Source organism: Jeotgalibacillus alimentarius, assembly GCF_000829445.1.
Classification (GTDB): domain Bacteria; phylum Bacillota; class Bacilli; order Bacillales; family Jeotgalibacillaceae; genus Jeotgalibacillus; species Jeotgalibacillus alimentarius.
Window position 1 is genome coordinate 57,672 of sequence record NZ_JXRQ01000016.1, and the last position, 57,671, is coordinate 115,342.

General features: G+C 43.8%; 54 protein-coding genes and 2 riboswitches (2 of these 56 cut by a window edge). Of the genes, 36 read left to right on the top strand and 18 right to left on the bottom strand.

Features of this window, described 5'->3' with window-relative positions; all coding sequences use genetic code 11:
• Together KP77_RS06615 and KP77_RS06620 are read left to right on the top strand one after the other, a co-directional pair.
• Nucleotides 1-284, top strand: partial view of an SDR family oxidoreductase gene (locus KP77_RS06615; protein ID WP_041121950.1) — the final stretch only. 499 nt of this gene lie to the left of the window's left edge; only the last 284 of its 783 coding nucleotides appear in the window; its start codon lies beyond the left edge, outside the window; its stop codon occupies nt 282-284.
• A gap of 283 nt (nt 285-567) precedes the next feature.
• Nucleotides 568-1,347: a Cof-type HAD-IIB family hydrolase gene (locus tag KP77_RS06620; protein ID WP_041121951.1), complete on the top strand. Its 780-nt coding sequence runs from the start codon at nt 568-570 to the stop codon at nt 1,345-1,347.
• 198 nt (nt 1,348-1,545) lie between these two features.
• Here the strand turns inward: KP77_RS06620 and KP77_RS06625 are convergent, their stop codons facing one another.
• A complete protein-coding gene (locus KP77_RS06625) occupies nt 1,546-1,989 on the bottom strand; it encodes a MarR family winged helix-turn-helix transcriptional regulator (RefSeq protein ID WP_041121952.1) in 444 nt (147 codons plus the stop codon).
• A gap of 252 nt (nt 1,990-2,241) precedes the next feature.
• Between KP77_RS06625 and KP77_RS06630 the strand changes: the two genes are divergently transcribed.
• The 4 genes from KP77_RS06630 (at nt 2,242) to KP77_RS06645 (ending at nt 6,040) form a co-directional block, all read left to right on the top strand.
• Nucleotides 2,242-3,675: an MDR family MFS transporter gene (locus tag KP77_RS06630; protein ID WP_052474009.1), complete on the top strand. Its 1,434-nt coding sequence runs from the start codon at nt 2,242-2,244 to the stop codon at nt 3,673-3,675.
• 110 nt (nt 3,676-3,785) lie between these two features.
• On the top strand, nt 3,786-4,529 hold the full coding sequence (locus KP77_RS06635; protein ID WP_041121954.1) for a YqcI/YcgG family protein: 744 nt from the start codon (nt 3,786-3,788) through the stop codon (nt 4,527-4,529).
• Between the two features lie 4 nt (nt 4,530-4,533).
• Nucleotides 4,534-5,370, top strand: coding sequence for an NAD(P)H-hydrate dehydratase (locus KP77_RS06640; protein ID WP_041121955.1), 837 nt, complete (start codon nt 4,534-4,536; stop codon nt 5,368-5,370).
• Nucleotides 5,371-5,542: 172 nt separating this feature from the next.
• Nucleotides 5,543-6,040, top strand: a complete 498-nt coding sequence (locus KP77_RS06645; RefSeq protein ID WP_041121956.1) for a DoxX family protein — start codon at nt 5,543-5,545, stop codon at nt 6,038-6,040.
• A gap of 771 nt (nt 6,041-6,811) precedes the next feature.
• On the opposite strand, the gene KP77_RS06655 is transcribed toward KP77_RS06645, so the two are convergent.
• On the bottom strand, nt 6,812-7,549 hold the full coding sequence (locus tag KP77_RS06655) for an SDR family NAD(P)-dependent oxidoreductase (RefSeq protein WP_200889054.1): 738 nt from the start codon (nt 7,547-7,549) through the stop codon (nt 6,812-6,814).
• 162 nt (nt 7,550-7,711) lie between these two features.
• On the opposite strand from KP77_RS06655, the gene KP77_RS06660 reads away from it, so the two are divergent.
• Together KP77_RS06660 and KP77_RS06665 are read left to right on the top strand one after the other, a co-directional pair.
• Nucleotides 7,712-9,364: a sensor domain-containing protein gene (locus tag KP77_RS06660; RefSeq protein ID WP_041121958.1), complete on the top strand. Its 1,653-nt coding sequence runs from the start codon at nt 7,712-7,714 to the stop codon at nt 9,362-9,364.
• A gap of 76 nt (nt 9,365-9,440) precedes the next feature.
• On the top strand, nt 9,441-10,160 hold the full coding sequence (locus tag KP77_RS06665; protein WP_041121959.1) for a YebC/PmpR family DNA-binding transcriptional regulator: 720 nt from the start codon (nt 9,441-9,443) through the stop codon (nt 10,158-10,160).
• Nucleotides 10,161-10,208: 48 nt separating this feature from the next.
• Here KP77_RS06665 and KP77_RS06670 read toward each other — a convergent pair whose 3' ends face one another.
• The gene (locus tag KP77_RS06670) at nt 10,209-10,607 is read right to left on the bottom strand and encodes an S-Ena type endospore appendage (protein WP_041121960.1); all 399 of its coding nucleotides are present in this window, start codon (nt 10,605-10,607) and stop codon (nt 10,209-10,211) included.
• 330 nt (nt 10,608-10,937) lie between these two features.
• On the opposite strand from KP77_RS06670, the gene KP77_RS06675 reads away from it, so the two are divergent.
• Nucleotides 10,938-13,364: a S8 family serine peptidase gene (locus KP77_RS06675; RefSeq protein WP_041121961.1), complete on the top strand. Its 2,427-nt coding sequence runs from the start codon at nt 10,938-10,940 to the stop codon at nt 13,362-13,364.
• Between the two features lie 140 nt (nt 13,365-13,504).
• Here the strand turns inward: KP77_RS06675 and KP77_RS06680 are convergent, their stop codons facing one another.
• The 5 genes from KP77_RS06680 to KP77_RS06700 form a co-directional block, all read right to left on the bottom strand.
• Nucleotides 13,505-15,067 (bottom strand): polyamine aminopropyltransferase, encoded by a 1,563-nt coding sequence (locus tag KP77_RS06680; RefSeq protein WP_041121962.1) that lies wholly within the window; start codon nt 15,065-15,067, stop codon nt 13,505-13,507.
• Between the two features lie 23 nt (nt 15,068-15,090).
• On the bottom strand, nt 15,091-15,486 hold the full coding sequence (locus KP77_RS06685) for a DUF350 domain-containing protein (protein ID WP_041121963.1): 396 nt from the start codon (nt 15,484-15,486) through the stop codon (nt 15,091-15,093).
• Between the two features lie 27 nt (nt 15,487-15,513).
• Nucleotides 15,514-16,101 (bottom strand): DUF4247 domain-containing protein, encoded by a 588-nt coding sequence (locus tag KP77_RS06690; protein ID WP_235420687.1) that lies wholly within the window; start codon nt 16,099-16,101, stop codon nt 15,514-15,516.
• Nucleotides 16,102-16,249: 148 nt separating this feature from the next.
• The gene (locus KP77_RS06695; RefSeq protein ID WP_041121964.1) at nt 16,250-16,915 is read right to left on the bottom strand and encodes a PspA/IM30 family protein; all 666 of its coding nucleotides are present in this window, start codon (nt 16,913-16,915) and stop codon (nt 16,250-16,252) included.
• Between the two features lie 19 nt (nt 16,916-16,934).
• A complete protein-coding gene (locus KP77_RS06700; RefSeq protein ID WP_041121965.1) occupies nt 16,935-17,447 on the bottom strand; it encodes a DUF4178 domain-containing protein in 513 nt (170 codons plus the stop codon).
• A gap of 146 nt (nt 17,448-17,593) precedes the next feature.
• Between KP77_RS06700 and KP77_RS06705 the strand changes: the two genes are divergently transcribed.
• Nucleotides 17,594-18,118, top strand: a complete 525-nt coding sequence (locus tag KP77_RS06705) for a sigma-70 family RNA polymerase sigma factor (RefSeq protein WP_041121966.1) — start codon at nt 17,594-17,596, stop codon at nt 18,116-18,118.
• On the top strand, nt 18,105-19,415 hold the full coding sequence (locus KP77_RS06710; RefSeq protein ID WP_041121967.1) for a DUF4179 domain-containing protein: 1,311 nt from the start codon (nt 18,105-18,107) through the stop codon (nt 19,413-19,415). The genes KP77_RS06705 and KP77_RS06710 overlap by 14 nt, the downstream gene beginning before the upstream one ends.
• Before the next feature lie 198 nt (nt 19,416-19,613).
• Here the strand turns inward: KP77_RS06710 and KP77_RS06715 are convergent, their stop codons facing one another.
• The gene (locus KP77_RS06715; protein ID WP_052474010.1) at nt 19,614-21,464 is read right to left on the bottom strand and encodes a methyl-accepting chemotaxis protein; all 1,851 of its coding nucleotides are present in this window, start codon (nt 21,462-21,464) and stop codon (nt 19,614-19,616) included.
• 206 nt (nt 21,465-21,670) lie between these two features.
• Nucleotides 21,671-21,970 carry a DUF6509 family protein gene (locus KP77_RS06720; RefSeq protein WP_235420688.1) on the bottom strand — a complete coding sequence of 100 codons (300 nt, stop codon included), beginning with the start codon at nt 21,968-21,970 and terminating at the stop codon, nt 21,671-21,673.
• A 90-nt stretch (nt 21,971-22,060) separates the two neighbouring features.
• Here KP77_RS06720 and KP77_RS06725 point away from each other — a divergent pair, with 90 nt between their 5' ends.
• From KP77_RS06725 to KP77_RS06740, 4 genes are all read left to right on the top strand, one after another.
• Entirely contained in the window at nt 22,061-22,582 is a 522-nt protein-coding gene (locus KP77_RS06725) for a type 1 glutamine amidotransferase domain-containing protein (RefSeq protein WP_041121969.1), read from the top strand.
• A gap of 115 nt (nt 22,583-22,697) precedes the next feature.
• Nucleotides 22,698-24,209 carry a potassium/proton antiporter gene (locus tag KP77_RS06730; RefSeq protein ID WP_041121970.1) on the top strand — a complete coding sequence of 504 codons (1,512 nt, stop codon included), beginning with the start codon at nt 22,698-22,700 and terminating at the stop codon, nt 24,207-24,209.
• 141 nt (nt 24,210-24,350) lie between these two features.
• Nucleotides 24,351-26,081: an ABC transporter ATP-binding protein gene (locus KP77_RS06735; RefSeq protein ID WP_041121971.1), complete on the top strand. Its 1,731-nt coding sequence runs from the start codon at nt 24,351-24,353 to the stop codon at nt 26,079-26,081.
• On the top strand, nt 26,071-27,906 hold the full coding sequence (locus KP77_RS06740; RefSeq protein ID WP_041121972.1) for an ABC transporter ATP-binding protein: 1,836 nt from the start codon (nt 26,071-26,073) through the stop codon (nt 27,904-27,906). The genes KP77_RS06735 and KP77_RS06740 overlap by 11 nt, the downstream gene beginning before the upstream one ends.
• Before the next feature lie 135 nt (nt 27,907-28,041).
• Here KP77_RS06740 and KP77_RS06745 read toward each other — a convergent pair whose 3' ends face one another.
• Nucleotides 28,042-28,998 (bottom strand): cation diffusion facilitator family transporter, encoded by a 957-nt coding sequence (locus KP77_RS06745; protein ID WP_041121973.1) that lies wholly within the window; start codon nt 28,996-28,998, stop codon nt 28,042-28,044.
• A 125-nt stretch (nt 28,999-29,123) separates the two neighbouring features.
• Here KP77_RS06745 and KP77_RS06750 point away from each other — a divergent pair, with 125 nt between their 5' ends.
• From KP77_RS06750 to KP77_RS06765, 4 genes are all read left to right on the top strand, one after another.
• Nucleotides 29,124-30,251 carry a DEAD/DEAH box helicase gene (locus tag KP77_RS06750; protein ID WP_041121974.1) on the top strand — a complete coding sequence of 376 codons (1,128 nt, stop codon included), beginning with the start codon at nt 29,124-29,126 and terminating at the stop codon, nt 30,249-30,251.
• A gap of 85 nt (nt 30,252-30,336) precedes the next feature.
• Nucleotides 30,337-30,996 (top strand): cobalamin B12-binding domain-containing protein, encoded by a 660-nt coding sequence (locus tag KP77_RS06755; protein WP_041121975.1) that lies wholly within the window; start codon nt 30,337-30,339, stop codon nt 30,994-30,996.
• Nucleotides 30,997-30,999: 3 nt separating this feature from the next.
• Entirely contained in the window at nt 31,000-31,746 is a 747-nt protein-coding gene (locus tag KP77_RS06760; protein WP_041121976.1) for an STAS domain-containing protein, read from the top strand.
• Between the two features lie 28 nt (nt 31,747-31,774).
• A complete protein-coding gene (locus tag KP77_RS06765; RefSeq protein WP_041121977.1) occupies nt 31,775-32,431 on the top strand; it encodes a potassium channel family protein in 657 nt (218 codons plus the stop codon).
• A 19-nt stretch (nt 32,432-32,450) separates the two neighbouring features.
• On the opposite strand, the gene KP77_RS06770 is transcribed toward KP77_RS06765, so the two are convergent.
• Nucleotides 32,451-33,092 (bottom strand): SOS response-associated peptidase, encoded by a 642-nt coding sequence (locus KP77_RS06770; protein ID WP_041121978.1) that lies wholly within the window; start codon nt 33,090-33,092, stop codon nt 32,451-32,453.
• 146 nt (nt 33,093-33,238) lie between these two features.
• Between KP77_RS06770 and KP77_RS06775 the strand changes: the two genes are divergently transcribed.
• The 3 genes from KP77_RS06775 to metH all read left to right on the top strand — a co-directional run bounded on the left by KP77_RS06775 (nt 33,239) and on the right by metH (nt 39,549).
• A complete protein-coding gene (locus KP77_RS06775) occupies nt 33,239-33,769 on the top strand; it encodes a DUF4352 domain-containing protein (protein ID WP_041121979.1) in 531 nt (176 codons plus the stop codon).
• A 209-nt stretch (nt 33,770-33,978) separates the two neighbouring features.
• Nucleotides 33,979-34,086: riboswitch (SAM riboswitch) on the top strand.
• 203 nt (nt 34,087-34,289) lie between these two features.
• Complete coding sequence (locus KP77_RS06780; RefSeq protein ID WP_041121980.1) at nt 34,290-36,134, top strand: bifunctional homocysteine S-methyltransferase/methylenetetrahydrofolate reductase; 1,845 nt, start codon at nt 34,290-34,292, stop codon at nt 36,132-36,134.
• A complete protein-coding gene (gene metH, locus KP77_RS06785; RefSeq protein ID WP_052474011.1) occupies nt 36,088-39,549 on the top strand; it encodes a methionine synthase in 3,462 nt (1,153 codons plus the stop codon). The genes KP77_RS06780 and metH overlap by 47 nt, the downstream gene beginning before the upstream one ends.
• A gap of 250 nt (nt 39,550-39,799) precedes the next feature.
• Here the strand turns inward: metH and KP77_RS06790 are convergent, their stop codons facing one another.
• A complete protein-coding gene (locus tag KP77_RS06790; protein ID WP_041121982.1) occupies nt 39,800-40,822 on the bottom strand; it encodes an FUSC family protein in 1,023 nt (340 codons plus the stop codon).
• Between the two features lie 109 nt (nt 40,823-40,931).
• Nucleotides 40,932-41,033: riboswitch (TPP riboswitch) on the top strand.
• Between the two features lie 109 nt (nt 41,034-41,142).
• On the opposite strand from KP77_RS06790, the gene thiT reads away from it, so the two are divergent.
• Both thiT and map read left to right on the top strand, forming a co-directional pair.
• Complete coding sequence (thiT, locus tag KP77_RS06795) at nt 41,143-41,715, top strand: energy-coupled thiamine transporter ThiT (RefSeq protein ID WP_041121983.1); 573 nt, start codon at nt 41,143-41,145, stop codon at nt 41,713-41,715.
• Nucleotides 41,716-42,064: 349 nt separating this feature from the next.
• Complete coding sequence (map, locus tag KP77_RS06800) at nt 42,065-42,817, top strand: type I methionyl aminopeptidase (protein ID WP_041121984.1); 753 nt, start codon at nt 42,065-42,067, stop codon at nt 42,815-42,817.
• A gap of 33 nt (nt 42,818-42,850) precedes the next feature.
• On the opposite strand, the gene KP77_RS06805 is transcribed toward map, so the two are convergent.
• The 3 genes from KP77_RS06805 to recQ form a co-directional block, all read right to left on the bottom strand.
• Nucleotides 42,851-43,189, bottom strand: coding sequence for a hypothetical protein (locus KP77_RS06805; protein WP_152614688.1), 339 nt, complete (start codon nt 43,187-43,189; stop codon nt 42,851-42,853).
• A gap of 62 nt (nt 43,190-43,251) precedes the next feature.
• A complete protein-coding gene (locus tag KP77_RS06810) occupies nt 43,252-44,007 on the bottom strand; it encodes a tryptophan-rich sensory protein (protein WP_041121986.1) in 756 nt (251 codons plus the stop codon).
• A 51-nt stretch (nt 44,008-44,058) separates the two neighbouring features.
• A complete protein-coding gene (gene recQ / locus KP77_RS06815; RefSeq protein WP_041121987.1) occupies nt 44,059-46,206 on the bottom strand; it encodes a DNA helicase RecQ in 2,148 nt (715 codons plus the stop codon).
• 403 nt (nt 46,207-46,609) lie between these two features.
• Between recQ and KP77_RS06820 the strand changes: the two genes are divergently transcribed.
• The 8 genes from KP77_RS06820 (at nt 46,610) to KP77_RS06855 (ending at nt 53,505) form a co-directional block, all read left to right on the top strand.
• Entirely contained in the window at nt 46,610-48,406 is a 1,797-nt protein-coding gene (locus KP77_RS06820) for a M3 family oligoendopeptidase (protein WP_041121988.1), read from the top strand.
• Between the two features lie 156 nt (nt 48,407-48,562).
• Complete coding sequence (locus tag KP77_RS06825; protein ID WP_041121989.1) at nt 48,563-49,108, top strand: GNAT family N-acetyltransferase; 546 nt, start codon at nt 48,563-48,565, stop codon at nt 49,106-49,108.
• Nucleotides 49,109-49,392: 284 nt separating this feature from the next.
• On the top strand, nt 49,393-49,725 hold the full coding sequence (locus KP77_RS06830) for a lmo0954 family membrane protein (protein WP_041121990.1): 333 nt from the start codon (nt 49,393-49,395) through the stop codon (nt 49,723-49,725).
• Between the two features lie 33 nt (nt 49,726-49,758).
• Nucleotides 49,759-50,355 (top strand): PspA/IM30 family protein, encoded by a 597-nt coding sequence (locus KP77_RS06835; RefSeq protein WP_052474012.1) that lies wholly within the window; start codon nt 49,759-49,761, stop codon nt 50,353-50,355.
• Nucleotides 50,356-50,451: 96 nt separating this feature from the next.
• Complete coding sequence (gene liaF, locus KP77_RS06840) at nt 50,452-51,183, top strand: cell wall-active antibiotics response protein LiaF (protein WP_041121991.1); 732 nt, start codon at nt 50,452-50,454, stop codon at nt 51,181-51,183.
• A complete protein-coding gene (locus tag KP77_RS06845) occupies nt 51,180-52,199 on the top strand; it encodes a sensor histidine kinase (RefSeq protein WP_041121992.1) in 1,020 nt (339 codons plus the stop codon). The genes liaF and KP77_RS06845 overlap by 4 nt, the downstream gene beginning before the upstream one ends.
• Nucleotides 52,196-52,828 (top strand): response regulator transcription factor, encoded by a 633-nt coding sequence (locus KP77_RS06850; protein ID WP_041121993.1) that lies wholly within the window; start codon nt 52,196-52,198, stop codon nt 52,826-52,828. Before KP77_RS06845 ends, KP77_RS06850 begins: the two co-directional genes overlap by 4 nt.
• Before the next feature lie 74 nt (nt 52,829-52,902).
• On the top strand, nt 52,903-53,505 hold the full coding sequence (locus KP77_RS06855) for a DUF1349 domain-containing protein (protein ID WP_052474013.1): 603 nt from the start codon (nt 52,903-52,905) through the stop codon (nt 53,503-53,505).
• Between the two features lie 31 nt (nt 53,506-53,536).
• On the opposite strand, the gene KP77_RS06860 is transcribed toward KP77_RS06855, so the two are convergent.
• Both KP77_RS06860 and msrB read right to left on the bottom strand, forming a co-directional pair.
• The gene (locus KP77_RS06860; protein WP_200889055.1) at nt 53,537-54,094 is read right to left on the bottom strand and encodes a beta-class carbonic anhydrase; all 558 of its coding nucleotides are present in this window, start codon (nt 54,092-54,094) and stop codon (nt 53,537-53,539) included.
• A 149-nt stretch (nt 54,095-54,243) separates the two neighbouring features.
• A complete protein-coding gene (gene msrB, locus KP77_RS06865; RefSeq protein ID WP_041121994.1) occupies nt 54,244-55,392 on the bottom strand; it encodes a peptide-methionine (R)-S-oxide reductase MsrB in 1,149 nt (382 codons plus the stop codon).
• 160 nt (nt 55,393-55,552) lie between these two features.
• Here msrB and KP77_RS06870 point away from each other — a divergent pair, with 160 nt between their 5' ends.
• The 4 genes from KP77_RS06870 to KP77_RS06880 all read left to right on the top strand — a co-directional run.
• Nucleotides 55,553-56,020, top strand: a complete 468-nt coding sequence (locus KP77_RS06870; protein ID WP_041121995.1) for a GyrI-like domain-containing protein — start codon at nt 55,553-55,555, stop codon at nt 56,018-56,020.
• A gap of 349 nt (nt 56,021-56,369) precedes the next feature.
• Nucleotides 56,370-56,867 (top strand): preQ(1) synthase, encoded by a 498-nt coding sequence (queF, locus tag KP77_RS06875; protein WP_041121996.1) that lies wholly within the window; start codon nt 56,370-56,372, stop codon nt 56,865-56,867.
• Nucleotides 56,868-56,953: 86 nt separating this feature from the next.
• Entirely contained in the window at nt 56,954-57,106 is a 153-nt protein-coding gene (locus KP77_RS18120) for a hypothetical protein (RefSeq protein ID WP_160289510.1), read from the top strand.
• Nucleotides 57,103-57,671: the 5' portion of a DUF421 domain-containing protein gene (locus KP77_RS06880; protein ID WP_041121997.1), read on the top strand. It continues 256 nt past the right edge of the window; 569 of the gene's 825 nt are visible here — the first part of the coding sequence; the start codon lies at nt 57,103-57,105; the stop codon falls past the right edge of the window. Before KP77_RS18120 ends, KP77_RS06880 begins: the two co-directional genes overlap by 4 nt.

Below are 57,671 nucleotides of genomic sequence, written 5' to 3' on the forward strand. Positions count from 1 at the left end.
GTGTAAAGGTCGCAACGATTAACCCCGGGCCATTTGCAACCGGATTCAACAAGCGGAGCGCTGAAGAAAAATGGAAATGGTATAATGAGAACCAGCACTTTACACGTAAAGAAGATATGATCGAACAGGAAGAAGGCTTACAGGAATTTGATCCTGAGGACATGATCAAAAAGATGATCGAAATCATTCCAGCGGATCATCACAAATTCCGTACAGTGTATCCGCAGGAAACAGAAGATCAGCTGAAAGAGACGCAGAAAGAACGATGGGATATGGAGATTTAACGATAAAATTTTTTAGCTTAAATTGAGTTTAATAGAATTGCATGTTTAGAAATATCTGAGGTGAGCGAAGCTGAAGACGGTGACTCCAACGGGATAAAACGGACAGGTGAGACCCCGCAGAGCGAAGCTCGAGGAGGCTCACCGCCGTTCCCGTGGAAAGCACCGTCTTCAGCGTAGTGAACCGGTTAAAAAGCTGGGATTCAGGATTCCAGCTTTTTCTGTGCGAAAAATCACAAAGTCAGGTACACTTATCGTATAAAACATTAAAAAGGTTGGATGAAACATGGAAAAGAGCATCATATTTTTTGATATAGACGGTACGCTGCTGAATCACGATAAAAAGCTGCCTGCCTCAACAAAAGAAGCAATCTCTAGGCTGCAACAGCTTGGCCATGAAGTCGCAATTGCAACAGGCCGCGCACCGTTCATGTATGAAAATCTCAGAAAAGAGCTTGGCATCCGCTCATTTATCAGCTATAACGGCCAATATGTCGTGCTGAATGACGAAGTGATCTACAAAAACCCTCTCACCGCAGAAGCACTGGAGAAACTGACTGCTGTCGCTGTTGAAAATGAGCATCCGGTCGTGTATATGGACCATGAAGACATGAAAGCAAATGTACGTCAGCACGCTTATATTGAAGAGAGTATCGGTACATTGAAGATCGGTATGGAGCCAACGCATGACCCGGACTATCATGTAGACCGCCCGTTGTATCAATCTCTATTATTCTGTGAAAAAGGAGAAGAGGAGCAGTACAGAGAAACATTTCCTGACTTTGATTTCATCAGGTGGCACACTTATTCTGTGGATATTCTGCCAAAAGGCGGTTCTAAAGCGCAGGGTATTGCTAAAATGATTGAAAAACTCGGCTACCCGGCTGAGCGCCAGTTTGCATTTGGTGACGGACTGAACGATATAGAAATGCTGACAGCTGTAGAAAACAGTTTTGCAATGGGAAATGCATTTGATAAAGTAAAAGCCTCAGCAAAGTTTGTAACCAAATCCGTTGAAGAAAACGGGATTTTGCACGGATTGCAGATGGCAGGATTGTTAGATTGAAAAAATCCCCCGACGCATTTACGCGTCAGAGGGATTTTTTAAGGATGAAAAATCCGGAAGCGTGTAGCAGGTCTTTTTACACAATTTTTGGAACGGACTGTGAAATTTCCTGAACATGCTGACATATTTCCTGAACACTGCATATCATCTTCTGAACCGCAGCTGAAATTTCCTGAACCACACCCCGCTGATGCTCAGTCAATCACCCTTCGACCAGTAAACCTTCACAGAGTCATTGAATTTCTTCAACAGCACACCAAACTGGGCACGTTCCTCTTCTGTCCAGCCATTCAGCAGCTCGTTGACTTTTTCTCTTCTGATCTGCTGGTATTCAGTCATTTCACGCTTTCCTTCTTCAGTAATCTCATATAAATATGAACGCTTATCCTGAGGAAGCGGCACTTTTTTGATATAGCCTTTTTGATCAAGTGAAGCTGCCTGCCTGCTGACGGTTGAAATATCGAGCTGTAATTCTTCGGCCAGACCCTTTACCCCGGCCGGTCCATGTGTAGATATTTGAAATAGAAGCAGGTAAGCTGCCCTGACCAGATTTTCTTCCCGTTTATTTCTTGATACAGAAGCAATCCTTCTGGATAAGACTGCCATCTCAAGTTCTATTTGTGATAAAGATTCTTCACTCATATTGATACCCCTTTTTATCTTTTTGGTTATGGTTTTGTTAAATTTGGGTGTTGATTTCCGCTGCAAGCACAGCTGTACTTAGACAACGATTAACATAAGCGTTAGCTATATTAAATTTCATCTATGTTTAATTCAGCCATCTTTTTAAAACAAGTTACTTGCCACTCAATAGTTGTATGATACAATCATATAGTTGTATAATGCAAATACTTAATTCGATTTACGAAATTTTGAATAGAAAGAAGGATGAATATGACTACACACGCAGAAAGCCAGCCGGCAGCTGGAGCTGGTATTAATAAGGTACCACTTCTGATTGTGCTGATTTCAGGTGCTTTTGCAGCAATCCTTAATCAGACATTGCTTGCGACAGCTATTCCTGTCATCATGCAGGATCTGCAGCTTAATGCTTCAACTGCACAGTGGCTCCAATCGATTTTTATGCTGGTAAACGGAATCATGATTCCAATCACAGCGTTTTTAATAGAAAGGTTTACAACAAGACGACTGTTTTTAACAGCGATGGGGTTATTCGCGTTTGGTACATTGGTTTGTGCCATTGCACCGAATTTCGGTCTGTTACTGACAGGGCGAGTTTTACAGGCATCAGGGGCAGGAATTATTATGCCGCTCATGCAGACAATTTTGTTTTTAATCTTTCCGATTGAAAAAAGAGGTCAGGCAATGGGAATGTTCGGATTAGTCATTGCCTTTGCACCGGCAATCGGGCCGACGCTATCAGGGTGGATGGTAGATCAGTTCCCATGGAGAAGCTTATTTTACATTATCCTTCCGGTTGTCCTGATTGATATTGTTGTTGCTTATTTCATATTAAAGAATGTAACGAAACAGACTTTCCCTAAAGTCGATCCTGCTTCAATTGCACTTTCAACCCTTGGATTTGGTGGACTGCTGTATGCATTCAGTACGGCTGGAAACAGCGGCTGGGGAAGTGCACAGGTACTAATTTCACTGATTGTCGGACTGATTGCTTTACCTGTCTTTATCACAAGGCAATCAAAGCTGAAGCAGCCGATGCTTGAATTTAAAGTGTTCCGTAATAAAGTATTTACCATTACAACGATTATCGGAATGGTTGTATTTATCGCCATGATCGGTGGAGCTGTCGTGCTGCCGCTTCTGATGCAGAATATGCTTGGGTTTACTGCATTTGAGTCAGGGCTTATGCTCCTTCCGGGTGCTGTACTGATGGGCTTGATGAATCCTGTGTCAGGAAAACTGTTTGATATGTTCGGCGCACGCTGGCTTGCGATTACAGGTATGACACTTTTAACGATCACAACGTTTATGTTTACGAACCTGACGACGGAAACGACATTTACTTATCTCGCAACTGTTAATGCTGTACGGATGTTCGGGCTCGCGCTTGTGATGATGCCTGTCACTACAGCCGGACTTAACCAGTTGCCGACAAGTCTGATTCCGCACGGGACTGCCATGAATAACACCATGAGACAGATTGCCGGCGCTGTTGGGACAGCACTTCTTGTTACGGTAATGTCAACTGCTGCTATTCCGTCTGAAGGAATGCAGGGAATGGTTCACGGCGTTAACGTATCGTTTATTGTAGCAGGGATCACAGCGTTAATTGGTCTGGTGCTGGCGTTCTTTGTCAAATCAAAAAAAGAAATAGACCGGGATATAGCTGAACAAAACCGCAGCTGATTATATTGACAGTACTCAATCATGGGTACTGTCTTTTTTAATCAGTTTTGGTGTTTTATCTGGGAATTAAGGGTAAATAAAAGCATCACGGACAAGATGGAGGCAATCAAATGGTATTAAAAAGTTCTGGATTATTAACAAAAGAAGATATGGAAAGACATGAAGACTTGCCGGAATGGCTTGTGAATGAATATAAAACATTTGAACAAACCGTACTTGACCCTACGTTTCCATGCTATTTCGGTATGAAGGGTCAGCGCAAGGGTGAATTACGTTATGCATACATATCGCAGGATGACTGGACAAACCTGCCACAGGCTGTGGGAGAGTTTCTAACACTATTTAATGAAGCAACAAAGATTAAGCACGGGCTGTTTATTTTTGTGGAGCCATTTGAAGAAGAGGGAAAGCTTGAAGCATACAGGGATCAATTCTGGGACATCATTCAGTACCTTCATGATAAGGACACTGTTGAGTGGCCGGAGGATCATCCGAGAGATCCTGAACATTTTTTATGGGATTTTCATTTTAAAGGTGAACCGATTTTTGTATTTGGTAATGCACCTGCTTACAAACAGAGAAAAACACGTGATCTTGGAAACAGTATGGTTCTCGGATTTCAGCCGCGGGCAATTTTCCAGGGCCTTGAAGGTACTGAAAAAGGCGGCATTATGTCGCGTGAAAAGGTACGTGAACGTGTAGAAGCATGGGATCAGCTGCCAAAGCACCCTGATATCAGCCATTACGGAGATCCTGATCATAATGAGTGGAAGCAGTCATTTATCGGGGACGATATCGAACCAATCACAGGCAAATGCCCATTTGTCCATAAAGAAATGAAAGTACATTCTTAAGGGAGTGAGCATCATGAAAAAATGGAGTAAAGAAAACGTTGTTGACACTTTACCAGTCAGAAAATCTGATGCTCACAAAGGTACATACGGAACAGCACTGATTGCTGCAGGAAGCAGGTTCATGCCGGGCGCTGCTGTCCTGTCGGCAATTGCATGTATGAGAAGTGGAGTTGGGAAGCTTGAGATGGGAACTGAAGAATCTGTCATTCCCTATGTGATTCAGCACTTGCCAGAAACAACATTCGTTCCGGGGTTTTATGAGCGCCTGAATGACCTTCCATTTAACCACTACACTGTACTCGCTGCAGGACCAGGAAGAGAGGAAAATGATGAGACTGAAAAAGTCGTACAGACTTTCCTCTCTACAGACCTGCCCGTTGTACTTGATGCAGGGGCACTCAGAGAAAGAACCTATCAAAAAAGGAAATCACCCGTTATCTTGACACCTCATCCGGGAGAATTTATTAGAATTTCATCATTTGATAAGGAGAAAGTTGAACAGGACAGACAGGCTGCTGCAGCAGAGTTCGCGGCTCAGACCGGCGTTACTGTTGTATTGAAAGGCAAGGAAACAATTACTGCCTTTCCGGATGGTGAAACCTATATGAATACGACCGGTAACAGCTCACTTTCTAAAGGGGGGACAGGGGATACACTGACCGGGATGATTACAGGTATGCTGTGCTGTCACGATGATTGGAAGCACGCTATATTAAATGCAGTCTACCTCCACGGCGCGTGCGCTGATCATTGGATAAAAACAAGATCTCCCCATACCATGCTTGCCAGTGAACTGTCAGAACTGCTTCCTGAAGTATGGAAAAAATATGAGCAGAAATAAGGAAATGAACAAATTGTGAAATGTTACACAAACTATTGCGCGCCTTGTTATTATGCTTTATTATAAAGGTATCAAATAAATGTGAAACATTTCACAATTGAACAAGAGAAACTGGCACTTATTTTTTTAGAATTAAATGTGAAAAGTTTCACAAAAAAAGGAGAGAAATAAGATGGGTGAAAAATGGTGGAACGGCAGAGTAGCAGCAGGAATTTGGACAGTGTTAAGAATCTGGCTCGGGGTACAGTGGCTTCAGGCAGGATGGGGTAAAGTGACAGGAGAATTTGATGCAACAGGATATCTGCAGGGGGCAATTGCAAAAGCAGGAGGAGAAGCACCGGTAGTAGCGGGCTGGTACGGTACATTCCTTGAAACAGTCGCACTGCCAAACGCAGAGATCTTTAATATTCTGATTCCTTGGGGAGAGTTATTCGTAGGACTTGGCTTAATCGCAGGACTTTTGACAATGCCAGCATTAGCAGCAGGTGCATTCATGAACCTGAACTTCCTGTTAGCTGGCACAATTAGCACGAACCCGGTATTACTCGCAGCGGCAGTGATCCTGATGTTTGCCGGACACGCTGCAATCAGATACGGTCTGGACAGATGGGCAGTGCCAATGGCAAAAGAAAAAGTAACAAAGCGTACGCTGAGAGAGGCTCACGCTTAATAAAGGAAAGAGGCTGGGACATTATAAAATTGTCTCAGCCTCTAATCGTTTCACTGCGCTTCAGGCGGAAGCTTTCCGGACGGCGGTCGCTGAGCCTCCTCGCCTTCGGCTGTGGGGTCTCAGCTGTCCCGTAATCGTCCCGGAGTCACCGCCTTACACTCCGTTCCACTAAGATTTATTTCAATAAAAAGTAATTCAAACTACAAATATCATCGTTTTGTCTCAGGCTCTTTTTTGGTGTGTGCGGATAGGAGTCGGTGTGCCGGATTAGGGCTGGACGACTTTTTCCATCAGTGTGGGGAACAATTCCATCAGGTTTTATCATATTTCCATCATTTCTGAAATGGATTCCATCAGAATTAGTGTTTATTCCATCAGCAAACTATAATTCCATTAATGACAGAGTTTATTCCATCACTTTTGTTGTAATTCCATCAGGTTCTATCATAATTCCATCACCCTAACGCGAGCTCCGCGTCTTATGCCTGTCGGAGCTGAACGAGCGCCTTCCGCTTTTCCTGAGATCCAGCTCCAGGCGCTAGCTCCTCGGGTCATAAGCCACGCATCGGTAAACGGGAAAGTTCACCCGTTTTCCGCTCCGCGTCTTATGCCTGTCGGAGCTGAACGAGCGCCTTCCGCTTTTCCTGAGATCCAGCTCCAGGCGCTAGCTCCTCGGGTCATAAGACACGCATCGGTAAACGGGAAAGTTCACCCGTTTTCCGCTCCGCGTCTTATGCCTGTCGGAGCTGAACGAGCGCCTTCCGCTTTTCATTATTGAGCTGTATATCCGCCATCGACTAGCAAGTTAATTCCTGTAACAAATTCGTTCTCACACAGGAAGACGATTGCGTGTGCGATTTCTTCCGGGACGCCGAGGCGGCCGACTGGGTGTTTTGCGACCAGTCCATCATAGTAATCGCCGAGGGCTTCTTTATTCACCATACCTGACTCTACATAGCCCGGGTTAACTGAATTGACGCGAATTTTTTTATCGGCATATTCAAGTGCGAGTGATTTTGTCAGTGTATTCACTGCTCCCTTACTTGCATTATAAGCAAATGCACCGGGCTGACCGACAAAGCCGAGGATTGAAGAAGTGTTCACAATTGAACCGCCACCAGTTTTCATCATTTCCCTGATCGCATATTTCGACCCGTAAAATACACCGTCCTGATTAACAGAGATTACTTTATGGTAATCTTCAGCAGTTAACTCATGTGTTTCTGCAAGCGCACCGATTCCTGCATTGTTCACCAGGACATCAACCTGACCGAAGTGTTTAACTGTATACTCGATCATACTTTTTACAGAATCTTCATTTCCTGTGTCCACATGAATAAAAGTTACTTTTTCAGAGCCGAGTCTTTCGGCTGCTGCACTGCCGCCTTCTTCATTGAAGTCTGCAAGTACAACATTCATTCTTTTTTTCAAAAATGCTTCTACTGTTGCAAGTCCAATTCCTGAGGCGCCACCTGTTACAATTGCGGTCTTACCGTTTAATTCAATCATATCTGATCCTCCTTAAAATTGACTTTCACTTTCATGTATTCGTTTTTTTTCGTGAAACTCCTTTTAATCTGGATGCAATCAGCGACTTTTCTATCTTTACAACGATAATGTTAATGAATAGTATGACATTAGATTAGAATGATATGTCAGGGGGACGGGTTCATGAGAAGTGAGCATCTTCTTCACAGGGCAATGATGAGTGGAATTAAAGAGATGGTTTTTATTGTGAAAGTAGAACCTGATGGAGAGTTCACTTATGCATTTATTAATGAAGAAGCTAAAATCAGATCCGGCCTGAGTGAAGAAGACTATGGGAAGCCGATCAGATTCATACAAGATAACGAAGTAACGAATACTCTATATAGACAGTATCATGAAGTGTTGAGCAGTGGAGAAGACGTGATCTATAAAGATTCCTACCGCTCACTGTCAGGAGAAACTTATTATTCAAAAACAAGACTGTCACCTTTATGTGATGAACTGGGGCAGTGTGAATATATTACAGCACTTGTGACTGATATTACAGAATCGACCTGGGCTGAAAGAAGCGCAATCGAATCAAAAAAACGTGCTGTAGAGAGCCGTGAACGTTTCAGGTCATTATTTGAACATAATCTGGATGCCATTATGTATCTGAACCTGGATGGGAAAATAGAATCTCTTAATCACGCAGCGGAAGATTTGTTTTCCGGAGAAAATATCATGGGATTTCATTATACAGAATGGATATCGTCTACTGATCATCTCCAGACAACTGATACGTTTCGCTCCGCAATGAACGGTAAAGCAGAATCACTGCGTTTATCTGTCAAGATATCAAAAGAAGAAAAAATAGAAGGGCTTTCAATTTTCGTGCCGGTTTTATTTAATCATAAAGTGACAGGTATCTACTGGATTTTAAAAGATATGACAGGAGAGATGAATGCGCTCAGAAGCTTTCAGGACAGTGAGAAGAAATTTCGAATCATTGCTGAGAATGCGCAGGATCTGATTACCCTTGTAGATCACCGGGGACTGATTATTTATACTTCTCCATCTTACAAGAGACTGCTTGGTTATGATGAGACAGACTTTGAAGGAAAGCCATTTTCATTTGGCGTTGAGGACAAGTATTTAAACGAGATGGATGCATCTTTTTTAACAGCAATCAGGGAAGACAGGCCTTTTAAGCTTCAGGTAAGACAGTTGAAAGGAAACGGCACTCCGATCTGGACTGAAGTACAGGGGACCCCTGTTTTTGATGAGGGGGATGTGTTCAGTTATATGGTCGTGATCTCAAGGGATATCACGCTGACAAAGCAATATGAATCCAAGCTGAAACACTTTGCTTATCACGACTCACTGACCGGACTGCCGAACAGACGGATGCTTGAAGAAGAAATGAAAAAAGAATTAGTAAAAGAAGATACAGTATTTTCAGTGCTGATCCTTGATATTGATCATTTCAAAACGATTAATGATACGATGGGGCACGATACGGGGGATGCAGTAATTGAGGAGTTTGCGAACCGTCTTTCAGCGAGTGTGAGACGGTCAGATCTGGAAGTCAGACACGGCGGGGACGAGTTTGTGATCCTGCTGTATGATGTGGGTGATAAAGGGGTACTTTCACAGATTGCAAAAAAGATTCTCCTGTCAGTCAGAAAGCCGTGGACCTTACAGGGAGAACTTTTTGAGGTGACAACCAGTATTGGTATGACGGTTGTAAATGAGAAAAATTATTCGTCGGAAGAAATTTTGAAAGCTGCAGACGATGCGCTGTACAAAGCAAAAGAACAAGGCAAGAACACCTATTCAATCACTCTGCTTAACTGATGTTCAATTTGCCTTCTTTTGCTAAAATAAGTATAGTGAAAAGGCAGAGAGTAATGAAGGAAAGAGAGTGAAAGTGATGGGACGTAAGTGGAATAACATTAAAGAAAAAAAAGCAGCAAAAGATGCGAATACGAGTCAGGTATATAATAAGTTTGCCAGAGAGATCTATGTAACGGCAAAGCAGGGAGAGCCTGATCCCGAAGCAAATACTGCGCTTCGCATGGTGTTAGACCGTGCAAAGACGTATAATGTGCCAAAAGCCATTATTGAAAGAGCGATCGAAAAAGCAAAAGGCGGGGGCGAAGAGAATTATGACAGCCTGCGCTATGAAGGGTTTGGCCCGGCAGGATCAATGATTATTGTTGATGCGCTGACAAACAACGTTAACCGTACAGCCTCTGAAGTACGTGCTGCATTTGGTAAGAACGGCGGCAACATGGGAGTGAGCGGTTCAGTGTCATACATGTTCGATTCTACAGCGGTATTTGGTGTTGAGGATAAATCGGCTGATGATATTCTTGAACTGCTGATGGAGCACGACATTGATGTGCGTGATGTACTTGAAGAGGATCATACTGTTATTATCTACGCAGAGCCGGATCAGTATAATGCTGTTCAGCAGGCATTGAAGGAAAATGGAATCACTGAATTTACAGTCGCTGAACTGACAATGCTCGCACAAAATGACGTAGCTGTATCTGAAGAAGACCAGGAGCAGTTAGAAAAATTACTTGGTGCGCTTGAAGAACTTGAAGATGTTCAGCAGGTATATCATAACGTAGAATTTATTGAATAGAACAGTCAAAAGGGTGCCTGATGAGGGCACCCTTTTTGCGTCCGGAAATTAGTTGTCTTTTTCAACTTCATACGTGATCTGGTACTTAAACGACCCTGTATAAGCCTGGCCGAATGAGTTGACCGTGATGCGTACGACTTCATCGTGGACAAATGTCAGCGATGAGCCTGCCTGAACAGCAATTGTTTCCTGGTTGTTCTGGCGGAAGATCGTGACGTTAAGGCCATTATTACTGAAGTTTTCAATCGTTGCAGCCATTGTGACCGGAAGAGAGTTTAGTTCTGTGTCGAAGATAATGTTGTTTGGTGTGTTTTGATTACCGGCAATTGGAGAGCAATTTTCAAAGAGCATCAGTACCCGCTTGTCAGGACGCGGACGCTTAGGACAGTCACAGTCGCATTTCCCGATGGAACCAAGGGGCAGTTTGTAGTGGTTTTTGCAAGTCATATTTTTTCACCTCCTGATAATAGAATATGAAATTAATAGAGTTTGGACAGGGCATTCTGTAAAAAAGGCTATACACCAATGTTATTCATCCTGATATCTCGGAAAACGAACTATTTATCTATACGGTAGCAGGGTATTTCAATACATATGCACTATATAAGATAAAAGACATGTGTCATATATCACAAAAAACTTATTGGAAAAATAAGAAAATCAACTCTATGAAAATATACTGAAATGACTGAATATTGTATATGTTCATTATTTTTAATAATTGGAAGGAGTGAATGAGAAAAGGTTCACAAAAAAGAGATTGGAAGGGGAAAAAGGATGAAAAAGAGATCGGCTAAATCACTCATTTCAACACTGGTACTTCTTTTGCTGCTGTCAGCATTCGGCATGGGGGCCGGAGCGAATACAGCACCAAAAGATGCAGACTCACTGGCACAGCTGAAAGGTGATTTCAACTTTCAGTCAGGAAAAGAAACTACCGTTATCATTGAATTAGAAGAGCCTTCAATTGCTGAAGCGAAATCACGCGGTGTGTCCCAGTCTAAAGGGAACCTGAAAAACAAGCGTGGAGAAGTTAAATCATCTGTTATGAGTAAGATCGAAGGAGCAGAAGTTCATAAAGAATATGACACTGTGTTCTCAGGTTTTTCTTTAGAGCTTGCTGAAAAAGATGTACCTGAACTTCTTGCAGTAGAAGGAATTAAAGCAGTATACCCAAACGTTACATATACCGCTTCAGTAGTGGATGAAGCAATTCCTGTATCCCAGGATAACCTGAAAGCTGAAATGTTCGACAGCGCTCCTTTTATCGGATCTGATGAGGCATGGGCTGAAGGATTCACGGGTGAAGGGGTAACTGTTGCAGTCATTGATACAGGCGTAGATTATACACACCCTGACCTTGCGCATGCATTCGGGGAGTACAAAGGATATGACTTTGTCGATAACGATGAAGATCCGCAGGAAACACCTGCAGGCGATCCGCGTGGTGAATCAACACTTCACGGTTCTCACGTAGCAGGTACAGTTGCAGCTAACGGTGCAATCAAAGGTGTAGCACCGGATGCAACACTGCTTGCATACCGTGTTCTTGGACCTGGCGGCAGCGGTTCAACTGAAAATGTAGTAGCAGGAATCGAAAGAGCAGTACAAGACGGGGCAGATGTATTGAACCTGTCACTTGGAAATTCACTAAACGCTCCGGACTGGGCAACATCTATTGCACTTGACTGGGCAATGGAAGAAGGAGTAGTAGCAGTTACTTCAAATGGTAACAGTGGCCCGGTGAACTGGACAGTCGGCTCGCCTGGAACGTCACGTGAAGCAATCTCAGTTGGTGCAACGCAGCTTCCATACAACGTATTTTCTGCAGCAGTTGAGACGGCTGACGCTGAGTATCCATCTGCTAAAGTAATGGGCTTCCCATCAGATGAAGCGATCCTTGGTCTGAATGATCAGGAATTTGAATTTGAATACGTTGGACTTGGTGGTCCGGCTGATTTTGAAGGAAAAGATCTTGAAGGAAAGATTGCACTGATTCAGCGTGGGGACTACCCATTCGTTGAAAAGTCAGACAATGCAAAAGCTGCAGGCGCAGCTGGAGCAATTATCTTTAACAATGTAGAAGGAGAGCAGCCTGATATTCCGGGTATCTCACTGCCTACAATCAAAATGAGCAATGCAGATGGTCAAAAGCTGCTTGCTGAACTTGAAGCAGGTAACAATACAGTATCATTCAACGTTGAGTTTGACCGTGAAGTAGGAGAGTCAATGGCTGATTTCTCTTCACGCGGACCTGTTGTTGATACATGGATGATCAAGCCAGATGTATCAGCACCTGGTGTAAACATTGTCAGCACAATTCCTACTCATAATCCTGCTGAACCGCATGGCTATGCAGCTCTTCAGGGAACAAGTATGGCAGCACCACACGTAGCAGGTGCAGCAGCACTAGTGCTTGAGGCGAATCCGGAGTGGTCAGTAGATGATGTCAAAGCAGCACTAATGAACACAGCCGCTGCAATTATTGATCCTACAACTGGTGAAGAATACGCTCACAACACGCAGGGTGCAGGAAGCATCCGGGTACTTGATGCGATTGAAACAGAAATCCTTGTCGGAAGCGGAAGCCATTCATTCGGTAAATTCGTTAAGGCAAACGGCAAACAGGTTGAACGCAATCACTTTGAAGTGAAAAACCTGTCTGATAAAAAAGTAGATTATTCATTTGATGTTGACTTTGGAGAAAACAATAAAGCAATCAAAGTAAGCACAAGCGGTAACACAAAAGTAAATGCTAACAGCTCTAAAAAGATTAATATGAATGTACAGGTTGATGCATCAAAACTTGAGCCTGGCTATTATGAAGGCAGCATTACAGTTTCTAATGGTGAGCAGACAGTAGACGTACCAACAATTCTGTTTGTCGGCGAACCGGACTACCCGCGCGTGACAAGCATGGGTGTCTATCAGGACGGAGATGCGTTCACAATTGAAGGGTATTTCCCTGGTGGTGCAGAAGAGGTTGACCTGTTTGTTTATCTTTCAGATGAAAATGGTACACCGGTTGGCTACCTAGGCGATATTGCACTCGTTGAAGATGTAGAATTCGGATTCCAGACATTTGCCTGGGATGGAACAATTGATGGACAGAAACTTCCGGCAGGTTACTATTATAACGTCTATGCCTACGCAACACTAAAAGGCCAGACTGACCTTGCAGGCGTTAACTTCCTGATGGAATAATTGTAATTGCACATCAAAAAAGCGCGTCAGAGAAATTTTTCTCTGACGCGCTTTTTAATAATCGGTTTAACTAAAGGTAAATATTGTATTGGCACAGCTGGTGATTGTAGCGGAAATCATCAGCCAAACGTAAGAAAGTCTTAATAGTTTGCCCATGCTTTATCATACATCTCAAGCAGGATTGGATCGATCAACGTATTCGGTTTAAGCTCAAACTCATTACCACGGCTGTCCGTTATATCACGATCAATATCCTTACCAAACGTTCTCAGACTCTGTAATGTTTCTTCATTTAAAAACTTTGTATCCACATTAAAGGTCATCTCATCCAATGCGCCGGACTCTTCTCGCTCAGCAAAGATAAAGCCCCAGTCGCCAAAGCTTGGTACATCTACATGAAGGTTTTCCACATGCATACCAGTCTCGCGGACAGTATGATCAATTGTCCAGTAGACTTCTGTAGCAAAAGTCGGACTCGTTGCCTGTACCATCATGGCGCCGCCCGGTTCAAGTGAATTCCGCAACAGCTGATAGAATTGGAGTGTGTAGAGCTTATTCAATGACTCATTGTTGGGATCAGGAAGGTCAACAATGATCACGTCATAAAATGTATCTGACTGTTCCATAAATGAAAATGCATCCTGATGGTGAACAGTTACCCGCGGATCTTCAAAAGAATCCTGATTCAACTGAAGGAGATCATAATTTGTCTCCGCAAGTTCAACAACTGCAGGATCCAGATCAACTAAATCGACTTTTTTGACTTCATCGTATTTCCAAAGTTCCCGTAATACGAGACCGTCACCTCCCCCAAGCACCAATACCCGCTCAGGTGATTCAGCTGCTTCAACTGCAGGGTGGACCAGCGTTTCGTGATAACGGTACTCATCAGTTGAACTCATCTGAAGCTGTCCGTCAAGAAACAGTCTGACGTCTCCTCGCTCTTTGGTGAGAATAATCTGCTGGTAATCTGTCTGCTCTTCATAAATAATCGGATCCCGGTAAAGCTTCTGTTCAAAGGAAAAAGCCATTTCCTCTCCCCAGAACACACCTGAAAACAGAATAAGAAAGAAGGTCATTCCTGACACGAGGTGAAGCCTGAACCTTTTAATTTCTTTTCTGAAATAGTACAGCACCCAGAGTGCGACTGCTACATTAATTAATCCGACAATAAAAGCTGACTTCACAAGCCCAAATTCAGGACGGAGAAAAAATACAAACAGCAGTCCGCCGATCAGTCCGCCGGCATAGTCGGAAAAAAGAACGCGCGCGGTACTTTTTCTGAGCGTGACACCAATATCATTTGCTTTTCTGATCAATATCGGGAGCTCTAGTCCTGTCAGACCGCCTACGATCAGAGTGATGCCGTATAGAAAAATAGCATCTGTTCCATCAGGCAGAAAGGCTGTCACACCAAAGAATAAAAAGGTGGACAATCCCCCGATGATACCAATTGCATATTCAATCCAGATGAAAGAAGGGATCAGGTTTTTTGTTACGCGCTCACTGATTGAAGCACCAATTCCCATTCCAGTTAAAAAAAGCGAGATGGTGAGCGTATATTGCTTCACACCATCTCCCAGAATATAAGAGCCCGCAGCTCCGAATAATACTTCAAATATAATGCCGCAAATTGAAACGATTCCTGAAGCCCAGTAGATTGTTTTACTCTGTCTCATGCCAAGTTCATTAACTGTCTTCATGGTGAAGCTCCTAACCGTTTATATTATGTAATGGACGCGCCGATTACAAAAGCCAGGCCTACTGACACGCCAAAGCTGATAATACCTACTGCAAGATTTCCTTTATGAAGCTGCTCCTCAACTGAGAACTTTCTTGTGAAGAGTTCAAACAACAGGTAACCGATCATCTGTAAAACAACACCAAGGCCGCCCCAGATCAACGTTTCCCACACAGCAAAACTGTGATAGATCGCGAAAGCAAGAATGATACTGATACCGGTAATTTTTCCGCTGATCGACAGGGCTACAGCTTTGTTACCGGCAAGGATCTCATCCCAGTCTTTATATTTTGTTGTAATAAGTTCAAAAACTGCCAATCCAACCAGGATCACAACAATTGCAATTGCAAAGTACATAATAGTAAGCAAAAATGGTTCCATTTCAGTTGCTCCTCTCAAAATAAGTTTTTACTTTCCGAATCCGACTCCGCCGCCGCGATTACTTGAACCGCGAATCGTAGGCGTCGAGTTTTTACCAACGTATGAACCGGCAGAATTGTATCCGCCGTAACAGCGCTCAGGATTAATGCTGCATTGTCTGCTTCTTGAATCGTACCAGTTGTTGCCGAAAATATTTGAGATCAGACTCGCTAGCAGATAACCTTCAAAAAAGCTTGGACCGTAATTGTTACGGGCAAATTCCTGCTCAGCTACTTCGATCATAATATTATCAGCGTCCTCTTCAGACTCAGTCAGTGTGACAAAGACATTATCATAGATGAAAATCTGTTTTCCGTTATTGATTTCGCTCATTTCATCAGGGGTTTCATGACTTTGCAATGAATCAGATACCGCGGATAGACCTGTGTTTTCTGCCTGATAGATTCTTGCATAGCGATCGCTGTTTTCTGCGCTTTCAACTGTATCGTATAACGTATATGTAGTGCTGATATAATCTTCAATTCCATCCTTGAATATGGACCCTTCGCTGTTCCCACAGGCTGCTGTAAACATCATTACCGCAACAATCAAAACTGACATGATCGACCGTTTCATATTTTCACCGTCCTTTCAATAAAGCTGTACGCTCTGTGCAATTACAGTGCCCGATTTGTGGTGACAGTTCACCGGTCAAAATCGTACGCTGCACATTACACCAAAAGAAGGGCACAGGTGACATCATGTCACGCTGGCCCTGCTATCATTACTCTTTACCCATTTTTTTCTTCAGTGCTGCAAGTTCATCATCTACACTATTATCGAGTGAGTCGAACTCGTCATCAAGACTGCGGTTTGACTGGCGGAGGTCTTCACTTGTTTCAGCCTCAGCTTCAAACTGCATGACTTTCTCTTCCATTCTTTCAAAACCACCGCGTGATGCATCATTGTTGATTCCTGACAGTGTGCGGTTCATCTTCGTGCGGGTTTTAGCTGATTCAGCACGTGCTTTCAGAGAATCCTTTTTCATTTTCATTTCATTGTATTCTTTCTTCATTTCATCAAGCTTTGTTCTGAGTCCTGCAACATCTTCTTTGGCTCTTGCATAAGACTCCTGCAGTGAAGATGCCTGGTCTGCATGATTCTTTTTATCTTCAAGCGCGCGGCGTGCAAGATCTTCATTACCTGCTTCGATCGCTTTCATCGCCTGATCTTCACGCTTTTTCATCATGCTCTCTGCGTCTTCAACTTTTTTCTGAAGCATTTTTTCGCTTGCGATCTGTTTTGCGACTGCTGTTTCCACTTCACGGATATCAGCTTCCATTTCACGCATGAACTGATCAAGCATCTTTACCGGATCTTCCGCCTTATCAAGCATTGAATTTAATTCTGATCCTACTACGGTTTTTACTCTTTTGAAAAATTGAAACATTTGTCATTCCTCCAATATTTTAATGTGAACCTGCAATGATTTTTAATTCATATTCTTCAATACTGTATCCTGTGCTTGCTTCAACGTCACCGCCCCAGATTTCAACGGATAAAGCTTTCTCATCATCTTCATCATAGTATTCAGCGTATTTACACTTAACACCATCAACATTTTGACTTCTGCCTTCACCTTTGACAATCGCTGAACCTGTTTCATCAAGATAATATGTCGTGCCTTCATACTCAATTTCCTTTGGCAGAGGCTCCTGGAGTTTCAGCGTTGATTTTTTGTAAATGCCAAGTTCCAGTTCGTCATCCATTTCGACGCCAAGCCAGATTACTTCCTGTACACCCTGAAGCTGATAGGCTGACCATTTAAAACCATGGTCATTGTAAGACAGCTTGCCGACCACTTCATAATCCTGAAGGTCATAAGTGACAATGTCACCGATTTTCAGATTGTGAACGGTTCTATCTTTTACTTCAGGCCGTGTATCCTGTTTTCCGCCAAACAGCCGCTTAAAAAAGCTCATCTGTTCATCATCCTTTTTTCTATGTCTTTCCTGTTACAATACCTTATACGCATCAAAAAATAAAAGGTTTCATCTTTATAAAAAATATCAAACTTTTTTGTGATGTGAGTGATCTAATAGATAGAAGGTAAGTGAGGAGGAAGCATATGGAGCTTGAAGAATTGGCGTCAGACGCTATTAAAGGAGATGACGGGGCGTTTGTGCGTTTAATGCAGGCATGTAAAGCGGACTTGTATAAAACGGCATATGCTTATTTGAAGAATGAAGCTGATGCAATCGAAGCGGTTCAAGAAACAACCTGTCGTGCCTATCAATCGATTCATTCATTGAAGCAACCCGAATACGCAAAAACCTGGCTGATCAGGATCATGATAAATGTTTGTCAGACGGAACTTCAAAAGAGAAAGAAAGTGACAGGGCACCCGTTTTTTGAAGATGAGCGTTCAGCTGACCATCAGTATTCCAACATAGAAACCGCAGAAGCGCTTGAAAGTCTCAGTCCAAAAGAAAGAGAACTGATCAATCTTAAATTTATTCAGGACTTAACAATCAGACAGGTGGCTGAAGTGCTCGAAATGCCCGAAGGAACAGTGAAGACTAAGCTCTATCAATCATTGTCACAATTAAAGCGCTGGTTTGAGAAGGGAGATGATCGACGTGTATCAAAATGAAGAAAACCGGTTAAAGGAATACAAAAGATCACTTGAACAGCAGTCGGTGCCTGATGAGCTTCTTGATGATGCGATTCTGAGCGGAATGAAAAATGCGAAGCAAAAGAAACAGCCCGCTCTGAAAAAGTGGCTGATTCCTATTGCTGCTGCCGCAGTCCTGGTATTTGCTTTTGTAATGACAGTAAAAGTGTCACCTGTCATGGCAGGACATATTTCTTCCATTCCGGGTATGGACCGGATTGTTGAACTGATCCGTCATGACAGAGGGCTTCAAACTGCACTGGAGAATGAATACTTTGAACAGCTGGACGTCAGCCGTTCCAGAGACGGCGTGATCATCACGATTGATTCTGTCATACAGGATGAGCAGGGGCTTGTCATATTCTATACTGTGGAAATTCCGGAACCGGTAAGAGATCCGTTTTTTGCAGTGAGTGAGCTTCTTGATGAAAATGGTGATAGAGTGGATGCATCTTCTACATCAGGAACAGACCTGAATGCAGACCATGAAAGTACCGTGCTTACAGGTTCAGCTAATTTCTTCTTTGAAGATGACTATTCTCCGGGAAGAGAGCTGACAGTGGTGTTCGGTGACAGGCAGAATCAGCATGTATTCGACGGTGAAATCGAAATACCGATCACGTTATCTTCTGAAAAAGCTGAAACTGAAACGTATGAACTGAATAAAACGGTCAGTATCGAAGGACAGGAACTGATGATTAAAGAAGTCAATATTTCTCCAATCAGAGCCAGCGTGGAGTTAGTGCCTGATCCTGATAATGAAAAAAAGATTCTTGCCTATGAAGCGATGAAGATGACAGATGAGAATGGTGAAGAGTGGAAGCAGTCAACGGATGGCCTGACATCCACAGGAGATGCAGAAGCAAGAACCGTTTACTTTGAAAGCAGCTATTTTGATATGCCGGAGGAGCTTTCATTGATTATTGGAAAAGTGCAGGCAGTTGATCGTGAACACGAGGCGGTTATAGTTGATACAGATACTGGGGAAGTGATCTCGGCACCGGATGATTCAGGTATTACCTTTACATCCATTGACCGGCTTGGGATTGAGCTTGAAATAAACAGGGCTGAGTTTGGATACAGCCTTTTCAGTGAGGCGACTGATGCTGATGGCGAAACCGTTAACATCCCGTCAGCCGGTTACCGCTCATACGATGGTAAATCAATGATGGACTTCAGATTTGAAAACAGCAGTTATCAAAACCCGCTGACAATTGACTTTGCATTTTACCCGGGATGGATTGAATCAGATGAAGTAATTAGTATTTATAAGTAGTTTAGATAGGTACGAATTGTAGGTGCTCAATTGCTGAATAAGTACGTAAGTGTTCGGGCGGCAGAATGGGTGAAGGAAATAGGGGACTGTCTGATGGAATTCGCCGCCCGATCCCTGCCTTCAACTATCGCCATTCCCACCCAGCCACTACCGCAAAACCTAAGGCCGGAGCTGTTCGCTCCGGCCTTCATCTATTCACTATGATATTTTTGACTGCTCGTGCTCTGAATCGTACAATTCGTTATATTCTTCCTCAGAAAGTTCCTGCTCTTCATATTCAGACTCTTCCTCATGCATTTCTTCAACATCAGAGTGATCATCTTCATAAAAAACATCATCTTCAGAAGCCATGTTTTCGTCAGGAAGTTCAAATGTTGCGATCAGTGCCTGAAGCTCCTCAGCCATGCCTGTCAGTGCTGCTGATGAAGAGGTGACTTCTTCCATTGAAGCAAGTGTCTGCTGGGCAGCGGCACTGACGCTTGCAGAGTGATCATTTGTATCTTTTGCAATACCTGTCATGCTGCCAACAGTTTCAGTCACTTCATCTGATTTTGCAGCAATTGATTGAGCTGTTTCGTTCATCTGCTCAATTTGTGAAGTCATCTGCTGGATAGAGCCGACGATCAGCTGGAATTTTTCACGCGTATCCTGGGCTGATGTGATGCCGCGTTCTACTTCCGCTTTTACAACATTCATTGTATCAACAGAGTGAGATGAGTCTTTTTGCATTTCAGAGATGAGATCATTAATTTTATGTGTGGATCCGGCTGACTGTTCTGCAAGCTTTCTGACTTCATCAGCTACTACTGCGAATCCTTTACCGTGTTCTCCTGCCCGGGCAGCTTCAATCGCTGCATTCAGTGCAAGGAGATTTGTCTGGTCAGCAATTCCCCGGATGACTTCAAGAATTGAACCAATTTCATCTGTACGTGCTGACAGGTTTTGAATCGCCTGATCAGACTCACCTACACGCTGGTTAATCGATTCCATATTATTGACTGTATTCTCTACAAGTGATCCGCCTTCATTCGCATGACTCAGAGATTCATTTGAATAACGTTCAATCACATTCGCATTTTCTGCGATCGTCTGAATGCCGGCAGTAACGTTTTTAAGAGACTCAACACTGCGGTCTGCAGCTGTTACCTGATCTTCAGAGCCGCGTGAGATCTGTTCAATTGACCCTGCTGTCTGTTCAGTTGCTTTGGATGTCTGCTCCGCATTAGCTGACAGTTCTTCTGATGAAGCAGCAACCTGGGCGGAGTTGAGAGAAATCTTTTGAATCAGATTTTTTAAGTTGTCCTGCATCGCAATAAATGAATGCTGCAGCTTAGCAATTTCATCTTTCCCTTTCATAGGGACAGTATGTTCTGTTAAATCACCATTCGCAACTCTTTCTGCCATCGCAGTCATTGATTTCAGCGGCTTTGTAATCCGTGAAGTCAATACCACGCCAAGCAGAATCGCAATCAGGAATGCTGCACTCATCATAATAGTAGAAAGCGTTCGTGCCTGGGCAATCGAAGCGTTTGATTCGTCCAGAGTAGATGCAATATCTTCATTGATGAGGGTAATCATATCATTTGATTCACCTGCAAGCTGATTCGCAAGCCTTGTCATAGATCCGGTTGCTGTTGTACGGGCAATTTCAGGACTTGACTCAAAAACGGGCAAAAGCTCTTCACCAATTGCAAGCATTTCTGCATTCTTATCAGTAATAGATGCCAGCAGCTGTAAGGATGCATCATCACTGATAAGTGTTTCAACCTTTTCACCAAGCGCTGCAGTTTCAGCATTCAATTTGTAAAAACTGTCCAAATAGATTGACTGCGAAGATAATAAAAATCCTCTGTATGTACTGTTTTGTTCGTGAACCGTGCTTTCGAGTTCAAGTATGGCTGCGCGAGCCTCGAATAAAGATTCAGTGACATTTTCAAATGTCTGACTCATAGAGCGCATGTTTATATAGGAGAAAACACCTGATGCTGCAAAAATTAATGCAACAACAAGAAATGCTGATACCAGCTTTTGACCTACAGATCCCTTCATCGTGTCATCCTTCCTTCTTGTATATATGGGTAAATAGTAGTGATCTTTCTCCATAATATTATGGGAATAAGTATTTCGAGTCAAGAAAAGATTTAGATGATTCTTAAATTTCTAACAGGTGAATTTGTAAGTTCTTACTCCGCTGCCGGGATCGTGAGGCCGGGAAATAAAAAAAGGCACCTGTAAAAAAGTGCCTGTAACAATTATTATTCGTTATCTAATGCTTCCTGACAATGTTTGCTGCAGAATGCACGGACAGTTTCGATTTCTTCATCCTCAAGCTCAAAGTCAAGTACTGCTCCATCACTTGTCTTAATCAGATCATATTTGACCAGCTGTTCTTCGCCGTCTTCGATCTTGTAAAGTGCTTTAATCTGAACGTCTCCGTCCTCAAATAGCTCATCTTCCTCGTCATTTTCAAGTTCCAATAGCAATTCATAACGGTCACCGGTCAGGATACCGAATGGATCATTTATTTTCTCAACAGTATAAGCTGTAATATTCATTAATATGTTGCCACCTTTCATGTATGATTGTTTCAGTATACATCAAAGCGGCTATTGTATGTACGAAAGGACGAAAAGGAGGCATTGTATATGAAATTAAAAGATAAGAAAGTGATTGCGTTAGTAAGTGATGATTTTGAAGACCTGGAACTCTGGGTGCCGGTTATGCGTCTGAGAGGGGAAGGGGCAATTGTCCATATTGTTGGTGAGAAAAATGGAGAAGTCTATAAAGGTAAATACGGTGTGCCTGCTCAAAGCGATTATGCTTTCAGTGAGATTCATGTGAATGAATATGACGGTATTCTTGTGCCCGGTGGCTGGTCGCCGGATAAGCTCAGAAGATATAGCGAAGTACTCGATATGGTGAAATATATGGATCAGCATAAAAAAGTAATAGGTCAGATCTGTCATGCAGGATGGGTCCTGATATCAGCAGGTATTCTTGAAGGCCGCAATGTAACGAGTACGCCTGGTATTAAAGATGACATGACAAATGCCGGAGCGATCTGGCATGATGAAGCGGTTGTCACTGATGGGCATATTATTTCGAGCAGAAGACCCCCTGACCTGCCTGCATATGGTAATGCGCTGGTGGAAGCATTTGTGAAGTAAAACAGTTAAGGCCGGAAAATGTCCGGTCTTTTTCTTATGTTTAAAGCTTCACAAACGTAAAGTGAAATGTTTTTTGATATAATACAATTATTGCAATATTTAAAGGAGTGAGTTCGTGGATTTTACGGTTGACGGTTTGATTTTTCTTATGGCTGCCATGCTGATTATAGGGGTAGCTGCTACAAAGTTCTCTTCGCGTTTAGGTATGCCCTCCCTCGTACTTTTCTTAATTGCCGGAATGCTTCTCAGTGAATTTATTTATTTTGAGAATACTGAATTTGTTCAGCTGGTAGGAATCCTGGCACTGATTATTATTCTTTTTGAAGGTGGAACACAGACCAGCTGGCAAAGTATCAAACCGGTTCTTGGTGCATCAACCTCTCTTGCTACAGTGGGTGTTTTGATCACTTCAGGAATCGTCGGTCTTGCTTCAGTATGGATCCTTGATCTGACCTGGCTGGAAGGCTTTCTGCTTGGTGCGATTGTAGGTTCAACAGATGCTGCAGCAGTATTCTCTGTGCTGGGCACAAAAAACATTAAAGAAAAACTGACTTCTACTCTTGAGGCGGAATCAGGGACCAATGATCCGATGGCAGTTTTTTTAACGGTTATGTTTATTGAACTGATTCAGATCCCGGATTCAGGATTCTGGTCAATGCTTGCCGGTTTTCTGATACAGATGTCTGTTGGATTGGTGGCAGGATTAGTACTTGGAAGGATAACCGTTGCTACTATCACAAAAATCAATCTGGATGCATCCGGACTTTATCCGGTGCTGGCATTGTCTTTCGCAATATTTACATATGCAGGAACAACCTTTATCAACGGAAGCGGCCTGTTGGCAGTTTATGTAATGGCAGTTGTAGTGGGTAATAAAGAAATCCCGTACCGGCATTCGATATTACGTTTTAATGAAGGCTTTGCCTGGATGATGCAAATTGTCATGTTTATCATGCTCGGGCTGCTGGTATTTCCTAATCAGCTGTTTGATGTAGTATGGCAGGGAATGCTGCTATCAATTATTCTGATGCTGATTGCACGTCCTGTTGGCGTATTTCTCAGTATGCTTGGCATGAAGTACAACAGTAAAGAAAAGCTCTTTATTTCATGGGCCGGATTAAAGGGGGCTGTACCAATCGTACTGGCAACTTATCCGATTGTTGCTGGGCTTGAAAATGCGATGCTGATTTTCAATACTGTCTTTTTCGTAGTATTGACCTCAGCGCTGATCCAGGGTGGTACACTTTCGTGGCTCGGTAATAAACTTGGACTCGCCGGGGAAGAAAAGCTTCAGAGTCCATACAGTCTTGAACTGATCGCTCTTGGGAAAACCGAGTCTGAGATGGTGGAGCTCACGATTCCTGAGAATGCGGCTGTAGCAGGTATGAAGCTTGCAGATATTACACTCCCCAAATATACACTGATTACGGCTGTCATCAGAAAAGAAAAAATATTGACGCCAACTGGTGTGACAAGGTTAAAAGAAGGGGACACACTGTATGTCCTGACAAAAAAGAAAACGCGCGACCTTGTAAAAGTCCGGTTTTATCAGAAAAAATGGGAGCCGGTTCAAACTGATGAAGAGAATCAACAGGAACAGGAAAATCCAGAAAAGTCAGGCTCATAAGCCTGGCTTTTTCTTATGAAAAAAACTTTATATACAGCGGGAAAAGTTCTGTCTGCTCAAATCTCTCTGAAAAGTGGCAAAATTATGGTACAGTACGAGTAAGTATTTCGAGTCTCAAATGGTCTGGAAGGAAGAATGCTCATGACAAAAATCACCTCCTATTTAACACCATATAAAATTGCAATTATCATTGCACTGCTTTTGATGCTGACTGAACTCGCAGTGGAACTCGTTCAGCCGCTTATTATTTCATACATTATTGACCAGGGGATTCAGCAGAATAACCTGTCTGCTGTCATGATGTGGGGCGCTGTGCTGATTGGGTGTTCACTCGCTGCATTTGCTGCAGGGGTAACAAACTCTTTTTATTCTTCTCACGTGAGTCAGAGCTTCGGCTTTGATATTAGAGAAGCCCTGTATAAAAAAGTACAGGATTTCTCATTTTCAAATTTCAGCGTGTTTCCAACATCATCTCTGATTACGCGTCTGACAAACGATGTAACAATGCTCCAGAATACTGTATTTATGAGTCTGAGAATCATGATGCGTGCACCGCTTCTTGTGATCGGAAGTGTTATTATGGCGCTGCTTGTGAATCCGATGCTCGCACTCGTTTTGGTGATTTCAGTTCCGGTTCTGGTGCTGTTCTTAATTGTCATTATGAGTAAAGCAGGCAGCCTTTTTAAATCAGTTCAGGAACGGCTCGATCATGTAAATAATGTCATGCAGGAAAACCTGATCGGAATCAGACTGATCAGAGCGTTTTTGCGCGGCAGGCATGAAATGAAAAGGTTCCGTCAGTCGAGTGAGCAGCTGATGGATAAAACAGTGGCAGCACTGCGATTGATCGAAGTGACAATGCCGGTCATTTTATTATTAATGAACCTGAGTATTCTTGTGATTCTCTGGTATGGAACCGTTGAAGTAAATACAGGGGGAGCAAGCGTCGGTGAAGTCGTTGCGATTGTGAACTATGCGACGAGAATGACTGGAGCACTTTCAATTGTCACGATGATTATTATGGTATTTTCCCGTGCAAAAGCGTCAGGTGCACGGATCAGTGAAGTGATTAATACGGATGTGGACCTGTATGACAGCGAATCAAGTGAAAGCTTTATGATTAAAAGAGGAGAGGTCACTTTTGAGCGTGTAAGCTTTACATACCCTGAGACCTCTGTAAAAGTACTTGACCAGCTTTCATTTACCGTGAATCCGGGAGAGAGGGTGTCAGTGCTCGGGGGAACCGGTTCGGGTAAATCAACAATTTTTCAGCTCATTCCGAGACTTTATGATGTCACTGAAGGTGCGGTAAAAATCGACGGACAGTCAGTTCATGAGATGACCCTGAAAAACCTGCGCAGCCAGATTGGCTTTGTGCCACAGGAAGCCATGCTGTTCACAGGGACTATTCAGGAAAATATCCGCTGGGGTAATGAGTATGCGACTTTTGAAGAAGTGCAGGAGGCTGCAAAGCGTGCACAGATTCATGACACCATTATGAGTCTCCCAAAACAATATGATACGGTGCTTGGACAAAAAGGTGTGAACCTCTCAGGTGGTCAAAAACAGCGTCTGTCAATTGCAAGAGCACTCGTTAAGAAGCCAGTTATCTTATTACTCGATGACAGTACAAGCGCACTTGATATGAAGACAGAAGCAAAATTGCTGGCAGCGCTTGAAGACCTGTCATGCACAACAATTATGATTACACAGAAAATCAGCACTACAATGGCTTCAGACCGCATCCTGTTAATTGATGAAGGCAGGCTGCTTGATGAGGGCAGTCATGATGAGCTGATCAGACAATCAACGCTTTACCGGAAAATCGTTGAATCTCAGGCCGGGAAGGAGGCTTTGCCATATGCTGAATGACATCAGACGCCCGTTCCAATACAAAAAGCGTTCACTCAAAGAGATAGAGGAGTCTGCTGCAGGATCAAAAAAACGTAAAGCAGATGACTTCACAGGAACCGTTAAAAAGATCTGGCACTATCTTTCAATGAATAAGCTGAAGCTCTACCTTGTACTTTTTATGGTCCTGATCAGTTCAGCCATGGCACTGCTTGGCCCTTTCCTTGTCGGGATGGCGATTGATGATTATATTGTTTCTGGAGATGCAGACGGCCTTATCCAACTGATCTGGGCGCTTGCTGCTGTATATGTTGTTTATTCGCTGTCTATGTGGTTTCAGGCAATGTGGATGGTAAGGATTGCACAGGAAACCGTTTTTACAATGCGGACGCAGCTTTTTAATCATCTGCAGAAGCTGCCGATTCCTTTTTTTGATAAAAGGCAGCACGGTGAGTTAATGAGCCGTGTAACAAATGATATGGAAAACGTAAGTTCCACACTGAACAGTTCAGTGATTCAAATCGTTTCAAGTGTTCTGACACTCGTTGGGACAGTGGGCGTGATGCTCTACTTAAGTCCGCTTCTGACGCTTATTACAGTCCTTGTGATTCCTGCTATGGTGCTCGGGTTAAAATGGATTACAAAACGTACCGGCAGACTGTTCAAGGAGCAGCAGAAGAATCTTGGGGAGCTGAACGGCTACATTCAGGAAACACTGTCAGGTCAGAGAATCATTAAAACTTTCTCCCAGGAAGAACGGGTCATCCATCAGTTTGAGGAAAAGAATGAAAAGCTGAGACTTGCCGGATTCTGGGCGCAGACATTCTCAGGCTTTATCCCTAAGTTGATGAACTTTTTGAATAACCTGAGCTTTGCTGTCATCGCACTGATCGGGGGCGTTCTAGCGCTGAATGGTTATATTACCATTGGAGTCATTGTCATTTTTGTTGAGTATTCACGTCAGTTCACACGTCCGCTGAATGATCTGGCAAACCAGTTTAATACGCTATTATCAGCTGTTGCCGGAGCTGAGCGGGTCTTTGATATTATGAGTGAGGATGAGGAAAGAAAAGACGAAAAACATGCGAAGTCGCTTGATCGTCTGGAAGGAGGCGTTATTTTTGACCGCGTATCTTTTTCATATGAAGAGGATGAAGTGATTCTAAGCGATCTGTCCTTTGAGGCGTCACCTGGTGAGACGATTGCATTAGTTGGACCAACCGGGGCAGGAAAGACGACAATTATCAATCTGCTGTCACGCTTTTATAATCCGACAGGTGGAAGAGTACTGGTCGATGGAACTGATCTGATGGATATTAAGCGCTCAAGTCTAAGAAGTCATATGGCTTTTGTGCTGCAGGACTCTATCCTTTTTCAGGGAACGATCCGTGAAAATATCCGCTATGGGAGGCTGACTGCCTCAGACAGTGAAGTGGAGGAAGCTGCCCGTATGGCCAATGCAGATAGTTTCATCAGAAAGATGCCTGATGGATATGATACAGTGCTGAAAGCTGACGGGGAAGGCATCAGTCAGGGACAAAGACAGCTGCTCGCCATTGCAAGAGCGATGCTTGCTGATCCTGATCTGCTGATCCTTGATGAAGCCACATCAAGTATTGATACCGTCACAGAAATCAAGATCCAGGAAGCACTCGAAGTTCTCATGAAGGGGAGAACAAGCTTTGTGATCGCCCACAGACTGAACACCATTCAAAATGCAGATCAGATTCTTGTCCTGAATAACGGCCGTCTGATTGAAAGAGGGAATCATGACCAGTTGATTGAGAGAAACGGCTTCTATGCAGACTTGCAAAAAAGCCAGTTGAAAGAACAGCTGTCCAGTTGAGTTAACATTAGAAAAGTCCGCAGTTCACTTAGAACTGCGGATCCTTTTATTGTTTTTGCTTAGTTAAAGTTGCCTGTTGTTTTACCTCAGCGGAAATTACCAGCCGACTTCAACAAAACTTTCATTTTAAAGCTGTTATAGAGGTTGCCAATCGGTTTTTAAATTATCCTCATCAAAGGATATGAGTACGTCGGATACACCTTTTTGCGCATAAATTAACAGTTTCAGGCGATCCCTGATATCATCTGCTTCAGCAATAGAGATTGTCTGATCAACTTCAATTTTAGCATCTACGTGGAGGCTTTCTCCTTCTTTGACTACATGCAGCATTTTAATGTCTCTGACGTGCTCATCTTTCATGATGATTCTGCTGATATGAACACGCATTTCATCATCAGTTTCTCCAATCGCACCACGTGCATTTTCAAGAAATACCCGTCCAACAACATAGAACATCATGAGCCCGATGATAATTGAAGCGATTCCCTCAGCCTGTACAAAGCTTGTGAAGTGGGCAATCAGCACTGCAATCATTGCAAGAACCCCACCGCTCGTTGCAACAAAATCCTCCATGAAGACAAGCTTTGTTGCGGGCTTTGCCTGCTTAAGGTGTGTGACGCTTTTTGTGAAAACACCCAGCCCTTTTCCTTCAACACCTGCTTCGTGAAGAACTTCTTTAGCGGCTTTATAAAATACAAACAGTTCGAGGACAACACCGATACCTAAAACACTAAGAATAATTGCAAGACCGGTTGTCTCTGCTGGATGAAACAGATGATGAATCCCTTCTTTAATAGCTTCATAAGAAAGTATACCGACGATGATCACTGCGCCGAGACAAACGAGATTGACAACTCTTCCAAATCCGTTTGGAAACCGGGATGTCGGCGCTTTCTTGGATAGGGCTGATCCAATAAAGACAAAAAGCTGATTTGCTGCATCACCGAATGAGTGCATCATCTCTGCAAACATTGCAATATTACCTGTGAGCAGATAGGCCACCATTTTTAATAATCCGATAAATGAATTGACGATTGCTGCAAGGAGGGAAGGTTTATTCCCCCCTTTTAATAATCCGAAAAATTCTTTCATATGTAAGCTCCTCTCTTTCTGGTATACTCATCTATTCCCCATTTACCAGTTATTTTCTCCATTATGCGTAAATTAAATGAAAATGGTACAATAATAAGCAATGAGATGAACGGAGAGTGGATAAGATGCTTGAAAAAACACTAAATAAATGGAATGAATCAGGATTTGAGAATATGACAGCTGTACAGGAAAAAGTCATTCCGCTATTAACAGAAGGAAAAGACGTGATTGCGGAATCACCTACAGGAACAGGTAAAACGTTGTCCTATGTCCTGCCTCTGATTGAAAACCTGAACGCAGACCAGAAACTTCCTCAGGCATTGATTCTGGCACCATCAAAAGAGTTGTCGATGCAGATCCTTGATGTTCTTCAGCAATGGGGAAAAGAAGCAGGACTGAAATCCGCTTCTATTATTGGGGGCGCTAACCCGAAAAGGCAGCTTGAGAAACTGAAAAAGCAGCCGCACGTCATTGTCGGGACGCCTGGACGGATCCTTGAACTGATTAAACAAAAGAAATTAAAAACACATGAAATCAGGACAGTGATTCTTGATGAAGCCGATCAGCTGCTTTTACCGGAGCATAAAGAATCGATCGGTCAGATCATTAAAAGTACACTTGCGGACCAGAGACAGCTGGCAATGTTTTCGGCGACACTTCCTGAAGAAGTAATTGAAGATGGAAAAGGCATCATGAAATCACCGGAAGTCATAAAAGTCGGGCGTGAAGACATTAAGCAGGGTGACGTACGTCATCAATATATGATTTGTGAGAATCGTGAAAAAGTCGATATGATCAGACGTTTGGTGAGAATGGATGCTATGAAGCAGGAAAAGTCACTTGCTTTTATGCAGGAAGTACTTGATGTGATGACAGCAGCAGAAAAACTGAACTATAAAAACCTTGAGATTGCTGCGCTGCATAGTGACCTGACAAAGGAACAGAGAGCAGCGGCAATGAGAAAGTTCAGAAAAGGTGAGCTGCCATTGCTTCTCGCAACAGATCTTGCCACGCGCGGCCTCGATATAGAAGAAGTAACGTATGTCATTCATATGGATGCTGCTGAATCACTTGATCAATATATTCACCGGTCAGGCAGAACCGGCCGGGCAGGTGCAAAAGGAACAGTGCTGTCTTTTGTCACGCCCGGAGAGGTAAAGAAAATCAGACGCTACACGAAAGAACTTGGCGTAGAACTGCAGGAAGTAACGATGTACAGAGGTGAATGGCAGACTGTTTCCTCCCAATCCTGAATGTGGAATAGTTGACTTTCCTATTTAGAACAACGAGAATTTGTATAGACGTCAGACACTCGAATAAATAAGGAGTGATCAATAAATGGAAACAGTTAAGAACTTTACAGATGTGCTTCTTGATGGAGATCAGGATAAAGCATGGGAAGTTGTAATGAATGAAGTGGATAAGGGAACTTCCACTGAAGATATTTTTTATGGTCTATTAACACCGGCAATGGTGGAGATCGGACAAAAGTGGCAGGAGAATGAAATTTCAGTTGCAGACGAGCACCTCGCTACGACAACATGTGATTTCACACTTGCCCGCTATAAACATGAAGTACTTCTGCCGAGGATTCAAAAAAAACCTCAGGATCAGGGGCGTGCATTGTTTTTCTGCGTTGAAAAAGAAGAGCATGATCTGGGTATCCGGATGATTGCACAGATTTTTGAAGAGAACGGCTATAAGGTCCGCCTGATGGGGGCTAACCTGCCTGTAGAATTTGTGCTTACGATGGCAGTTAACTGGGAACCTGATGTAATCGGAATGTCGGCCAGTATGCTGAAACAGGGTGAAAGAGTACCCTCGTATATTCAAAGGCTGATGGAACGATTTGAACAGACTGAACTGTTAATCGGCGGCCGTTTCCTTTCACTCCCGGATCAGCTGTTAGATAAAGCAGATGACTCAAAAATGACGATTATTCAGGAAGGAAGCGAACTGTCTGCATGGATGGCTGCTCGCGTTGAAGGAGGAAAATAAACATTGATCCACCTTGATGCCATGCCTATGCCTGTGGTAATCATTGACCATGCTTTAAACATCATAGAATCTTCAAAGAAAACTGAGAAGCTTCTTGGACATGCAGCTTCATTTCTCGATTGGGTAGATGATGAAAGCCGTGAAAAAGCTGTCAGGTTTATGCAGGATAAGCATTCTGAAAAAATTGAGCTGAATTTAGTGACGATAGATGGTGCTATTTCACTCTTTTCTGTTTTGATGACCTGGGATGATACCTTCGCCACCGTAGCGCTTCAGAAGGAGGATCACCGGCTCATGCAGCTGATGGGGAAAGTAACAGAACATAAGCGCCGCCTTGAAGAAAGCGATATGGAGCTGATTTTGAAAAAGAATGAGCTTGAGCAATCTTTGAAAAGAATTGGGGAATTGAGTACCGCTGCAATTGAATTAACAGATGAAATTGTTCTCATTCCATTGTTCGGGGATTTAACTGTCGCACTCATCCATCAGAATCAGCAGCGTATTTTAGATAACATTTATGTGAAGAATATCGATGAGGTCATCATCGACTTGCAATCTGTCGGAGTGATGGATGCTGCAGGTGTTGAAGAGATGATAAAAATGATAAAAAGCTTTTCACTGTTTGGAACAGCGTGTACAATCACGGGTGTGAAGCCGGAGCATGCTCCTTTCCTTCACCAGGTTCATATGATACAAAAGCTTACCTTTATTAATAATCTTGAAGATAAACTTTCCCGTATTGTGTATTAGAAGCGCTTAGACAGAAAGAAGGATTGACATGAACAAACAATTTGCAGTACTCGGACTGGGCAGTTTCGGAGGACATCTGGTCGAAGAGTTCCATGAAATCGGTGCAGAAGTGTTTGCGATGGACCGCAATGCAGAGTTAGTAGATAAATACTTTGATATTGCCACACATGTCATCCACGGTGATGCGCAGGATGAACAGCTCCTTGTTCAGGCTGGAATCAGAAACTTTGACCTGGTGGTTGTTTCTTTCGGTGAAAACATTGAAGCCAGTATCCTGACTACGATTATTTTAACGGACCTGGGCGTAAAAGAGATTTGGGTAAAAGCTTCAAGTCTGTATCATCAGAAGGTGCTTGAAAAGATTGGTGCTACACGTGTCATCCGTCCGGAAAAAGATATGGCGCGACGGATTGCGCACAGACTGGCCTCAAAGCACTTTATTGATTATGTGGAACTCTCAGAAGAACACTCAATGGTTGAGATGAAAGCGACCCAGAAGATCACAGGTAAAACGATTGCTGCATTGAATGTCAGAAACCGGTTCGGCTGTAATATTGTCGGTATATATAGAAATCATGATTTAATTGTGGCAGTAAGCGGTGAAGACCGTATTGAGAAAGATGATGTCCTGATTGTCATCGGAGAAAACAGAAAACTGCACCGCTTTGAAAAGCAGGGTGTGTAACAAGAAAGAATCCGCGGGCTTAAGAGCCTGCGGATTTTTTGAATCGTTCTCGCGAAATAGGCTCTGCAGTAAGCAGATCACCTGCACATGGTTTCAGCAATTGATGCAGAGATGACGACTCTGCATCAGGGTTCAGCCATGTGTCAAAGTCAGTACGCTCAAGAATGACAGGCATCCGATTATGAATATCAGCCATCAGGTCATTTGGTTCAGTTGTCAAAATGGTGCAGCTTCTGACCAGTTCATCTCCGCTGCGCCAGGATTCCCAAAGCCCGGCAAATGTAATCGGATCTCCATCCCGCCTTTTGATCTCAAAGGGCTGTTTTTCTTTCCCTGATTTTTTCCATTCATAAAAAGAAGTCGCAGGAATCAGACACCGCTTAGACTCAAACGCTTTTTTAAAGCTTGGCTTCTCAGAGACAGTTTCAGACCGTGCATTGAAAGTCTTAAATCCGATTTTCTGGTCTTTTGCAAAAGGAGGAATCAATCCCCATCTGAAACTAGCAGGATACCGTTTTCCATTCAGCTCGACAACAGCTGCAGCGGACTGGCTTGGTGCAAGATTCCGGTTTGGTGTATAAAGAAAATCATCCCGCATTTCAAATTGGTAATAAGCCTGCAGGTCATGCATCGCTTCAACTAATGAAAACCTTCCGCACATAACAATCACCTCATAAAAAATTGTAACAAAATATTGCAAAGATAGAGAAGATTTAAACTTATTTCCTTTTAAAGGGTATCGCTTGATTTGTTTCGGTTTACGAATCATACTGGCCATAGACATACATATTCAGGAGGGTATTCCATATGAAGAAATTTTGGTTAGTATCTGCCATGGCAGCTGCACTTATGCTTGCAGCGTGTTCAGATGATTCATCTGAACCTGCAGAAACAGAAGAAGAAGCAACAACAGAAGAAACAACTGAGGAAGAGGCTGCAACAGAAGAATCTGCTGACAGCGAAGAAACAGCTGAAGAGCCAACACTTTACCTTGTGGATGACGAAGTAACAGCTGGTGATCTTACAATGACAGTGACAGACGCAGGTGTATCTGAACAGATCGATGATACGAACCGCGTATATGAAATCAACATGACAGTCATGAATAATGGAGAAGAAGATCTCACTTTATCATACGAAGATTTCATGCTGACTGACCTTGCAGATGAAGAAAAAACGGCGTACGGTGAAACGTCAGAATGGACAGTCGCGGCAGGAGAATCAGTTGAAGTACCACTTCAGTACGAATCAGCAGCAGCAACAGCATTCAAGCTCTTCGGCACATTCAATGAAGAAGAAATCGAATGGAGACTTCCGGGGATTACATCACTGGATTAATGAATGATGAGAGAAATGACACTGATTGAAAGTGTCATTTCTTTTTTATATTACGCTTTGAAGAAGTTACATGTGGTTTATGCAAAGCTGGTGGCTGGAGCGGAAAGTCACCAGCCAGCTCAAATGGAGCTTCAGTTAAAAGTAACCTCCCTATTGACATGACAGCCATCTTTCTTGTAAAGTTGTCATAATTAATTGAATAGCGTGGATTCTTATCAAGAGAGGCGGAGGGAAAAGGCCCGTTGAAACCTCAGCAACCTTCACGAACAGTGAAAAGGTGCTAAATCCATCCTGTCAGCAGACAGGGAAGATAAGAAGCTTAGAACTCTAAAGCCTTCTTATCTATGAAATAAGAAGGCTTTTTTTATTGTCTAGCTTCAGGTGCTAGCTCTTCGGGTCATAAGCCACGCATCGATAAACGGGAAAGGTCACCCGTTTTCCGATGCGCGTCTTATGCCTGTCAGAGCTGAACGAGCACCTTCCGCTTTTCATATATACACGTATCAGGAAGGGTGAAAGAATGAATTTACTTGATGAAATGAAGCAAAGAATTTTAATCGGTGACGGCGCAATGGGAACCCTCCTGTATTCATACGGTTCTGACCAGTGTTTTGAAGAATTAAATCTGTCACAGGCAGCCCACATTCAGCAGATTCATCAAGCGTATATTGACGCGGGTGCAGATGTCATTCAGACCAATACCTATGGAGCCAATTATCATAAGCTTGAAAGGTATGGACTTGAAGAGAAAGTAAAAGAGATTAATACTGCTGCAGTTAAAAATGCAAAGGCTGCTGCAGCAGAAGATACATTTATCCTTGGCACGATAGGCGGGATCAGAAGTTTCCGTCCGCAATCTATTGAAATTAATGAAATCAAGCGGACATTCAGAGAACAGCTTTACTGTTTACTTTTGGAAGGAGTAGACGGACTGTTGTTTGAAACGTATTACGATTTTGAGGAACTGGCGACTGTTGTGGAGATTTCGAGAAATGAAACAGATATCCCGATTATTGCTCATATTTCCGTGCAAGAGCCGGATGTAATGCAAAACGGAAAGCCTGTTGCTGAAGCATTGCTCGAGCTTGAATCCCTTGGTGCAGATGTTGTCGGATTGAACTGCAGGCAGGGGCCGTTTCATATGATTAAGTCCCTTGAACAGGTACCGCTTCCCGAAAAAGCATATCTGTCGTGTTATCCGAATGCTAGCCTGCCTTCCTATTCAGAGGGCTCTCTTCAATACAGTAATAATGCAACGTATTTTGGAGAAGTGGCACCAGCTTTTAGAGAGCAGGGTATCAGGCTGCTTGGCGGATGCTGCGGTACAACGCCAGATCACGTCAGAGCTTTCAGTCAGGCACTTAAAGGACTCACGCCGGTTACAGAGAAAAAAGTGGAGAAGGCTGAGAAGATTATCCTGCATGCCCGCGAAAAAGATTTGCCGGAGCCCCTTCCTGAGATTGTTGACAGAAGAAAATCAGTGATCGTTGAACTCGACCCGCCAAAAAAACTTCAGACGGACAAGTTTATTGAAGGCGCAAAAGCACTTGGAGCAGCTGGAGCTGATGCGGTGACGCTTGCCGATAATTCACTGGCAAGCCCGAGGGTATCAAATGAATCACTTGGCTATTTGATTAAAGAGCAGGGTGTTCGGCCACTCGTTCACCTGACATGCAGAGACCGGAATCTGATCGGTCTTCAAAGTCATCTGATGGGGCTTCATACACTTGGCCTGCATGACATTTTAGCAGTTACAGGTGATCCCACAAAGGTAGGAGACTTTCCTGGCGCCGCTTCTGTGTATGACGTTTCTTCATTTGAGCTGATCGAAATGATTCAGCAGCTGAATAACGGCATGTCAATGTCAGGAAAAGACCTCGGTGAGAAAGCGTCATTTACAATTGGCGCTGCTTTTAACCCGAATGTCAGAAGTGTAGAGAGAGCAGTGCAGCGTCTTGAGAAAAAAATCACAGCAGGTGCGGATTATTTTATGAGTCAGCCGGTATTTTCAGAAGAAAAGCTGATTGAAACAGCAGAAGCAGTCAAGGACCTTGGCAAACCTGTCTATATCGGTCTGATGCCGCTGACCAGCAGTAAAAATGCTGATTTCCTTCATAATGAAGTACCGGGTATTAAGTTGACTGAACAGGTGAGAGACCGAATGGCTGCTGTATCAGGGGACCGTGAGAAATCATACCTGGAAGGACTTGCAATTACGAAGTCACTGATTGATACTGCACTTGATTTATTCAACGGAATCTATCTCATTACACCATTTATGCGTTATGAAATGACAGCCGAATTAACACGCTATGCCAATGAGCAGGCGGCAAAGCGAGGGGGACAAGAACGTGCGATTTACTGAACAGCTTGAAAAAAGAATTCTGATTATGGATGGTGCGATGGGCACAATGCTGCAGGACGCCAATCTGACAGCAGAGGATTTTGGAGGGGAAGACCTTGAAGGATGTAACGAAAACCTGAATAGAACCCGTCCGGATGTACTTGAGAAAATCCATGACGCCTATTTTGAAGCAGGCGCAGATATCGTAGAAACGAACACATTTGGCAGTATGAGCGTTGTCCTTGAGGAGTATGACATCGCAAAGGATGCATATGAACTGTCAAGACTTGGCGCAGAAATTGCCAAAAAGTCAGCGCAGAAATGGTCTACTGAAGACCGCCCGCGTTTTGTGGCAGGCTCAATGGGGCCAACGACTAAAACGCTGAGTGTAACTGGCGGTGCTACATTTGATCAGCTGAAGGAGTCCTATGCTGAACAGGCGAGAGGCCTGATTGACGGCGGTTCAGACCTGCTGCTGGTCGAGACGAGTCAGGATTTACTAAATGTAAAAAGTGCATTCCTCGGCATTCAGGATGCGTTCAGGAAGACTGGGAAAGAACTGCCGCTCATGATATCAGGGACAATCGAGCCGATGGGTACGACACTTGCAGGACAGACGATTGACTCTTTCTATATCAGCGTAGAGCATATGAATCCTGTATCAGTCGGCCTGAACTGTGCGACAGGCCCTGAATTCATGCAGGATCATATCCGTTCACTGGCTGACATTAATCAGTCTTATGTGAGCTGTTATCCAAACGCAGGGCTGCCGGATGAAGAGGGTATCTATCATGAAACACCTGAAACACTGGCGAAGAAGCTCGCAGGGTTCGCTGAAAAGGGCTGGCTGAATATCGTAGGCGGCTGCTGCGGAACGACACCTGACCATATCCGTGCGATCGCTGAAGTCATGAAAAACTATGAGCCAAGAAAATATAAGCCGAAAAAAGAACATACCGTGTCAGGAATTGAACCGCTGATCTATGACGATCCGTCTATGCGTCCACTTATGATCGGTGAACGTACAAACGTGATTGGATCAAGAAAGTTTAAGAGGCTGATTGCAGAAGGGAAAATTGAAGAAGCTTCTGAAATTGCACGTGCCCAGGTTAAAAAAGGCGCACATGTGATTGATATCTGTCTCGCTGACCCTGACAGAGAAGAAGAAGCTGATATGGAAGTCTTCATGCAGGAAGTTGTCAAGAAAGTGAAAGTGCCGCTTGTCATTGATTCAACGGATGAAATCGTCATTGAAAAAGCGCTCCGCTACTCGCAGGGGAAATCGATTATCAACTCGATCAACCTTGAAGATGGACTTGAGCGCTTTGATGCAGTAGTGCCGCTTGTCAAACAATACGGCGCTGCACTCGTAGTCGGAACGATTGATGAAAAAGGAATGGGCGTGTCAGCTGAAAGAAAGCTCGAGATTGCCGCGCGCTCTTATCAGATCCTGACTGAGGATTACGGTGTTGACCCGACTGATATCATTTTCGATCCGCTCGTCTTCCCGGTTGGAACAGGGGATGAACAATATATCGGATCTGCCAATGCCACGGTTGAAGGGATTCGTTTAATAAAAGAAGCCTTTCCTGACACACAAACTGTGCTGGGCGTGAGTAATGTGTCATTTGGTCTTCCGCCGGTTGGCCGTGAAGTGTTAAATGCAGTATACCTGTATCACTGTACGCTTGCCGGCCTGGACTATGCGATTGTCAATACTGAGAAATTGGAACGCTTTGCTTCGATTGATCCTGAAGAGGTCAAAATGGCTGAAAAGCTGTTATTTGAAACAACAGATGAAACGTTAGCTGAATTTACAGCCTTTTATCGCGGTAAGAAAAAAGAGACAATTTCTGATTTACCGGATATGACACTTGATGAAAGACTCGCTTATTACGTCGTGGAAGGGACAAAGGAAGGGCTGCTGCCTGACCTTGAACAGGCTCTTGAAGCGTTTGATGAGCCTTTATCAATCATTAACGGGCCGCTTATGACAGGGATGAAGGAAGTCGGCCGGCTCTTTAATGATAATCAGCTGATCGTTGCTGAAGTACTGCAGAGCGCCGAAGTGATGAAAGCAGCAGTTGCGTACCTTGAGCCGCACATGGAAGCGTCAGATGAATCCTCTTCTAAAGGGAAAGTCATTCTCGCTACAGTTAAAGGGGACGTACATGACATCGGCAAAAACTTAGTAGAGATTATTCTCAGCAACAATGGTTACGAAGTTGTTGACCTTGGAATTAAGGTAACACCTCCTGAATTAATTGAAGCAATCGAGCGGGAAAAGCCGGATATTGTAGGATTGTCAGGACTGCTAGTGAAATCCGCTCAGCAAATGGTCATTACAGCTGGTGATATGCGGGAAAAAGGGCTGGATGTACCGATCCTCGTTGGCGGGGCAGCACTGTCGAGAAAGTTTGTGGATACGAAAATTTCCAACCACTATGACGGACTTGTGCTTTATGCAAAAGATGCGATGAACGGACTGAGCCTGGCCAATCAGCTTCAGGATGAGCTGGAGCGGGCGAAGCTCAGTGAAGAAATCTTTGCTAAGCAGGAAAAACTTCAATCCCAGGAGCCCCGACCTGCAAGAGAAGCACCGGTTGGCGTGATGGACAAACCGGCTGTAGCACAAGCGCCTGTATTTGTACCAAATGATACGAAGCGCCATGTCATCAGTTCTTATTCTGTCGCCCATGTGGAAGCCTATATCAATATGCAGATGCTGCTCGGTCACCACCTTGGTGTAAAAGGCAAGATCTCAAGGCTTCTTGAGGAAAAAGATGAAAAGACGCTTAAGGTAAAAGAAACAGTGGATCATCTGATTCAGGATGTGAAGCGTGAAGGACTGATCACACCTGCAGCAGTCTATCAGTTCTTTCCGGCACAAAGTGAAGGGGATGATGTCATTATCTATCACCCTGACACAGACGTTGAAATTGAACGCTTTACTTTCCCCCGTCAGCCGAGAGCACCATACCTTTGCCTGGCTGATTATCTCCATTCAAAAGATAGTGGAGAAATGGATTACGTCGGATTTTTTACCGTCACTGCCGGCAGAGGCATCCGTGAAAAAGCACAGCAGTATAAAGAGGAAGGACGTTTCCTTGAAAGTCATGCACTTCAGGCACTTGCACTGGAAACAGCTGAAGGTTTCGCAGAACTGCTGCATCAGCAGATGAGAGACCGCTGGGGCTTCCCGGATCCTGTGGACTTCACCATGCAGGAGCGATTCAGTGCAAAATACCAGGGCCAGCGCTTTTCATTTGGCTACCCTGCGTGCCCTGAACTTGAGGATCAGGAAAAATTATTTAAGCTGATCCGCCCCGAGGAAATCGGCGTTCAGCTGACAGACGGATTTATGATGGAGCCTGAGGCAAGCGTATCAGCGATTGTTTTTGCGCATCCGGATGCGAGATATTTTAATGTGATGTAGGGGTGCTGAGTGTGTGTGGTGAGATGCTCGATCGTGGGTTCGGCGTTCGGTGGCTGATGTTCGAGTGTAAAAGTTGATTGTTCGCCGCTCGACGTCCTGTGTTCGCCGCTTACAGCCGCATGTTCAACGCTAATTTGCTAATCTTCAACACTTCGGGACTATCGACTTGCGTGAACAATCACTCCTAATCAGTAAAAAATTAATACAAAAAAAAGCCGGGGCTCCCCGGCTTTTTTCTACTTCACAACAATTAAAGTTCTTCCGGCTTGGCGCTCGGCACTTTCACAAACGATCTACGCTTCTTCAGTAAAGCGTGAATTGTCAACAGTTCAAAATAAATATAACTCTTGTCAGGCAGTTCGTCTTCATCGGTTTCACCTTTCAGCTCGTGCCGGAGCAGAGCGAGTGCTTCCGCATCAACCGGCTCCTGTTCACCGCTTCTGATAATCCGGTTATTCAACTGTGACACGAGCGTTCTGACTGCCTGCTTTTCTTCCATACACCAATCCGGTGCATCATCTGAAGGCAGTGAGATCAGGTTGGCTAAATGGAATGACAGCTGTCTGAGGAGATAGATTTTTTTCTGATAACTCTGCAGTTCATTCATTTCTTCACGTTTATATGAATGGTAGTGCCACTCCTGAAGCTGGAATCTGCAAAACATTTCAGCGCGGTCAAGCTTTGTGCGAAGCTGATTGGATGCAGCTTCAAGGCTGATCGCAGACTGCTTTTGATCAAGCAATTCATTCATTCTTTCAGCAAGCAGCTGTGTCAGCTTTGACTCTGCTTCAGTAATAAGCGCGATAATCTGATCTTTATATTTAGGCGGCATCAGCAGGAAGTTTACTAATGTAGAAGTTAATATCCCGATGCCGGTTGTACCAAGTCTTTTGACAAATTCAAGCAGGAAATGATCCTCTGTTCCGGGGATCATAGCTACTGCAGTCAGTGTTGCGACAAGCATACCCGCATCAAGCTTGAGCTTGTAACAGATATAGATCGTCAGGACCGCTGAGATTGTATATGTAATCGCTGTATCGCCGAGCAGAAATGTAGCAACCATCGCGATAGAGGCCCCGATTGCTGAAGCGGGAAAACGGATCAGCCCTTTTTTGATCGAGTCTGCGGCTGTCGGCTCGATGGTGACGATCGCTGTAATGACAGCAAATACCACTGGTAGGTTGAACAGCTGGCAAATGAGTGCAGTTAAAAAAACGGCCACACCTGTTTTTAAAATTCTTCCGCCAATAAATCTTTTTTTAAGCCACTTCATGCAGTCAGAACCTCCTTTCAGCTGATTAATTCGACGTGTTATAGTATAGCATACAAAAAGTGGGGGACATGACAAGTTTCTGAATTTGCGTTACAATGAGTGAAGATGCAATTTCCACAAGGGGAGCCATATTGGCTGAGAGTGAACAATTTGTTCAGACCCTTCGAACCTGTAAGTTAATGCTTACGCAGGAATGTGGATGGAAACGGACTGATTCAAGGTCCCGGGTTTCTATCCCCGGGGCCTTTTTTATATTTTTTGGGCCCGTTGAATTCCCCTCTGTGCGAGCTGCATCAATTTCGCTTAAGGAGGAAAAAGGAATGGAACGCAAGAAGTTATTATTTTTAACAGAGGTTGCCATCTTTTCAGCAATCGGCATTATCCTGGACCAGTTTTCATTTAGTCTCTGGCCACAGGGTGGATCGATTAGCTTTGTCATGGTACCAATCGTACTCATGGCATTTCGATGGGGGTTAAAGGGAGGTCTTCTAACAGGCTTTCTAGTCGGACTGCTTCAGACAATGTTCGGGGCGTATATTATTGATCCTGTTCAGGGGATTCTTGATTACCCGCTGGCGTTTACAGTCATTGGGTTCGCCGGAATTTTTGCAGCGACAGTGAAGCGTTCACTTGAAGAAGGCTCCATGAAAAAAGCAGCAGTCTATATTACGCTTGGCGTATTCATCGGTGCGCTGCTGAGATTTACATGTCATTTTCTTGCGGGCGTTATCTTCTTCGGATCAGGAAGTGAAGGCGTGCCTGCATGGCTATTCTCACTAGGCTATAACGGTTCCTACATGGGCCCTGCATTCATCCTGACATCAATCGTACTCGCAACACTGCTTATCTCAGTGCCAAGAGTCGCGACCAACCGTCAGATGACAGGTGCTTAACCAAAGATGACAGGCTTTAATATAATAGTAGTATGATTAGATATGCATGATTTAGTAATTTCCGAGGTAACGGAGCGGAGGGTGGTGACTCCGGAACGATTAGCGGGATAGCTGAGACCCCGCAGAGCGAAGCTCGAGGAGGCTTGGGATGGGGCCAAAAAACGGCCCACGTCCGGAAAGCACCGCCTGCAGCGCAGTGAACCGGTTACGGAGGCTGAGACACTTTTGTCTCAGCCTTTTCGGTATATTAAAAGAAAAATATTCAAACATTAATAATGTCAGCATTGTTCATGCATTCCCCACCCTACATATGATATAGTGGACCATTATAAAGCAAGGAGAGAATCGAATGATCGTACAGAATAACGAAGAATTAGAAGCATTGAAGAAAATCGGTTCCATCGTTGCAGAGATTCGCGATGAAATGCGTGCTGCAACTAAACCAGGTGTGACAACAGCTGAACTTGATGAGATCGGAAAGCAGAAATTTGAGCACTACGGTGCGATTTCCGGACCTAAAGGAGAATATAACTTTCCAGGCTATACATGCATCAGTGTGAACGACGAGGTCGCACATGGTATTCCAGGCAGCCGTGTGATCAATGAAGGAGACCTTGTTAATATTGATGTGTCAGGATCACTTGACGGTTATTTTGCTGATACAGGTATTTCTTTTGTAGTCGGTGAGAATGCAGCACTGGAAAAACTGTGCGCGACTGCTGAGGAAGCTTTTACACTTGCACTGAAAAAAGCAAAAGCCGGATCTAAAAAGAGCCAGCTTGGAAAAACCGTATCACGTGTTGCCAGACAGAATGGTTATCAGGTTATCACAAACCTGACAGGTCATGGGGTTGGTAAATCACTTCATGAAGCACCAGACCACATCCTGAACTATCATGATCCGTGGGACAATGAATTACTGAAAGAAGGAACAGTCCTTGCATTTGAACCGTTTATTTCTTCAGGTGCGGATTTTGTGGAAGAGCAAAATGATGGCTGGACATATAAGACGCCGGACGGCAGCCTTGTGGCACAAATTGAACACACAATCGTTATTACAAAAGGTGAGCCGATTATTTTAACGGAAACAAAACAAGCATAACAAAAAGGACTTGTGTCATCACAAGTCCTTTTGTTATGCCTGAATTTCTTTTGCTTTCTTTCGCTGTTCCATAAAAATTGCACCTGCAAGAAGGAAGAATGAAATCGCAGTCGGAACTGACACCCATGATGAAATAAGCAGCATCACAAGCACACCTGTTCCGCCCGGCGTCGGATTTTGTGCAGCGATTTGATCTATCTGCAGCAGGTAATAAGCAGCGATGGCGATGGTCAGAATAAGAAATCCGGCGTTCGTAATCCATAGCCATTTTCTGTTCTTCTTTAAACCGAAAACGATTGAGATAATCATCAAAACCGGCCCCACAAGAAGTGTAGCCAAAAACATAGAGAATAGTAATTGCCCGTCCAACATAAAACCTCTTTTCAAAAAAACTTCAATCCCTATTTTACATGATCAGCGCGATAAATGCCCGGCTATTTAAAAGAAAGCTTTCTGTTGCTGAAGCTGCTTTTGTTCTTTTGGCGTAAAGTGAACAGACCGATCAATATGACAACACTCAACCCGTAAGCAGTGAAAACAACAGCTGATTGTTCGCCTTCATTCTGTACGCCTATCCCGATAAATGCCCAGATAAAGACTAGGGGGTAGACCCAGTCGCTTTCCTTATAACGGATACCCAGTGCCAGTGCAGCCGCGATGATCAGCAGTGCGACCGTCCAGACGGATGATGCAATGCCAAGTCCGTCCCATCCGGCTTCGTTCACTGTGTAAGCCGTATTGGCGACTGTTGCAACGCTGACCCAGCCCATATACACAGAAAACGGAAGCAGGTCCCAAAAGCTGTATTTTGCCTGCTTAATTTTTGAGTAAATAATAATGATTGAGATTAATAGTCCGGCAATGACTGCTACTGATACCGGGAAGAATTCATAGTGCCACAGCAGGATCCATGAAATATTCAATAGACAGCTGATCACAAACATAAAAGAAGTATTCTGAAACACTTCTTTTTTGCGCTGGGATTTCAAGGCACCTTTTAATACCCACAGTGTTAATAGTAAGTAAATAAGCCCCCAGATTGAAAATACATATCCAGCCGGGGTGAATAAAACATTCAGCCGGTTTGAAATTTCTCCTGTCGTCTGGCCGTTAATTGGAATAATATTTGCGAGTGCATTAACGGTAATGACGGCAGCCAATGCGATAAAATTTGCCCAAAACTGTTTCATCAAAAAACCTCCTGTCACTCACTCTATTCCCTTCAGGAGGAAAAAAATCCTTCAGACGAGCTGGTTTTTTACAAGTGCCATCTTGATCTGTGTATAGCTGATTTCTTCAGGCAGTGATTCTTTGAGCGGTTTCAGTCCCGGGATCTCCATCTGATCTCTTGTAGTCAATATCAGCCGCTCTGTTTCCTCTGTGAACCAGTTGCTGAAATCAAGCGAATGGCCTTCTTCATAAGCTTTTTGAAGGTGACGTTCGATTGTCTGGCCTGTTAATTGTCTCAACTTTGCGATTTCAGTAATAGACTTGCCTTCCTGATACAGTTCATAACTGAACAGGTGACTTGGAAGATCGGGGTCACCGGTGACCTGCGGCTTTTTCGGTTCTGCCGGACCCGGTACAGGTACCATGTGATTATTTTTACCATGCTCTTTGATATAGGCGGCAACGACTTCAGTGAATGGACTGCCGTAGGATTGCAGCTTTCTCTCACCGACACCTTTAATCGCACGCATATCTTCCTCAGTTTCAGGATAGTGCTGCGCCATTTCCCGGAGTGTAGCATCTGAAAATATGACATAAGGCGGTACCGCGTGTTCTTTTGCAAGACTCGAACGGACCTGTCTGAGCTGTTCAAATAGCGGTTCATCATAATCTGCCTGCTGCTGGTGCAGCTGGAACCCTGATTTCAGCCAGACTTCCTGCTCACCTTTTAAAACTGGCAGAGCATCCTGCGTCAGCTTAAGCGTCGGATACTGACCGCCCTCTAACGCAATAAAACCTTCTGCAATCAGCAGCTGAATCAATTCTGTGATCTGCTTTTCAGATTTCTGATTCATCAGACCATAAGTTGTGACGCGGTCAAGTCCCGCTTCAATCAGTTTTTTGTTGCGGGAGCCTTTTAACACTTTGGCAGTCAGTCCAGTCCCGAAACGTTCGCCCATTCTTTTGACAGTCGATAAGATCATCTGAACCTCTCTGGTGCGATCCGTTTTTTCACGGCTGTCGAGACAGCTGCTGCAGTGACCGCAGTCAGCCGTCATCTGATGGTCTTCAAAGTACTCGAGAATAAAGCGCGGCAGACAGCTGTGACTGTGACAGTAATTAATCATCTGCTGAAGCTTTGCATATTCTTCATTGCGTTTTCTTTCATTCGCGATCGACTGCTCAATTAAAAACTTCTGCAGCATGGAATCCTGAGGGCTGTAGAGCAGGTAACAGTCAGCAGGTTCTCCATCTCGACCTGCACGTCCGGCTTCCTGATAGTACGATTCCATATTCATCGGCAGCTGATAATGAATGACAAATCGGACGTTACTTTTATCGATCCCCATACCAAATGCATTGGTTGCGACGATCAGCTTTGCCTCATCATAGATAAATTTACGCTGCGCTTCATTACGCTCTTCTTCAGGGAGTCCGGCGTGATAGCAGACGGCACTGCGGTTCTGCTGATTCAGCCAGCCTGTCAGCTGATCCGCTTCTTTTCTTGTAGCAGTATAAATAATGCCTGTCTCATCTTTTTTCTCTTTTAAAAAGCTTGTTAAAAAGGAATGCTTATCGGCTCCTTTTACAACGTGAAAAGACAGGTTATCACGTGCGAATCCTGTATTGACAATATGATGGGGGTCAATGGACAGAAGCGAGGTGATATCCTGGATGACTTTATCAGTTGCTGTTGCAGTCAGTGCGGTAAGAACAGGCAGGTTTGGCAGCAGTCTGATGGTGTCCACAATCGTCCGGTAACTCGGTCTGAAATCATGCCCCCATTGCGAGATACAGTGCGCTTCATCAAAAGCGATCAGTGAGAGTTCTATATCTGAAACTGCATTGAAGAAGGAAGCAGAATCAAAGCGTTCAGGCGCTGCATAGACGAACTTATAGCGTCCTTCACGAAGGTTCTGAAGTCTTTCTCTCGTTTCAGCTGCAGTCAGTGTACTGTTAATGTATGTTGCGGAAATGCCATTTTCATTTAATGCATCCACCTGGTCTCTCATCAGGGAGATAAGCGGAGAGATGACAAGTGCAGTACCTTCCATGACGAGTCCGGGGATCTGATAGCAGAGTGATTTTCCTCCGCCGGTTGGCATGATGCCGAGTGCATTTTTCCGGTCGAGTATGGATTCGATCATCCGGTCCTGGCCGGGTCTGAACGAATCGTATCCGAAGTATGTATGAAGGGCATGCTGGGCCTGGTTAATCATGGTGAATCATTCCTTCCTTGTATGGTCTTTTGTATGTTAAAGGTAATAGCTCTGTTAAAATGGCTGGTGATTTCCGCTCCAGGGGGAACGCTTTCCGCATGAGCCGGTTTTTGGCTCCGGTTCAATCATCCCTCCTCGAAGCTACGCTTCTGCGGGGTCTCACCTGTCACGCTGCTCCTGCTGGAGTCGTCCCCCTTCCGCTCCAATCACCAGCTGTGCTAGAACGGCAATGGTCTTTAACATAGCACAAGTAATAAAGTGGTTAGATAAACCATACATTTGTTATTTTATCACGAATTCAAGTGAGTTTTTAGAGGATTAAGTCAGTGTTTCGAATGTCGAAGTATTGTGTTAAGATAGGTGTTGCAGTGTTCAGAATTTTTAAAAATAGGGAGGAATTAAGATGTCAACAGCGACATATCCGGAAACATGGGATTTAGATGTATTTTTTAAGGGTGGAAGTGAGTCTGATGAGTTACAGCAGCACTTGCGTACATATGAAGGAAAAATTGACGTGTTTGCTAAGAAAGTAGAGCAGTTCAACACACCTGAGTCTTCTGACAGCAGTTACCTTGTGTATCAGCACATTCAGGAAGCTAAAGGGATTATGATGGGGATCAGTCAGGCAGGTGCATTTGCGAGCTGTCTTGAAGCGCAGGATATGAATGATACCGGTGCTGGCGTTGTAAGAGGAAAAGTCACTTCAATGGCTGCTGAGTTTGGTGCAGCATTCCAGGCATTTCAGCAGAAGCTTGCAAAAACTGAAGATCAAGTATGGGATAGCCTGCTTGAAGATGATGGCTTGAAGGAATATACATTTATTATGACAGAATGGCGTGAAGCTGCAAAGGACAAACTGTCTGAAGCTGAAGAAGGGCTGATCAGTGCACTGAGCGTTGATGGTTATCACGGCTGGGGTCAGATGTATAATGCGCTTGTGTCTGAAATGTCTATTGAAATTGAAGTCGATGGAGAAGTGAAGAAGCTGTCAGTCGGACAGGCGAACAACCTTCGTTCACACGAGAATCCACACGTCAGGGAAGAGGTTCATCAAAAGCTTGAAGAAGCGTGGTCAAAAAATGAAAATCTTTTCGCACAAACGCTGAATCACCTTGGCGGCTATCGTCTTGCGAAATACAAAAAGCGCGGCTGGGACGACTTTATGAAAGAGCCGCTTGAGTATAACAGAATGAAGCCTGAAACACTTGATGCCATGTGGGGAGCGATCAGTAAAAGTAAGGATGTGTTTGTGAAGTATCTTGATCACAAAGCAAAGCTGCTTGGACTTGAGAAGATGTCATGGGCGCATATTGGGGCACCGATTTCTGAAAGTGTGAAGAAGCTGTCATATGATGAGGGTGCTGCATTTATTTTAAAACACTTTAAAAAGTTCGGTCCTGAAATGGCTGCTTTTGCAGAAAAAGCATTTGAAGAAGGCTGGATTGAAGCAGAAGACCGTTCAGGCAAAAGACCAGGTGGATTCTGTACAGGGTTCCCGCTCAGTGAACAGTCACGTATTTTCATGACTTACAGTGGATCTATGTCTAACGTTGCCACACTTGCGCACGAGCTTGGGCACGCGTTCCATACGTATGCACTGCGTCCGATGGATCCGTTAAATCGCCGCTATGCCATGAATGTAGCTGAAACAGCTTCAACCTTTGCAGAAATGATCGTATCAGATGCTGCTGTAAAAGAGGCAGATTCTAAAGATGAGCAGGCAGCACTTTTAGAGGATAAAGTATCAAGAAGCATTGCATTCTTTATGAATATCCACTCAAGGTTTATTTTCGAACAGCGTTTTTATGAAGAGCGCAAAGAAGGATTTGTTACGGCGAAGCGTCTGAATGAGCTGACGACCCAGGCGCAGAATGAAGCTTACGGCGGAGCAGTGACTGATAATGAGCCGCACTTCTGGGCTTCTAAGCTGCATTTCCATATTACAGGCGTGCCGTTCTATAACTTCCCATACACATTCGGATATCTGTTCTCATTAAGCGTATACGCAAGAGCGCTTGAAGAAGGCACAGCTTATGAGGAAAAATATATGGCACTGCTGCGTGATACAGCTGTGATGACAACAGAAGAGCTTGCGATGAAGCACCTTGGTGAGGACATCACGACTGAAGCATTCTGGATGAAGGGGATTGAACTTTGTATTCAGGACGCAGAAGAATTTATCCGATTGACTTCTGAGTGATAAATGCGAAAAGCGCCCCACTTCAGAGGAAATCACCAGGAACCTTTAATAGAGATATTTGCAAAAAACAATTTTAGTTTTTTGCATGTCAATAGTCGATCTTTTCGAAGCTTGGGTATACACTAAGTATAGAATCTTGAAATGGAGAGAACATACATGGTGCTACTAAAAAGCAGTCGGCTTTACTTTCGTCCGCTTTCAGAACAAGATATTGATGAATTTGTACAACTGCTGATCCGCAATAAGCAGTTCTGGACGATTTTTGAACCGAAGCATCCTGAACCATTTTATACGCGTGAAGCCCAGCTTGAAAAACTGGCAGAGGCAAAACAGGCCCAGCGGCTCGGAAAAGAATACAGCTGGGGCATCTATCATACAGATACAAACCGTCTGATCGGCAGCGTATCAATCTATTCAATCAGAAGACTGCCATTTGCCTCTGCCTATATCGGCTATTCACTTGATGAAGATCACACGAAGCAGGGGTACGGCACTGAAGCAGTGGAAGCTGCCCTGAGATTTGCTTTTCGTGAATTCGGGCTTCACCGTGTGGAAGCAATGGTGTCACCAAAAAACGAAGCTTCCCAGAAAGTGCTTGAAAAAGTCGGCATGTTCAGGGAAGGAACGCTAAGAAAAAATCTTTTTATCAACGGGGTATGGGAAGACCACTATCTCTATAGCATGCTTGAGGAGGATTTCTGAAAGGGTAAGCCCTTTTGGGACCGGTTAACCGGCAGGCTGCTGAATATGCTGAATCGTTAGAGACCGCAGATGCGGTCTCTTTTTTTGGGGACGGAGTTAACACTACGAGGTCAGACTTCGTAGTGTTAACTCCGTCCCCGCTTTCTCCCTCGGTCCTCCGTCCCCGCCTGCGTCCCTGTCTCCTTCTACGCCTCAGGTCCTACTTCAAAATCAAGCCAGGGCTCCTGTCGGCGGATCTGAAACCCGTGTACACTTAAGTTACAAATAACAAAGGAGGCAACAACATGAACAAATTCTGGTTAACAGTCATTGGTATTGTCGCAGCGATCGTCGCGCTGTCAAATCTCGGATCAATCGCAGGTCTTGCAGTCAGTCTGCTGATTACTTATGTCGGAGTAAAAATGTACTTCTCATCTGAAAAGACGTGGGTGAAAGTAACAGGTGCGATCGTAGCAGTCATCGCTGGTCTTTCAGCAGTATTTAACGTCCCGGCTATTCTTGGCGTCCTTGCTGTATACGTACTATATGTGGTCTGGAAGAAATGGAATAACGAAGAACCGGCAGGCGACTTTTCAATTTTTGAAAAGCAGTGGCAGGAACTGAAGAAAAAATCTTAATCATTCAACTAACATAAAAGGAGACGATATAATATGAGTAATCTACTTACGAAAATTACTGAAGTCATCAAGCAGGATATCCAGGAGTCAAAGTGGAAACAAACACAGTCAAATCCGGTCAATGAGATTCAGCGTGAACTAAAGGAAGTTCAGGCTTCTGTTAAAAAAGCAAAGCAGCTGACGGAGAGACAGGAACTGTTAAAAAGAGAATTTGAAAAAGAATATAATCACGCCAAATCAATGGCCGAGAAACGTAAAGAACACGTTCAGCTTGCAGAAGAAGCAGGAGAGGAAGCGCTTGCAGCAGCTGCTTTAAGAGAGTTCAATTATTACAGCAGCCGTGCTGAAAGACTTGAAAAAACATGTACAGAAGCTGAATCACAGCTTGAAGCGCTGGAGCTTCAGTTAGAGCAGCTGACATTTGAGCTGAAGGACCTTGAATTAAAAAGGCTTGAATACATGGCTAAAGAAAATGCAGTCATTGGGGAGAAGCAGTCAGCTAAGCTGAAAATACCTGAGAAAGCAACAGATGAGGACCGCCGTTATGAACAGATTGAACAGCATTTAAAACAGTCTGCAAAGAAAAAAGAAGAGCTTTCAATTGATGAGCAGATCGAGCAGTTAAAATAACAGGTTTTCGGGAGCGGACTTCATGTCTTCTCCCGAATTCGGTCTTTCTAAAACATGTGTATGACAGATAGAATAGAGAGTAGGGAGGTGGGCTGAATGGAAAAGCTGCGTAACATGACTTTATCAAACTGGCTGACAGCCGGACTGATCATTGTCTTAATCGAAATTGTACTATTTAACAGTGGGATGATCTTCACTTTAGCGCTGTCAGCAGGTCTGCTGTATTTCGGGAAGCAGGGGTGGCAGCAGATGTATGGGAAAATCCTTGTTGGTGTAGGGGCTCTGATGCTGCTGTCAGCGGTTTTATCCATGGTCACGCTCCGGATTATAGTTGTCGGTCTTATTATTTATCTTGTCATTAAATATCTGGATACGAAAAAAAATCCGCTGACATTTGAACCTGTTGTAAAAATGGAGGAAAGGCCGGCCCGGGAACAATTGTTAACTGCGAAACGGCCATTCTTTCAAAATAAATGGGTAGGTTCTCATGAAACGCCGGATTACTCATATGAATGGGATGATATTCATCTCCAGAATGGAATCGGTGATGTCAGAATTGATCTGAGTCATACAGTTCTCCCTGAGAAAGAGGTAATGATCTCTCTAAGAAACGTTGCGGGTAAGATCACGATACTTGTTCCTTATGAACTTGAACTGTCTGTACAGCATTCGGCTCTTGCAGGGGAAGCTGTGATTCTGCAACATCAGTCAAAAAGACTCTGGAATGAAAATATCATTTATCAATCAGAAGGATACAGTGAAGCACAGCAGAAGTGTACGATTTTTTCTTCTGTATGGATTGGAGATCTTGAGGTGAGGCGCATATGACAGCTAAAATGATTCTCCACGCTGTCAGTATCAGCCTCTTTAGTGCGTTAATGACCCTTGGCTTGTATGTGATGTTTTTTCCTCCTGATGACTGGACGTTTTTATGGAGTGTATCTGTACTTGATGTCCCGTTTATATTCTTCTTGCTCATGCAGCTGCTATTGATCGGTTTCTTATGGGGAGCAATTCAAAGCAGCGGGTTGAAAAAGCAGGTCTATACCATCGAGCAGCAGGTGGACGGGGTTATGCAGGGGCAAAATACAGTCAGAGAACTTCAGCCGCAGACGCAGGAGTTTGTGAAGCTCTCAGAAAAAGTAGCAGGCCTTCAGCGTATGTGGAACGAACAGATTAAGATGAATCAGCGTCTTGCGAGTGAGAAAGTGGAACAGCAGGAGCAGAAAATTCAGGAGATGGTGTCACTCGAGAGACAGCGGCTTGCGCGTGATCTTCATGACTCAGTCAGCCAGCAGCTGTTTGCAGCTTCCATGCTCATGTCAGCGATCAACGAAACCCAGGAGGAGAACCGTCAGTTGCAAATGGTGGAAAAAATGATTCACCAGTCCCAGGTGGAGATGAGAGCACTCCTGCTTCATTTAAGACCTGCTGCATTAAAAGGTAAAACACTTGCAGAAGGTATTGAGGAACTGCTGATTGAGTTGAAACAGAAAGTGCCGCTTACCATCACCTGGAAGGCAGAACCGCTTGAGCTTGAAAGAGGCGTTGAAGATCATCTCTTCAGAATTTTGCAGGAGTCCATTTCAAATACATTGAGACATGCGGAAGCCACTATGCTGAACGTGTTATGCATTTTAAGAGACGGGTCCGTCATCATGAGAGTATCAGATGATGGAAAAGGGTTTGAGGTTTCCGGTGATAAAGCGGGTTCGTACGGTTTGAATAATATGAGAGAGCGTGCAGCTGAAATCGGAGGGACGTTAAAAATCGTTTCACTTCCGAATCAGGGAACACGTCTTGAGATAAAAGTACCTTTTGAAAGGAAGGAGGAGCTGAAATGATCCGCGTATTATTTGTTGATGATCATGAAATGGTCAGAATTGGTGTTGGTTCTTATCTGTCTGCACAAAAAGATATTGAGGTCGTCGGGGAATGTGATGATGGCGGTCCCGCGGTAGAGATGGCACTTTCCTTGAAGCCGGATATCATACTGATGGATCTAGTGATGAAAAACATGGATGGAATTGAAGCCACATCAAAAATTATCGAGCAGTGGCCGGAAGCGAAAATCATGATTGTCACGAGCTTTCTTGATGACGATAAGGTATATCCGGCACTTGAAGCCGGTGCGGTCAGCTACCTTTTAAAAACGTCAAAAGCCAGTGAGATTGCTGAAGCGATCCGGAAAACGCACTACGGGGAAACGGTGCTTGAGCCTGAAGTAACAGGTAAGGTCATGCAGAGAATGAGAACGCGTGATGTAAAACCCGCACATGATGATCTGACAGAACGTGAGCGCGAGATTCTAATGCTGATTGCAGAAGGCAAAACGAATCAGGAGATTGCAGATGAGCTCTACATAGCATTAAAAACAGTCAAAACACATGTCAGTAATATTCTCGGGAAACTTGATGTACAGGACCGCACACAGGCTGTGATCTATGCGTTTAAGCATGATCTTGTAAAATAGTTCCTCCCTGGTGTTATGGAACTGACTTTGTGGGTAAACATGAGGTTAGAACCACATCGAAAGGAGTCCTTACTATGCTTTCATTACTGGATGATCAGTCAAGGGACTGCTGCTGGCTGAATGAACCCGAAAATTGGACTCTTCACCAGAAAGAGCTCAGTCTGACTACTCACCCGAAAACTGATTTTTGGAGAAAAACTTTTTATGGCTTTGATCAGATGAATGGTCATGCATTTTATAAAGAGCTTCTCGGTGCTTTTGAAACAGAAGTGACATTTACCATGAAGGATCCGTCTAAACGGTATGATCAGGCTGGTCTGATTATGCTGATTTCAGATGATTGCTGGATGAAGGTGTCACTTGAGTATATACCTGAGAAGTATTCATATCTCGGTTCGGTGGTGACGAATAGTGGATACTCGGACTGGTCATCCAAAAACTTTCCCACACCAGATCAGGGGGTAACGCTTACTTTTAAAGTGACCCGTGCAGGGGGAGATTACCGCGTCTGGGCAAAGACGTCAGAAAATGAGGACTTTGAACAGATCCGTATTACAAGGCTTCACGATGAGCCCAATGGACCTGTAAAGCTTGGATTATATGCATGCAGTCCCTCTACAGAAGGCAGTTTCACAACCGTATTTCATAAATGGACGGTTCAAAAAGAAGTGAAATAAAAAAAGTTGTGCGGAAACCCGCACAACTTTTTTAGTATCCTTCATCAACCAGATCAAGTTTTCCGTTGCTTGGATCAACAACCAGACCATGTACGGGTACATTTTTGTCCATCAGCGGGTGATTGCGTACCATCTCAACGCTATTTTTAACGCTTTCCTGTACGTCATCAAAACCTTTCAGCCAGCCATGAAGATCAATACCTGAATAGGAAAGGGTGTTAAATGTATCATCTGAGATGCCGCGTTCTTTCATTTTTTCTACTGTAGCGTGGCTGTCAACAGCACTCATGCCGCAATCATAGTGGCCGATGATTAAGACTTCTTCAGCCTGCAGTTCATAGATGGCAACAAGAAGGCTTCGCATGATACTGCCAAAAGGGTGTGTAATCACAGCGCCGGCATTACGTACCATTTTTACATCACCATTTTTTACGTTCATTGATTTTGGCAGGAGCTCTACCAGTCTTGTATCCATGCAAGTCAGGATGACAAGTTTTTTGTTGGGAATTTTTGTTGTTACGTAAGGTTCGTACTGTTTTTCCTCTACGAATGTCTCATTAAATGTAAGAATATCCGATAATAGTGTCATATGTATCCTCCTTAGCGTTACATACATTGGATTTGCAGAAGCGGCTGGTGATAACAGCGGTGCGGAAACATCAGCTGACTTCGCATAACTTTATTTTAAAAAAAGAAAGGCGATCTGTCTAATTTGAATGAGACAGATCGCGCGGATACCTATGATTCGAACAGATAAGTGAATTCTCCGTAGCCTTCTTCTTCAAGGTCTTCAGCAGGAATAAAGCGCATGGCTGCTGAGTTCATGCAGTAACGGAGTCCGGTTGGCTCAGGGCCGTCTTCAAATACGTGTCCCAGGTGGGAATCTGCGTATTTACTGCGGACTTCAATTCTCATTCCGAAGATACCGGGATCCTCAACTTCCACAATGTTTTCAGGAACAAGCGGCTTTGTGAATGATGGCCAGCCCGATCTTGAGTCATACTTATCTTTTGAACTGAACAATGGTTCTCCTGAGACGATATCTACATAGATCCCATCTTCATAAAAACCGTCATACTCATTATCAAAAGCTTTTTCAGTTCCATCTTCCTGCGTGACTTCGTATTGAATATCTGTCAGCATCTCACGCAGTTCTTCATCTGTGTAATTAACGGCGTAAGGGCTCTCTTCTTCAACTTCTTCTTTGGTCGGGAGATCGACTTCACGTTCATCTTCAGCCCAATATTCATTTAAAAAGCGATCTCTACCGGAACTTGTGCGGTAGAAGTAATAGCGGTCACCATTTTTCAAGTAATAATCCTGATGGTATTCTTCAGCAATATAGAATGTCGTTGCTTCAGTAACCGGTACAATGATTTCACCATCAAAACGGCCGGAATCAATAATCTCCTGTTTCGATGCTTCTGCAGCTTCACGTTCTTCATCATTCTTCACAAAAATCTCAGGCCGGTACTGTCTGCCCCGGTCAACGAATTGTCCTTCAGCGTCTGTCGGGTCAATCTGACGCCAGAATACATCAAGCAAATCTTCATAGCTGATGACATCCGGATCATAAATTACCTGTACAGCTTCTGTATGCCCGGTTTCTCCATTCGCCACTTCTCTATATTCAGGGTTTTCTTCGTTTCCACCTGTATAGCCGGAGACTGCGTCTCTGACCCCTGCAAGCTTTTCAAAAGGCGGTTCCATACACCAGAAGCAGCCGCCTGCAAAAATCGCGACTTCCTCATTTGCCGCAAGGTCGGCAGGTGTGCTCGCCTCACTGCCGTAGGAACGGTTGAGCAGCTGGTCTGAGAATACAAAAAAGACGATTGCACCAATCAGTACAACGCCTGGAATCAGCATCACCCAGCTCTTTTTTTTCATATTTACACCCCATTTGTAAATTTGAATCGCGTATCTTAACTCAAAAGTAACATATTTGACCGATAATTAATAAAAATAATGTGTTCAGCATACCGCAAGTATTCAGAATTTGCTAAAATATAAGAATAATCGCTTCCGTTTGAATGAAAGGAGTGCAAAAATGGCTGACTTTGAAATCGTAAGGAAATCCAGCTTTTATTTTATTGGCATGAAATGGACAGGTACTTATGAAGCAGCTGCGCATGGAGATATTTTTCCTGTAATCGAAGAAGCACGTGACAGGCTTTTAAGTATGGGGATTGCTCAGCCTAACTCGGATTTCATCGGATTGTCGTATCAGGACAGGCCGGGAGGATTCACTTATTATTTTGGAACAGAGGCACTTGGTAATACAGTATTCCCTTCTGATATGTACAGAATTATCGTTCCTTCACATGATTATGCCGTAACAGAGCACAAAGGACAGCACGCATGGAAAAGCTATGAGAAATTGATGAAGTGGGCTGTAGAACAGGGGCTGCACGTCCAGCAAAACGGCCTGGATCATATTGAAGTTTATGATGCAGATTACCGTCCATACAAAATGTCCCCCTCATTAAAGATCGGAATCCCGGTAAAAAAACGCTGACCTTGCATTTAAAATCCACTGAAAGTAAAATAGCTTTACAGTGTAAAAAGCATCTGACACAGGTGCTTTTTAAAAGTGTTTATTTTTAATGCTTTGTTAAAGTCCAATGTTGTTTTAGCACAGCTGGTGATTGGAGCGGAAGGGGGACGACTCCAGCAGGAGAAGCGTGACAGGTGAGACCCCGCAAGCGCCCCGCGCTGAGGAGGGATGATTGAACCGGAGCCAAAAACCGGCTCATGCGGAAAGCGTTCCCCCTGAAGCGGAAATCAACAGCCCCCCTTTAACAGAGCTATATTTTAAAAAGCTAAGTTCATATAGCCTGAACTTTTCATATCTGGAGGTATGACCAATGAGTGGACGCAATGAAAAAGAACTTGAAGGTGTAAATCTGCTTGGTGAAATGAATGTTGAATATTCATTTGACTACAATCCCGGCGTGCTTGAGGCATTCGATAATAAGCATGTAAACAGAGACTATTTCGTAAAGTTCAACTGTCCGGAATTCACATCACTTTGCCCGAAGACGAACCAGCCGGATTTTGCCACGATCTATATCAGCTATATCCCTGATCAGAAAATGGTAGAGAGTAAGTCATTGAAACTGTATCTTTTCAGCTTCAGAAACCACGGAGACTTTCATGAAGACTGCATGAACATCATCATGAATGACCTGATTGAACTGATGGACCCGCGTTATATTGAAGTATGGGGGAAATTCACACCGCGTGGCGGCATTTCAATTGACCCTTACACGAACTACGGTAAACCGGGTACGAAATATGAAGAGATGGCATATCATAGACTGATGAATCATGATATGTATCCTGAAAAAATTGACAACAGATAACCTGCAGCCGGCTGAAGCGTTCAGCCGGTTTTTTGTATGCTTAAAATCGAAAATGGAGATGATAAATAGAAAAGGAAGTGATGCAAATGTATGAAGACATTGAAAGTCTGAGACAAAAGCTGATGACCGTGCAGCGCTGGATCGAAGAAAAGGACCAGGCGCTTGAGTACACGGAGATGTATGATGAAATGATCAAAATGATAAATGAACTTGAGCAGTTCCGGGTGAAAGTAAAATGAGTGATTGGCTGTTGGTCATTATACGGGGACTATTGATGGTTCTTGTGTTATTTATTTGTACTAAACTCCTTGGCAAGAAGCAGATTTCTCAGCTGTCTTTTTTTGAATATGTAACAGGGATTACGATCGGCAGTATCGGCGCTGAGGTGATTACCGGTCTCGACAGGCAATTTTTGCACGGGGTGCTCGGTATTGTCTCTTTTATCTCAATTCCTTTGCTGATGGACTATCTTTCTTTAAAAAGCAAGAAAGTCAGAGATCTTGTGGAAGGAGAGGGTACCGTATTTATTCAGCAGGGAAAAGTGATTGAAGAGAATCTAAGAAAAGAAAGGTATTCAACAGATGAACTGATGGAGCTGCTGAGAAGAAAAGATGTCTTTGCAGTGTCGGATGTGAATTTTGCCATCTTGGAGCCTTCAGGAGAGCTGAATGTTCTTTTGAAAAAATCCAGAATGCCTGTTGTGCAGGAGGATATCAAAAAAAGGGTTCAGGATGAAAAGCCGCCTGAAACGATTATTATGGATGGTGAGCCGGTAGAAAAGGCGCTTCAGTCAATCGGAAGAGA

Bases quoted from the DNA above. Each gene is read 5' to 3' on its own strand.
- KP77_RS06620 (WP_041121951.1), top strand. From the start codon at position 568: ATGGAAAAGAGCATCATATTTTTTGATATAGACGGTACGCTGCTGAAT.
- KP77_RS06625 (WP_041121952.1), bottom strand. From the start codon at position 1,989: ATGAGTGAAGAATCTTTATCACAAATAGAACTTGAGATGGCAGTCTTA.
- KP77_RS06630 (WP_052474009.1), top strand. From the start codon at position 2,242: ATGACTACACACGCAGAAAGCCAGCCGGCAGCTGGAGCTGGTATTAAT.
- KP77_RS06635 (WP_041121954.1), top strand. From the start codon at position 3,786: ATGGTATTAAAAAGTTCTGGATTATTAACAAAAGAAGATATGGAAAGA.
- KP77_RS06645 (WP_041121956.1), top strand. From the start codon at position 5,543: ATGGGTGAAAAATGGTGGAACGGCAGAGTAGCAGCAGGAATTTGGACA.
- KP77_RS06655 (WP_200889054.1), bottom strand. From the start codon at position 7,549: ATGATTGAATTAAACGGTAAGACCGCAATTGTAACAGGTGGCGCCTCA.
- KP77_RS06660 (WP_041121958.1), top strand. From the start codon at position 7,712: ATGAGAAGTGAGCATCTTCTTCACAGGGCAATGATGAGTGGAATTAAA.
- KP77_RS06665 (WP_041121959.1), top strand. From the start codon at position 9,441: ATGGGACGTAAGTGGAATAACATTAAAGAAAAAAAAGCAGCAAAAGAT.
- KP77_RS06670 (WP_041121960.1), bottom strand. From the start codon at position 10,607: ATGACTTGCAAAAACCACTACAAACTGCCCCTTGGTTCCATCGGGAAA.
- KP77_RS06675 (WP_041121961.1), top strand. From the start codon at position 10,938: ATGAAAAAGAGATCGGCTAAATCACTCATTTCAACACTGGTACTTCTT.
- KP77_RS06680 (WP_041121962.1), bottom strand. From the start codon at position 15,067: ATGAAGACAGTTAATGAACTTGGCATGAGACAGAGTAAAACAATCTAC.
- KP77_RS06685 (WP_041121963.1), bottom strand. From the start codon at position 15,486: ATGGAACCATTTTTGCTTACTATTATGTACTTTGCAATTGCAATTGTT.
- KP77_RS06690 (WP_235420687.1), bottom strand. From the start codon at position 16,101: ATGAAACGGTCGATCATGTCAGTTTTGATTGTTGCGGTAATGATGTTT.
- KP77_RS06695 (WP_041121964.1), bottom strand. From the start codon at position 16,915: ATGTTTCAATTTTTCAAAAGAGTAAAAACCGTAGTAGGATCAGAATTA.
- KP77_RS06700 (WP_041121965.1), bottom strand. From the start codon at position 17,447: ATGAGCTTTTTTAAGCGGCTGTTTGGCGGAAAACAGGATACACGGCCT.
- KP77_RS06705 (WP_041121966.1), top strand. From the start codon at position 17,594: ATGGAGCTTGAAGAATTGGCGTCAGACGCTATTAAAGGAGATGACGGG.
- KP77_RS06715 (WP_052474010.1), bottom strand. From the start codon at position 21,464: ATGAAGGGATCTGTAGGTCAAAAGCTGGTATCAGCATTTCTTGTTGTT.
- KP77_RS06720 (WP_235420688.1), bottom strand. From the start codon at position 21,970: ATGAATATTACAGCTTATACTGTTGAGAAAATAAATGATCCATTCGGT.
- KP77_RS06725 (WP_041121969.1), top strand. From the start codon at position 22,061: ATGAAATTAAAAGATAAGAAAGTGATTGCGTTAGTAAGTGATGATTTT.
- KP77_RS06735 (WP_041121971.1), top strand. From the start codon at position 24,351: ATGACAAAAATCACCTCCTATTTAACACCATATAAAATTGCAATTATC.
- KP77_RS06740 (WP_041121972.1), top strand. From the start codon at position 26,071: ATGCTGAATGACATCAGACGCCCGTTCCAATACAAAAAGCGTTCACTC.
- KP77_RS06745 (WP_041121973.1), bottom strand. From the start codon at position 28,998: ATGAAAGAATTTTTCGGATTATTAAAAGGGGGGAATAAACCTTCCCTC.
- KP77_RS06750 (WP_041121974.1), top strand. From the start codon at position 29,124: ATGCTTGAAAAAACACTAAATAAATGGAATGAATCAGGATTTGAGAAT.
- KP77_RS06755 (WP_041121975.1), top strand. From the start codon at position 30,337: ATGGAAACAGTTAAGAACTTTACAGATGTGCTTCTTGATGGAGATCAG.
- KP77_RS06765 (WP_041121977.1), top strand. From the start codon at position 31,775: ATGAACAAACAATTTGCAGTACTCGGACTGGGCAGTTTCGGAGGACAT.
- KP77_RS06770 (WP_041121978.1), bottom strand. From the start codon at position 33,092: ATGTGCGGAAGGTTTTCATTAGTTGAAGCGATGCATGACCTGCAGGCT.
- KP77_RS06775 (WP_041121979.1), top strand. From the start codon at position 33,239: ATGAAGAAATTTTGGTTAGTATCTGCCATGGCAGCTGCACTTATGCTT.
- KP77_RS06780 (WP_041121980.1), top strand. From the start codon at position 34,290: ATGAATTTACTTGATGAAATGAAGCAAAGAATTTTAATCGGTGACGGC.
- metH (WP_052474011.1), top strand. From the start codon at position 36,088: ATGAGCAGGCGGCAAAGCGAGGGGGACAAGAACGTGCGATTTACTGAA.
- KP77_RS06790 (WP_041121982.1), bottom strand. From the start codon at position 40,822: ATGAAGTGGCTTAAAAAAAGATTTATTGGCGGAAGAATTTTAAAAACA.
- thiT (WP_041121983.1), top strand. From the start codon at position 41,143: ATGGAACGCAAGAAGTTATTATTTTTAACAGAGGTTGCCATCTTTTCA.
- map (WP_041121984.1), top strand. From the start codon at position 42,065: ATGATCGTACAGAATAACGAAGAATTAGAAGCATTGAAGAAAATCGGT.
- KP77_RS06805 (WP_152614688.1), bottom strand. From the start codon at position 43,189: ATGTTGGACGGGCAATTACTATTCTCTATGTTTTTGGCTACACTTCTT.
- KP77_RS06810 (WP_041121986.1), bottom strand. From the start codon at position 44,007: ATGAAACAGTTTTGGGCAAATTTTATCGCATTGGCTGCCGTCATTACC.
- recQ (WP_041121987.1), bottom strand. From the start codon at position 46,206: ATGATTAACCAGGCCCAGCATGCCCTTCATACATACTTCGGATACGAT.
- KP77_RS06820 (WP_041121988.1), top strand. From the start codon at position 46,610: ATGTCAACAGCGACATATCCGGAAACATGGGATTTAGATGTATTTTTT.
- KP77_RS06825 (WP_041121989.1), top strand. From the start codon at position 48,563: ATGGTGCTACTAAAAAGCAGTCGGCTTTACTTTCGTCCGCTTTCAGAA.
- KP77_RS06830 (WP_041121990.1), top strand. From the start codon at position 49,393: ATGAACAAATTCTGGTTAACAGTCATTGGTATTGTCGCAGCGATCGTC.
- KP77_RS06835 (WP_052474012.1), top strand. From the start codon at position 49,759: ATGAGTAATCTACTTACGAAAATTACTGAAGTCATCAAGCAGGATATC.
- liaF (WP_041121991.1), top strand. From the start codon at position 50,452: ATGGAAAAGCTGCGTAACATGACTTTATCAAACTGGCTGACAGCCGGA.
- KP77_RS06845 (WP_041121992.1), top strand. From the start codon at position 51,180: ATGACAGCTAAAATGATTCTCCACGCTGTCAGTATCAGCCTCTTTAGT.
- KP77_RS06850 (WP_041121993.1), top strand. From the start codon at position 52,196: ATGATCCGCGTATTATTTGTTGATGATCATGAAATGGTCAGAATTGGT.
- KP77_RS06855 (WP_052474013.1), top strand. From the start codon at position 52,903: ATGCTTTCATTACTGGATGATCAGTCAAGGGACTGCTGCTGGCTGAAT.
- KP77_RS06860 (WP_200889055.1), bottom strand. From the start codon at position 54,094: ATGACACTATTATCGGATATTCTTACATTTAATGAGACATTCGTAGAG.
- msrB (WP_041121994.1), bottom strand. From the start codon at position 55,392: ATGAAAAAAAAGAGCTGGGTGATGCTGATTCCAGGCGTTGTACTGATT.
- KP77_RS06870 (WP_041121995.1), top strand. From the start codon at position 55,553: ATGGCTGACTTTGAAATCGTAAGGAAATCCAGCTTTTATTTTATTGGC.
- queF (WP_041121996.1), top strand. From the start codon at position 56,370: ATGAGTGGACGCAATGAAAAAGAACTTGAAGGTGTAAATCTGCTTGGT.
- KP77_RS18120 (WP_160289510.1), top strand. From the start codon at position 56,954: ATGTATGAAGACATTGAAAGTCTGAGACAAAAGCTGATGACCGTGCAG.